Raw genomic sequence first — 57671 nt, 5'->3', positions numbered from 1 at the left:
TCGTCCTGGCAGGACGTCGTCAAGCACGGCGTCAAGACTTCGAAGCCGATCTACTGGGCGCAGGTCCAGGTCTACATGGCCTACCTTTCAGTGGAACAAACGCTGTTCGTCGCGCTCGACAAGGACACCCAGGCGCTCCGCTACGAACTCGTCCCTTTCGATCCGCCTGCCGCGCAGGCGCTCTCGGACAAGGCGGTCACCGTGATCCGCGCCGTCGAGGCTCGCGAGCTGCTGCCGCGAGTGTCCGACGATCCTGACTTTTACCTCTGCACGCTCTGTCCCTACCGCATTCGCTGCCATGCGCTCGTGCCCGGAGGCCTTGCATGACCATCACGCTCTCCGACAGCCAGCGCGCGGCAATCGCCACCATCAAGGACTGGTTCGAGAACCGCACCAAGGACCAGCAGGTCTGCCGCGTGTTCGGCTATGCCGGCGCCGGCAAGAGCACCATCGTCAAGTACGCGATCGAAGAGCTTGGTCTCACCACGTCTTCGTCGGGCTGCAAGACGGGCGACGTGCTCTATGCCGCCTTCACCGGCAAGGCCGCGCTGGTGATGACCCGCAAGGGAACGCCCGCTTGCACTATTCATTCGCTCATCTACCGGGTTTCCGAGGCAAGCCCGCAGGAGATCGAAAAGCTCAAGGCCGAGGTCGCTGAGATCCAGGCCAAGCTGCCGACGCTCGGTGTGGCCGAACGCCTATTCGAGGAGTCGCGCCTGCGCTCCCTTGAGCTGCGGCTCAAGGACGCCCACAAGCCGCGCTTCGTGCTCAATTCCGAATCCGTTCTGCGCGACGCCAAGCTCCTCGTGCTCGACGAAGTGTCCATGGTCGGCGCCGAGATGGCGCGCGATCTCCTTGCCTTCGGGAAGCCCACTCTCGTGCTCGGCGATCCCGGCCAGCTGCCGCCGGTCAAGGGCGAAGGCGCCTTCGACACCGACAAGCCCGACGTGCTGTTGACGGAGGTGCACCGCCAGGCCGGCGACAGCGCCATTATTCGCCTTGCCACCTGGGCGCGCGAGGGCAAGCCCATTCCTTACGGCGAGCACGACGAATTCGTGTGGAAAATGCGCCGGGCGGACGTCGACGCCACCGGCCTGCTCAAAGCCGGTCAGGTGATCTGCGGCCGCAACGCCACCCGCATGCAGCTCAATCTCGCCATGAAACAGGCCGCCGGCTTCGCCGCTCCCTATCCGACCGGTGCCGGCGAGAAGCTGATTTGTCTGCGCAACCGCAATGACATCGGCCTCGTCAATGGCATGTTCGTGACCCTCGACGAGATCGACGACGATGGCGACGAAATCGCCTTCAAGGCCGCGATCACGACCGAGGACGGCCGCCAGGTCGGCGGCGAGGCAAACGGCCGGCGCGAGCGCTTCCGCATCTACCGCGGCCACTTCGACGACCACCTGTCGCCCGATCCCGACCGGGAACGCCGCGATCACCACAAGAAGCGCGCCACAATCGAGTGCGTCTGGGGCTGGGCCATCACCTGCCACAAGGCGCAAGGCTCGCAGTTTGAGAACGTCGTCGTATTCAATGACGGACTCGGACGCACGCCGCAGGACCGGGCGCGCTGGCTCTACACCGCCATCACCCGCGCCGAGCGCGGGCTGGTGCTGCTCGATTGAGGTCGCCGGCAATGCTCGACTTCAACGGCATAGAGGCCGCACGGCCCTTCGAGCGCTTTGACCTCGACGCCATCGTCGAGGAACTGCGCCGGACCGCCAAGGTCTGGGTCCCGCAGCATTTTCTGAAGGGGCGGCGGGAAGGGAATGTCTGGCGGCTTGCCAACATCCATGGTGCCCCGCCGCGCAAGCAGGGCTCCTGTGTCATTGCGCTCGACGGCCCGAATGCCGGCGACTGGATCGACTTCGACGGCTCCGGCTCCGGTGGACCGCTATCGGCACTCGAACACGCCACCGGCCTCAAGGGCAGAGAGCTTTACGCCTATGCAGCCGCGCTCGTCGGCCAGAGCAGCGGCACCACCCAGAAGGGCGCAAAGAGAAAGCGTGCGAACGGAGCGACCTCCCCCGACGTCAGCGATGGTCGATCGACCAGTGAAGCGCGCGACGCGGCGGTCGCAACCGAGATTCGCCACATCCTTGCCCGCGCGGCGCCGATCAAGGACACGCTGGCTGAAGTCTACCTGCGCGGTCGAAAGCTCGTGGTCCCGGATACCGACGACCTGCGCTTCGTCGCTGATCTCACGCATTTCGAGACACAAACCGGCTGGCCCGGGATGGTCGGCATCGTTCGCGACATGCGCGGCGAGGTGGTCGGCCTTCATCGCACCTACCTCGCGCCCGAAGGCGCGGCGAAGGCGCCGCTTGCCACACCGCGCATGTCGCTCGGCCACGTCGGAGGCGGCGTCATCCGTCTGGCATCGCCGAACGCCGGCTTGCTCGGGATTGCCGAGGGCGTCGAGACGGCCCTTGCGGTCATGACGGCCTGCCCATCGCTGCCGATGTGGGCCGCACTCTCCGCCGGCAACATCGCAGAGCTTTCTCTGCCGCCGGAGATCGATCGCGTCGTCATCTGTGCCGATCATGATAGTAGTGGCGTCGGCTTCGAAGCCGCGCGCAAGCTTGCGACGCAAATGGCCGACCGCGGCAAGCGCGCCTGGGTCGCGTTGCCGCCGGGCATGGGCGATGATTTCAATGACCTACTCATGCGCGAGGGCGCCGAGGCCGTCTGCGCGGTGATCGAGGCTGCGCAAGAGTTCGTCGTCGAGAGCCCGCTTCTCGGCGCCATGATCGTCGACCGCGATCCAAAACCGACGCGCACGATCGAGGACGTCGCCAAGCTGTTTCCACTGCCGAATCTGGAGGATGCGACTCTTGCCTATCGCAGGGCTCGCGACGGGCGCATTCTCCTGTTCAAGTCGACCGGCCGCGACAAGCTCGGCAACGAGCGCTGGCAGGCCATGACTACGCCGTTCGGCGCGGTCGCGCGCCTGCGCTATCTCGACCATGACGAGGCCTTCGGGCTTCGTGTCCACATCGATGCCATGGACGGCCGGATCCGGGCGGTCGATTTCAACCGCGCGGCGCTCGCGCGGCTCGGCGCATCCGATCTCAGGGCAGAGCTGTTTGCCGCCGGCCTGCGCTGCGAGAACGACGGCGATCAGCTCGCCGTCCAGATCCTCAAGGGCGCCGACCCCGATCAGGAAATCCTCGTGGTCTCTCGTCCGGGCTGGCACCGCCTCGACGGCAGCGAGCATCCGGTCTTCGTGACGCCGGCGGGCACCGCGATCGGCGACAATCCGACCCGGCGGCTCGAACTTGCCACCAACGCACGCTTTGGAACGACCACGCGCGGCTCGCTCGACGGCTGGAAGACGGCACTCACAGCCGTCGCCTCGGCAAAGGGCTGCCCGCATTTCCTGCTCGGCGTGCTCGCGGGCTTCGCCGGCGTCGTTCAATCCCTTGCCGGCCTTGATAGCTGCGGCATCAATCTGAGCGGACTGTCATCGAGCGGGAAGACCACTGCGCAGCGCCTTGCGGTCTCCGCCTGGACGTCGCCCCTGATCGGGGCAGGCCTGCTGCAGTCGATGCGCTCGACCGAGAACGCGGTCGAAGTGTTCGCCCAGGCGGCCTCGGGCACGGTGCTGGCGCTCGACGAGCTCGCCCACGCCGATGGGCGCGCGATCGGCCGGCTGATCTACGCGATCTCCGGCGGCCAGGGGAAAGCGCGGCTCACCGCCGGCGCCATCCTCAAGCATCGCTATGCCTGGTCGACCTACGCGGTGCTCTCCAGCGAGTGCTCGCTCGAAGAGAAGGTCCGCGCCGACGGTGCCGCCTGGATCGCCGGCATGGCGGTGCGCATCCTCGACGTCGACGTGACCGACGTCGACCGCACCCTGAGCCAGAACGTGATCCGGGAGATCGTCGCGGTCGAACAGCATCACGGCCATGCCGGCCCTGCGTTCGTCGAGCGACTCGTCGCCGCCAAGCTTCACCACAGGCCCGACGCGCTGCGCGAGCGGGTGATGGACTTCGCGCGGCGACTCGCCGGCGAGCGGGCCGATGCGGCGCGGCTGCGCGCGGCGACCTGCCTCGCACTGCCCTGCATTGCCGGCCAGCTCGCCCAGGATTTCGACCTGCTGCCGTGGTCGATCGATCTCGAAACGCCGGTGCGGTGGGCCTGGGAGCGCTTCCAGAAATCCTCCGACGCCGAAGCTCTGGCGCCGGACGAGCAGGCGATTGCGAGCCTGCGCGCATGGATCGCCGAACGGTGGGACGTGACCATCAAGTCCGTCGACACCGGCGCCGATGGCTATGACCGCAAGCTCAACAATCGCGAGGCGGTGGCTTGGTACGACGACACGGCGATCTACGTGCCGGTCCAGCGGCTGCGCGAGGCTTCCGGCGAGACGCTCAAGGCCCAGCAGGTCGTCAAGGCACTCGTCGAAAGGAATCTGCTCGACAAGCGACAAGACAACCGGCGCGCCGTGGTGCGCTGGGTGCCGAAGATTGGCCGCGTCGACGCCTATGCGCTCAAGCGGTCCGAGTTCGGCCGGCGCCAGACCTGGTTCGGCGACGAGAGCGGGGACGTCCAATGACCGGTTTCCGCTCGCGCTCGATCCGAGGAGCACGCCATGTGGCCGGTGTGGCTCGGGTGGCCACACCCGCGAACTTCTGCGCAATGCGCGTGACCACGCGGACCGCGGTGGCAACGGTCGTGGCCACGCTCAAGCAATTGAGATTGCAGGCGAATGGCCACACCAGCCACAGGTGCCACGCGCCGAGGAGAGATTATAGGAATTTGACTCCCATTCCGTGGTCGGGGATCGGCGGAAGGGTCGCGCGTAGTATCTCTTCTTTTTCAGTGGAAAGAGTGGAAAGAGTGGCAAGTCACCAACTCTTTCAGCGACTTGACCGTAGCCACCGCGAATTCCACGGTGGCCAGCGTGGCAACTTCCGCGCGTCTGCCGAGCAGCTTTGGCGAAGTCGCGCGCCTCCCTGATCGCAAGGCAATCACGTCGCCGCTGCTCGAAGAGAGCAGCAAGCGCAGAACCGCATTCAGGATCACGTCGATGTTTGCTCTTGCCACGCGTCCCGCCGTGGACGCGAACCCTTCTGCTCGTCCCGAGCTCAAGCTTGTGCCGGCGAATCCGCGCACATTGCTTGCGCTCGATCTCGGCAGCGCGACCGGCTGGGCCCTCAAGCGCATCGGCCGACCGATCGTGAGCGGCACCATGACGTTCAAAGCCGGTCGCTTCGAGGGCGGCGGCATGCCGTTCCTTCGCTTCCGCCGGTGGCTCGCTGAGATCGAAGCCGCGGAAGGTCTGCTTGCCGTCTATTTCGAGGAAGTCCGCGTTCATGCCGGCACGATCGCCGCGCACGTCTATGGCGGCTTCCTCGCCGAGCTCACCGCCTGGTGCGAGGAGCGTCGCCACCCGTACGAAGGCGTGCCCGTCGGCGTCATCAAGCGCTTTGCGACCGGAAAAGGAAACGCCGACAAGCAAGCGGTCTGCGATGCAATGCGCGCCCGCGGCTTCTCGCCGGCTGACTACAACGAGGCCGATGCCATCGCCATCCTGCTGTGGGCCATCGAGACACGGGGCGTGCCATGACCAGGCAACGCCTGCCCGATCGCCGGCCGAGTCTCACCACGGAGCTCGTGCATGAATGCCGATCCTATTCGGTGACGATCGGATTCAATCCAGCGACCGGCCGCATCGGTGAGGTGTTCACGCATGGAGCCAAGGTCGGCTCGACCATGGACGGCATTCTCGACGACGCGTGCATCGCGCTCTCGCTCCTGCTTCAGCACGGCGTCGAACCTGCCGAGCTCGGCTCGAGCATGGGCCGACTCGGCGATGGCAAGGCTCCCGCATCGATTATCGGCGCGCTGGCCGATCTCCTGGTTCGGGAGGCGCAGTCATGAGGTGGACTCCAAAAGGTTATGGCGGCGAGCGCAGAACACCCGAGCAGGTCAAGCGCGATGGCTGGCTCGAATACGGGATCCTTGTCGTCAACAAGGACGACCATCGCCTCACCTGGCCGGAGCGCCAGCTCGTTCGCCAGTTGGGAGAGCGGCTGTTCGGCAAGCGGCAGCAGAAGGAGACCTGCGATGGCTGACACGACCTGGACGCCTTCGATGGTCGAAGAGCGCTTCGTCGAGGCCGCCGACGTGATGAAGCGGCTGCCCGAGGTTCGCGTGCCCGGCTACTATTCGCTGTGGCCGAAGGTGATCCACGAGTTCGCCGACCTGGTCCAACAGGAGCCGCCGCGCTTGCGGCGGCCACCGCCTGCTCCGGACGCGATCAGTCGAATGGAAGAGACGTTGGAGTGGCTGCGGTGGCTTGAGCCGACGGATGCCAGGATCGTCTGGCTGCGCGCGAACGGGGAGCGATGGAAGGTGGTTTGCTACCATGTGGGGTTGGCGCGGGCGGCCGCCAACGAACACTGGCTCTACGCCCTTTGCCTGATCGCCTGGCGCCTAAATGGCTGGCATCTAGCGCAGCCGCGGTCGAAACGGCGCCTGATCGAGCATTTCCGGGGCAGGGCCCGACAAGGGAAGGCTTTAGACAGGCGCCTTCGTAACTAAACGAAAACGCGCTATCCTTTAGTAAGGCCTCCGGCTTACTAAAGGATTGAGAACATGACGGGAACGGCAGGAACCCGCCTCGGGCAGTATGTCGAGACGGCTGTCGGCGGGGAGCGGGTGCGGGCTTTCCTCCCTCCCCCGCTGCCGCCCGATCCGCCGCTCGACCTGCCGGCCCTGTTCGACCTCTACGATGCCGCCCGCGGCGCCCTTGGCCGCCTCGACGGGGTCACGACGATCCTGCCTTCAACGCCCCTCTTCCTGTTCATGTACGTGCGCAAGGAGGCGCTTCTCTCCTCTCAGATCGAGGGTACCCAGTCATCGCTTTCCGACCTGCTCCTGTTCGAGAACCATGAGATTCCGCAGGTTCCGCTCGACGATGTCGCCGAGGTCTCCAACTACATCGCGGCGATGGAACATGGACTGAAGCGCCTGCGCGAAGGATTTCCGCTTTCGCTACGCCTCATTCGCGAGATGCACGAAATCCTCCTTCACTCGGGCCGCGGCGCCAGCAAGCAACCAGGCGAGTTTCGCCGCTCGCAGAACTGGATCGGCGGTACGCGTCCCGGCAACGCGTTGTTCGTGCCGCCGCCTCCTGACCGACTCAACGAATGCCTCGACGCGTTCGAGAAGTTCCTGCACGTCGACAACCCGCAGCTGCCGCCTTTGATCAAGGCCGGCCTCGCGCACGTTCAATTCGAGACCATTCACCCGTTTCTTGACGGCAATGGACGGCTTGGACGCCTTCTCATCACGCTCATGCTGTGCGAGGCAGGCGTTCTTCGCGAACCCATCCTGTACCTCAGCCTCTACTTCAAGGCGCGACGGCCCGATTACTACCGTCTGCTTCAGGAAGTTCGTGAGAACGGCGCTTGGGAAGCCTGGATGGAATTCTTCCTCAGCGGCGTGTGCGATACCGCAACTCAGGCGGTAGATACGGCACGCGATCTCATCGACCTGTTCGATCGCGACCGGGAGGCGATTCAAGCGCTGGGACGAAGCGCTGCGTCTGTCTTTCGCGTGCATGACTTCATGCAGCGTCGCCCGATTGTCACCATCCAGGCCGCATCAGGAGAACTGAAGCTTTCACTTCCCACGGTCGGCAAGTCGCTTGAGCACCTCATCAAGCTCGGCATCGTTCGTGAACTGACCGGCAAACAACGTCATCGCGTCTTCGCCTACAGCAAGTATCTCGCCGTGCTCGACCAGGGCACCGAGCCACTACCACCCAATGCGTGAGCGAACGGCTGCGTGGCAAAGAGAAAAGTGTCTTGCAGACACTTTTCGCTCGGACAAAAACGCTCGGACTCGTTAGTTTCGACGGCAAGCTCGCGAGCGGCGCGCGCGGACGCAGGCCTCGCCATTCGATGAAAATGCCCAGGACCGACTAGCTCCATTTCGACGCCCAAATACACCCAAATACTCCTTAGCCTCTGAACGCACGGGTCCTCCCTGGCCAAATTGGTATGCGGGGGGCAATGGCCCGAAATTTCGCTACCGCCAGCCGCAAAATCTGAGTTACCAGTTACCACGGAATGTTGGCCCGCCTTGGCGCCAAAGGCGCGCAACGGCGCGCGTTTTTCGTGCGGCCGCCCTGGTAACCCTGCGTGGTAACTCACCGAACCCTGGTTACCAGCCGCCAACCTACCGCGCCGACACGAACCACATGCCGCCGCGCCTGCCCGATGCGGTCGAGCACTGGCCGCCCGATCGGCTCAAGCCCTATGCGCGCAATGCCCGCACGCATGACGACGACCAGGTTGCGCAGATCGCAGCCTCGATCGTCGAATTCGGTTGGACCAATCCGATCCTTGTTGACGCGGAGGGTAGCATCGTCGCCGGCCATGGCCGGCTGTTGGCGGCACGCAAGCTTGGCCTCGACACGGTGCCGGTCGTCGTCCTCGATTATCTCACGCCGGCACAGCGGCGTGCCTACGTCATCGCCGACAACAAGCTCGCGCTCAATGCCGGCTGGAATGAAGAAGTTCTCGCAGCGGAGTTGCACGCGCTAAACGGCGCGGGATTCGATCTCGCGCTCACCGGCTTCTCGGAAGCAGAGCTCGATGCCTTGATGGCGCCGCTGGACGATGAGGCGGAGGACGCCGAGTCAGCGGGCGAGGATGCAGACGACGACATGCCCGCGCCGCCGCGCGAGCCCGTCTCGCGAAATGGCGACCTTTGGAAGATTGGCGAGCATCGTTTGCTTTGTGGCGACAGCATGGATGCATCGTCGGTAGCGCGCGTCATGAACGGCGAGCGCGCGGCGCTCGTGTTCACGTCCCCGCCCTACGGCAATCAGCGCGACTACACGACCGGGGGCGTCGGCGATTGGGACGCGCTGATGCGCGGCGTCTTCACGGCGCTGCCGGTCACCGAAGCCGGACAGGTCCTGGTCAATCTCGGTCTCATCCACCGCGATAACGAGTGGCAACCGTACTGGCGCGCTTGGCTCGACTGGATGCGCGAGCAGGGCTGGCGCCGTTTCGGGCTCTACGTCTGGGACCAGGGCCCGGGACTGCCAGGCGATTGGAACGGGCGTCTGGCGCCGGCCTTCGAACTTGTCTTCCACTTCAATCGCAAGGCGCGAAAGCCCAACAAGATCGTCCCCTGCAAATGGGCCGGGCACGTCAACGACGCGCACGGCGGCATCCGCCACAAGGATGGCCATGTCGGCGAATGGACGCATGCCGGCCAGGGCGTCCAGGAGATGCGGATCCCGGACAACGTCATTCGCATCACGCGACACAAGGCGCGCGGCATCGAAACCGAGCATCCGGCGGTGTTTCCTGTGGCGCTGCCAGAATTCGTAATGCGGGCCTACAGCGACGAACACGACATCGTCTACGAGCCCTTTGCCGGATCTGGCACCAGCATCGTTGCTGCGCAGCGCGCTGACCGACGAGCGAGGGCAATCGAGCTCGCGCCCGAGTACGTCGACGTGGCGCTCCGCCGGTGGCGCAAGCTCTTTCCTGACCAGCCAGTGATCCTCGATGGCGAAGGCCAAACCTTCGAAGCGGTCGCGCGAGCGCGCGGGGTCGCAATCCCCGACGACTGACGCGCTGCAGGTCGAGCTCTGGCCTATCGGCCGGCTCCTGCCCTATGCGGCGAATGCCAGAACGCATTCGGACGAACAGGTCGCGCAGATTGCCGGCTCGATCGCGGAATTCGGATTCAACGTTCCGTGCCTCGTCGACGATCGCGGTGTGCTGATCGCCGGCCATGGTCGACTCCTCGCGGCGAGGCGCCTTGGACTGCAGCAGGTCCCGGTCATTCGGCTAGGCCACCTGACCGACGCTCAAGCGCGCGCGTTTCGCCTCGCCGACAATCGCATTGCGCTCAACGCCGGCTGGGACGACGAGCTACTCGCAGCCGAGTTGGAACGACTCAAGGAGGACGGTGTCGATCTCGCCTTGCTCGGCTTTGCCGAGGACGAGCTCGACCGGTTGCTCGATGGACTCGATGCAGACGGAGCACCCGAGGAAGAGGACGAGGTCCCTGAGCCGCCTGCCGACGCGGTTACGCGACCCGGCGACCTCTGGCTGCTCGGGCCGCATCGCCTTCTGTGTGGCGACGCGACGATTGCGACAGACGTTGCACGACTGCTCGATGGCGCGTGTCCGCACCTGATGGTGACGGACCCGCCCTACGGTGTCGACTACGATCCAAACTGGCGCAACGAGTCGGGCGTCTCTGCAACGGCGCGCACAGGCAAGGTCAACAACGACCATCGTGCGGACTGGAGGGAGGCTTGGAGCCTCTTTCCCGGCGAGGTCGCGTATGTGTGGCACTCCGGGATCCACGGGCGGACGGTTGCAGAAAGCCTCGACGCCTGCGGCTTTCTGATCAGGGCGCAGATCATATGGGCGAAGCCGCGCCTCGTGCTCTCCCGCGGAGATTACCACTGGCAACACGAACCGTGCTTCTACGCCGTGCGCAAGGGAGCTACCGGCCACTGGCAAGGCGCGCGCGACCAGTCGACACTCTGGACCATCGGCACCGGCGAGAACGACGACGCAACCGAACACGGGACGCAGAAGCCGGTCGAGTGCATGCGCCGGCCGATTGTGAACAACAGCGCGAAGGGCGAACTCGTCTATGAACCGTTCGCGGGCTCCGGCTCGACCCTGATTGCCGCCGACTCCGTCGACCGCGTCTGCCTCGCCATCGAAATCGACCCGCGCTATTGCGACGTCATCATCGAGCGCTGGCAGAATCGCGCTGGCAGCACAGCGACGCTTTCGGATGACGGCCGCACCTTCGATGCGCTGAAGACTGAAAGGCCATCAGCATGAACGGGAAAGCGCCGCCGGGCTTCGCAGCCGGCGGCGCTTGAGCATTCGGCGGGGCTCAGGCGATGCGGTAGACGCGGCCGCGCCCTTCGACTTTCTCCGATTGGACGTTCAGACCAAGCTTCTTCTTCAGGGCGCCGGCGATGGCGCCGCGCGCCGTGTGCGCCTGCCAGTTGAACTTCTTGACGATCTCTTCGATCGTCGCGCCATCGGGAGTCTTGAGCATTGCGATGAGCTGAGCCTGTTTGCTGTCGGCCCGAGTCTGCTTCTGAACCGCGCGTTGATCGGCCTTGGACTTGCTCGAGTTCTCGTTGGTCTCGCCGGCCTCGCCCGCGGCCTCGGCAGAGGCGCTGGCCTCATCGGCTTCGTCCTCGGCGGCTGCGACCTCTTTCGGATCGATGCCGAGGGCATCGAACGCGGCCCGGGTGGCGCGCAGAGTCATCTTGCCGTGGTTCCTGTCGTGCCGCCACACGGTGTCATCGCGCTTGGCGCGCACTTCCTTGATCAGGCCCTTGTTCAGGAGGCTCTTGAGCACGTTGCCGGCGGCATTGCCCTTGAGCTTCGGATTGACCGGAAACACGCAGCGGTCGGGCCGCTGGCAGGCCGCGGTGAGAACGACGAGTTGAGAGTCGGAAAGCTGCGCCATGGTGTTGGCTCCCTGGTAGTCGGGTCGCGACCATCGCGACCCTTCTACGACCCCGAGCCCCGTGTCGGAGCGGGGCGGAGCCTCAGGCGCCAGATGCCAGTCAGTTTCGGCGCGCCAGCACGCGGCTCATGGATTGCTCGAAGGTTTCGTTTGGGAGCGCAGTCTCAGCCGCGTGGCGGATGACGCCGAAGACCACCAGCTGCACGCGCCTGACTGCCTGTTCGAGGGTTTCTTCGGGAAGAATCGTCGCGCCGTAGCTTTCGAGGAACCTACGCAAAGCCGGCTCACGCGCCGCAGCCACGCGGGCGCGAATCTCTTCGGGAGTGAGTCCGCTCCAGTCTTCCATGGTCATGCTCCCTCCGTCGTCAGGCGTTTTCCGCCATGATTTCGCAGTCGGTGACGAACCCGATCAGGTAAGGCAGTCCGCGCGGAATGCCGGTCTCGCGTGACGTGCGGCGGCCGATCGTCCAGGTCATCCAGCGGTGGACGGCGGCATCGATCGCCTGTTGAAGGCTCAAGCCATTGAAAAGTCCGCTGGCCACATCATCAGCGAAGTGACGGCCATGGCGGCTGTCGAGGAAATCGCGAACCCCGACCTCTGAACAGCCCGTCGCCTCGCCGATGGCTCGCATCGCGATCGGCCAAGCTTCGGTGGGATCGGCATGGTGGCGGATGGTGCCGAAGAAGCCCCAGCTTTCATTGTTGCTGGGCAATGTGGCGATCCTGGTCATGGAGGTCTCCCTTCCGTGATGGCGTCATAGAGGCGCTGCTTTGGCCCGCAGCCAAGCAAATAATCGGGTCATTTGATTGCTTTGTTCGCGGCAGGTTCGTCATGGGATTATCAATCCGCGCTTATGCCCGCAGACGTGGCGTAAGCCATGTGGCGGTCCTGCGCGCGATCAAACAGGGCCGCGTCGCGGTCGAGCCGGACGGCACCATCGATCCCGCCAAGGCTGATGCGTCGTGGGAACGCTCGACCGACCCAGGACGTACACGCACGAAACCGAAGCCCGCCGCCGAGAAGCTTCGCCCGGTCGGAGAAGCCGCACTCGGCTCGGTGCGCGAGACGCTGAGGGAGCAAGGCCTCCCCTCGGGCGGCAATGTCACCTTCGTCCAGGCGCGCACCGCGCACGAGATTGCCAAGGCCCACCTCGCGCGGCTGCGCCTGCAGCGCATGAAGGGTGAGCTTGTCGATCGCGCTCGCGCCACCGCGCTTGTGTTTCGGCTTGCGCGCGAGGAGCGGGATTCCTGGCTCAACTGGCCGGCGCGGGTTGCTGCATTGATGGCAGCCGACCTTGGTGTGGAGGCGCACGCGGTCCAGAAACTCATCGAAACGCATGTCCGCGGTCACCTCGCCGAGCTCGCCGAAATTCGAGCCGAGTTCCGGTGATCTGTTCGCGTTCGAGGGCGCGGAAGACATCGCCCACGCCTGGCGCGACGGGCTCACGCCTGACCCCGCGCTGACGGTCTCGGAATGGGCTGACCGCCATCGCGTCCTGAGTCCGCGCGCTTCCGCGGAGCCCGGGCGCTACCGCACCGATCGTACGCCCTACATGCGGGCGATTGTTGATGCGCTCTCGCCCACGCATCCGGCGCGCCGCATTGTGGTGATGAAGTCGGCCCAGGTTGGCTTCACGGAAGGCGGCAATAATTGGATCGGCTACGTCATCCATCATGCGCCCGGGCCGATGCTCAGCGTTCAGCCGACCGTCGAGCTGGCCAAGCGCTTCTCGCGCCAGCGCATCGATCCGCTGATTGGCGAGAGTCCAGCATTGCGCGAACGGGTGAAGCCCGCTCGCTCGCGCGATGCTGGCAACACGGTGCTGTCGAAGGAGTTCCCGGCCGGGCTCCTGGTCATCACCGGAGCGAACAGTGCCGTCGGCTTGCGCTCGATGCCGGCCCGCTATCTCTTCCTCGACGAGGTCGATGCCTATCCGCCCTCGGCCGACGAGGAAGGCGATCCGGTTGCCCTTGCCGAAGCGCGCACGCGCACGTTCTCCTGGCGCTCCAAGGTCCTGCTCGGGTCGACGCCGACCATTCACGGTCTGTCGCGCATCGAACGCGAGTACGAGGCGTCTGATCAGCGGCGCTATTTCGTGCCGTGCCCACACTGCGGGGCCATGCAGTGGCTCAAGTTCGAGCGGCTGCGCTGGGAGAAGGGCAAGCCTGAGACGGCGCATTACGAGTGCGAGTCATGTGATGGCGGGATCGAAGAGCACCACAAGACGGCGATGCTCGCGGCTGGCGAGTGGCGCCCCACTGCCGAGCCGCAGGATCCGGACACGATCGGGTTCCACATCTCGGCGCTCTATTCGCCGGTCGGGTGGCTCTCCTGGGAGAACATCGCCCGGCTTTGGGAGGCCGCGACCACCGACGAAGCCAAGCGCAGCTTCAAGAACAGCGTGCTGGGAGAGACCTGGGTCGAGACCGGTGAGGCTCCCGACTGGCAGCGGCTCTACGAACGACGCGAACCCTGGCAGATCGGCACTGTGCCGAGCGGCGGCCTGTTCCTGACGGCGGGCGCCGACGTCCAGAAGGACCGCATCGAAGTCGACGTCTGGGCCTGGGGGAGAGGTCTCGAAAGCTGGCTCGTCGACCACATCGTGATCGAAGGCGGACCCGAGCAGGCGGAGACCTGGGACGAACTTGCCCTTCTGCTCGATCGGACCTGGCCGCATGCGCATGGAGCGCGCCTCGGCATTGCCAAACTTGCAATCGACACCGGCTACGAGGCGCCCGCAGTTTACGCCTGGTCACGCCGTGTCGGTCACGCCCAGGTCGCGCCGATCAAGGGCGTCGAGGGCTTCAATCGCGCAGCACCGGTCATCGGCCCGACGCATGTCGACGTGACCGAAGGCGGCAAGAAGCTTCGGCGCGGCGCTCGACTGTGGACGATCGCGGTCGCCACCTTCAAGAGCGAGACCTATCGGTTCTTGCGCTTGTCGGCACCGACCGATGATGAAATTGCCGCTGGCATGAAATTCCCCGCGGGCTTTGTCCACCTGCCGCGCGGCACAGACGCCGAGTGGGTCAAGCAGCTCGTCGCCGAGCAGCTCGTCACGGTGAAAACCAAGCGTGGTTTTACTCGGCTCGAATGGCAGAAGCTGCGCGAGCGCAACGAGGCGCTCGACTGCCGGGTCTATGCGCGCGCGGCCGTCTGGATTGCCGGCGCCGATCGCTGGACCGAAGCGATGTGGCGCGACCTCGAGCAGCAGGTTGGCATCGTCGAAGAGGTGCGGACGGACGAGCCGACTGACCTGCAGACCGAGAGCGTTGCCGGTATCATCCGGCGCCGGTCCGAACGCCGGGGTCGTCGCGTGTTCCGGTCGAGCTATCTCGGCTGACACCCGGGCCTAGGGCTTGGTCGTTTACCGGCCCGGCGGTTGCGAGACGTCTCCGATCATCAATGACGGGATCTGCTGTGCGCGGGCTTCGTCGATCGCACGCTCGATCAGATATTCGGTGGTCGGCTCGTTGAGCTCATGGGCAAGCGAAATTGCGCTTTCCAGATGCCGCATCAGGGCAGCGCGTTTCTGCACGGTGTCCAGCATGGCAAGCCTCCAGCCCGTCGCAACGAGTTCAGAGCAATTTACGAAACGGCTGAAGCGTTGACCAGACGCGCCGAATTAGTACCGCGGGGCCATGGCCACAGCTGACTGATCGTCCATGACACTCGAAGAGATGATCGCGCAGCGCGACGTGCTGCTCGCGGCGCGTTTTCGTGGAGTGCGCACAGTCGAGATCGAGGGTCGCCGCGTGACCTACGCCACCGACGCCGAGATGGCAGCCGCCATCACGGATCTCGAACGTCGGATCGCCGCCGCCGGCGAAGGCGGCCGACGCCGCCGTATCCTGACGTCAGCCTCGAAGGGACTCTGAGCTCGTGGTCGTTTCGCTGAAAGCCTTCCGACGCCGGGTCGGGGCGTTCATCGGGGGCTTCGAGGCAGGACTGGCGAACCGACGTCTCAAAGGTTTCCAGCCGAGCCGGGCGCATCTCAACACGCTGATTGCCGCGGCCGGACCCGACATTACTGCGCGGGCCCGCTGGCTCGTGCGCAACAACGGCTATGCCGCTAATGCGATCGAGAGCTGGGCCGGCAACGTCGTGGGTGCAGGCATCAAGCCGTCCTCGATGATCTCGGATTCCGACCTCAAGGCGCAGGTCCAGAAGCTCTGGCTCCACTGGACGGACGAAGCCGACGCCGAGGCGTTCACGGACTTCTATGGCCTGCAGCGTCGCGCGGCACGTGAGGTGTTCATCGCAGGCGAAGTGTTCTTTCGGTTCCGGCCGCGCCGGCCGCAGGACGGGCTCACGATGCCGCTGCAGCTGCAGATGCTCCCCTCCGAGATGCTGCCGATCAATCGCAACGAGGTTGCGCAGAACGGCAACGTGATCCGGCAGGGCATCGAGTTCGACGCAATCGGCCGACGCGTGGCCTACCACTTTCTGCGCCGGCACCCGGGCGACTTGACCGACCCCCGGCTCGCGGGCGAGACGGTGCGTATTCCGGCCTCCGAGATCGTGCACATCGTCGACCCGGTCGATGCCGGGCAAATGCGGGGCATTTCGCGCTTCGCCGCCGGGATCGTGAAGCTGTTCCTCCTCGACCAGTACGACGACGCCGAGCTCGACCGCAAGAAGGTCGCGGCAATGCACGCGCTTTTCATCACGACGCCAGCGCCGACCGAGCCGCTCGACGCCGCGGAAGGACGCGACGAGAATGACGAGCGTACGATCGACCTGCAGCCGGGCCAGATCACCATGCTGGAACCGGGCGAGGAAGTTCAAACCTCCTCACCCGCGGAATCGGGTCAGACCTACGAACCATTTCAGTACCGCACGCTGCTGCAAGTGTCGGCGGCGCTCGGCGTGCCCTATGCGTATCTCTCGAATGATATGCTCAAGGCGAACTATTCGAACTCGCGCCTTGCGCTCCTTGAATTCCGTCGCCGCATCGAAGCCTACCAGCATGCCGTGATCGTCTGGCAGCTCTGCCGCCGGGTGTGGGCGCGCTGGATGGACACCGCGGTGCTTGCGGGGGCGATCGACCTTCCAGACTATAACCAGCGCCGGCGCGAGTATCTTGCCTGCGGCTGGTTGCCGCCGAAGTGGGATTGGGTCGATCCCTTGAAGGATGCGCGCGCCGAGATCGAGCAGATCGAGGCGGGCCTCAAGAGCCGCACGCAGGCACTCGCCGAGCGCGGCTATGACGCCGAGCAGGTGGATGCCGAGATCTCGGCCGACCGGGCGCGCGAGAAGTCGCTGGGTTTGAGCTTTGCGACCTCCGTCAACCTGCCGGCGGTAAACTTGTCTACGGCCTCCGACGCGGTGACGAACTGAATGGATCGAGCACCGATACGCCCGTCGGTTCGAAATCCGATACGTTGCGTGTGACCACCGTGAGGCCGTGTTCGAGCGCGATGGCCGCGATTTGAAGGTCGGCGCCATGATGGCCGAGCGCTGCGCTCAGCTGTCCCCAGCGCCGCGCGGAAGCAAGATCGAAAGGCAGAACGCGGTCGCCGTAAACGGTCAGGACCTGGTCCAGCCAGCGGGCAAGCATCGCGGCAAAATTTGGGTCCTTGCCGCGCTGCAAGGCGATCCCGCGCTCGATCTCGCCGATGCCGATGACGCTGAGGAACAGGTCGCTGCTCCGTTGGCGACTGATCCAATTTTCCACGTTGGCATCACGCCGCCGCTTGGCCAGCGCCGAGAGAACGTCGGTGTCGATCAGGTACATCAGAATTCGACGGCGCGCGGCATCGCCTTGAGACGATCAAACTCAACGTCGCCTTGAGGCATCGCGAGCAACAGCTCGGCAAAGCTTGGGGCCTTCAGCTGCTCCAGCTTGCGCAGACGCTCGTATTCGTCGGCGGCAACGACGACGACGGCCGGTTTGCCGTGCTTGGTCACGGTCTGCGGCTTGCGGCGGGCAGCCTCGACCACCTCACTGAACCTGTTCTTGGCGTCCTGCACCGACCACGTGCGGTGAGCCATCCCATCTCTCCTAGCTAGATTTTCTAGCCAGAATATCGGACCGCCTACTCGATTCGTCAAGGGCCCCGCGAAGGATAACGTACGCATGCTCAACCTGCCACACGTGGCATCTCGCGTGTTTGGGACGCCGCTCATGATCGCGCGCCCCAAGCTCGAGGCGATCCTCGGCGTCTTGGCGCCACGCCTTAGCGGTGAGACGATCGAACCGATCGACCAGACGTCCGATCCGGCGCCCCTCACCTCGATCACGGTCGAGCGCATTGCAGTCGTTTCCGTGATCGGCACGCTGGTGACCCGCTCCGGCTATCTCGATGCCGCGAGCGGGCTCATGTCTTATGGCGACATTGGCGACGCCATTGCCGGCGCGATGTCGGACCCAACCGTCCGCGGTGTGATCCTCGACGTGGACTCCTCGGGCGGGGAGGTTGGCGGCCTGTTCGATCTTGCCGACCGGATCAGCGCGATCAGGACGGCCGGCGATAAGCCGTTGTGGGCGGTTGCGAACGAAAGCGCGCTGTCGGCAGCCTATGCCATCGCGAGTACGGCCGATCGGGTCTATGTCACCCGCACGGGCGAGGTCGGTTCGATTGGCGTGGTTGCCGCGCATGTCGATGAAAGCCAGGCCGATGTCAAAGCGGGGCTCGCCTGGACCTTCATTTTCGCGGGCGACCGCAAGGTTGACGCGAATGCACATGAGCCGCTCTCGGAGCGTGCCCGGTCAACGATTCAGGCGGACGTTGATCGCCTCTACTCCGAATTCTGCGGTCTGGTTGCCGCCAATCGCGGCCTGACGACCGAGGCGGTGCGGGGCACCAACGCCGCGATCTATCGCGGCGAGCTCGCGATCCGCGCAGGTCTCGCCGATCGTCTCGGTACGCTCGACCTCGCCATCGCCGAAATGGCCGCTGAGCTCGATCGGAGCGCATCAACGCGCGCTTTTATTAACCCGACACTCAAGAGGAGCCTGTCCATGGCGACGAACGAAACCGAACAGATCCAAGATCAGCCGAGCGAACCGCAGCAAGCGGCCGACGCTCCGCCGGCCGTAACACAGGCTGCGCCGGATCCCGCGCCGCCGGCAGCGCCTGCATCAACCACGCCCGAAGCGGGCGCGGCCGAGCGATTGCGCGCGGAGTTCGCCGAGGTTGCCGCGATTGCGGCACAAGCAGCTCGCCTTGATGTTGCGGTCGACGCCGCCGACGCGCTGAAAAAGGGCATTACGCCCGATGCGTTGCGTCGCTCGGTGCTCGACACGCTCGCTGCGCGTGCCGAGGCAACGAGCGTCATTGCCGCAGCACCGTCCACTCCCGCTGCTGGCGACAGCCCGATCGTGCGGCGTGCACGTGAGCGGGCCGCGGCGACTCGTGCCTGAACACGTAAGGAGCACAACACATGTCCACATTGACGATGGCGCCGACGCTCGGCGACCTGCTCAAGTACGAGCTCAACGGCAACTACACACGGGAGACCGTGACGCTCAAAGCCGGCACGAACTACGCGCTCGGCGCCGTGCTCGGCAGGATCACGGCCTCCGGCAAGTACCGGCTTTCTCCCGCGGCACAGGTCGTGGGCGACGAAGGCGCCGAAACCGCAGTCGCGGTTCTGATCGAGGCGGTCGACGCCACCGCCGCCGACAAGCCGGGCCTCGTCATCGCGCGAGGTCCCGCGATCGTGTCCAAGGCCGCGCTCGTGTTCGATCCATCCGTCGACCAGGCGGCCGAGAAGGACGCGAAGCACACGCAGCTCGCCACGGCCAGCATCGTGCCGCGCGACACCGCCTGATCTCTTCCCCAACCTCCCTGCCTGACCGGGCCTCGATGGAATCCATCGGGGCCCGGTCCCTTTCTGAGGAGACCCGACTCTATGGCCCCGATGATCAATCCCTTCGACGCGGGCGGCTACACGCTCGCCGAGATGACGCAAGCCATCAACATCCTGCCCAACATCTACACCCGTCTCGGCCAGCTCGGCCTGTTCCGCTTCGAGGGCATCACCCAGCGCAGCGTCGTCATCGAGCAAGCCGAGGGCGTGCTGAACCTCTTGCCGACGGTGCCGCTCGGCGGGCCGGCCACCGTGGCTAACCGCGACAGTCGCTCCATGCGCTCGTTCACGGTGCCGTGGATTCCCCACGACGACGTGATCACGCCTCAGGACATCCAGGGCGTGCGCGGCTTTGGCGTCGCGGATGCCGCCGACCCGCTCGCGACCGTCATGGAGCGCAAGCTCACCCGCATGCGGGCAAAGCACGCCCAGACCCGTGAGTACATGGAGGTCAATGCGCTGCGCGGTGTGGTCAAGGATGGGGCCGGCATTCAACTCTACGATTACTTCGCCGAGTTCAGCCTCGCCCAGCAGTCGGTCGACTTCGTGCTCGGCACGGCCGGCACGAATGTGCAGGCCAAGTGCCGCGAGGTGCTGCGCGACATCGAGACCGAACTCAAGGGCGAGACCATGACCGGGGTACTGGCCCTGGTCAGCCCCGGCTTCTTCGACAAGCTGATCGGCCACGCCAAGGTCGAGGAAGCCTACAAGTACTTTTCCTCGACCGGCGCGCAGCCGCTGCGCGAGGACACGCGACGGCGCTTCCCCTTCGCCGGCATCGTGTTCGAGGAATACAACGCCACGGTCACACTCTCGACCGGCGCGACCGAGACGCTGATCCCGGCGAATGAAGGCATCGCCTTCCCGCTCGGCACGATGGACACGTTCGTAACCTACGGGGCGCCTGCAAACCTGATCGAGACCGTCAACACGGTTGGCTTGCCGATCTATGCCCGCCAAATAGCCCGGCCCGACGGCAGCGCCATCGACGTGAAGACCGAGGCCTCGCCGCTGCCCGTGAACAAGCGGCCGCGACTTGCGGTCAAGATCATCACCAGCAATTAACCCTCCGAAGCCTTGGCGTAGGAGGGCTGACGATGGACGCCTTCGCCGCCGCAACCGATGCGCTGTTCGCCGATCCGAACATCGCCCGCGACGCCATCTGGCGCGTGGGCGGTGTTGATCCTGGAATTCTCGTCCGCGTCATCACGCGCCGGCCGGACGAGGTCGTCGGTTTTGGCGACAGTCGAGCCATCCTCTCGACACTGCTGATCGACGTGCGCCGCTCCGACGTAACGGCGCCGGTAAGTGGTGACACGGTCGAGATCCCCGGGCCAGGCCCGGGGACCAGCGAGACCTTCCAGATCATCGCGACGCCCACCCTCGACAGCCTGCGGCTCGTGTGGACATGCGAGGCAGCGCCGCCGCCATGAACCATGCGCTTCACGCTGAAGACTGACGACCTCATCAAGGGTCTAAGCGACATTGAAGGCGATGCGGCGCGTTCCGTCACCCGAGCCATGCGCGAGGTGACCGACGGCCTCAAGTCTGATCTGCGCGCCGACGTCGTCGATTCTGGTCTCGGGCAGCGCCTCGCCAATACCTGGCGCGGCAGGACCTATCCCGAGGGCGGCGCCAGCCTGGAAGCGGCGTCCTTCGTCTGGTCGAAAGCGCCGAACATCGTCGATGCCTTCGACCGCGGCGTGACGATCCGGTCGCACCGCGGCTTCTGGCTCGCCATTCCAACGCCGGCTGCTGGCGTCAAGGGTATCAGCGCCACCGGCGCCATGCAGCGCATCACGCCGGGCGGCTGGGAGCGGCGCACCGGCATGCGGCTGCGCTTCGTATACCGGCGCGGCCAGCCTTCGCTGCTCGTCGCCGACAACGCGCGGCTGAGCAGAAAGGGTCTCGCCAGGCAGAACATTGGCCGTACCCGAACAGGCGCTCAGTTCACCCGGCTGAGGGGGCGCTCGACCGTCGTGGTCTTCGTCCTGGTCCCGCAGGTCACATTGCGCAAGCGGCTCGACATCGCCTCGATTGCACAACGCTGGGCCGATCGCGTGCCAGGCGCCATTGCGAGTCATTGGAGATGACTGTGAAGCACCAACCCGCCGCGGTCCTGATGACGCTCTTGGCGTTCGTGTTCATCATTTCGGTGCTGGTGGCGAGCCTGCGGTGACGAGCAAGCGCGAACAGGTCCTTGATGCGGTCAAGGCTCTCGTTGCGGCCGCGCTGCCGGATGCGGACGTCAAGCGCAACCTCGCCAAGGCGGACCGCATCCCGCCCGGCGGTCTCATCATCGTGCGCGACGGCGACGCGGGCGAGCCAGAGGTCATGCTGTCGCCGCTCACCTACATCTACACGCACCGGATCCCGATCGAGGTTGCGGCCTACGACACCTCGAGCAAGACCCGCGAGCAGGTGCTCGACGAAATGCTCGGCGCGATCGGCGCTGCTGTTACTGGCGATCGCACACTGGGCGGCCTCTGCGATTTCATCGAGACAGAGGCGGCGGCGACCGACGATGTCGAGACCGCGGGCGCCCGCCCCGGTCGCTGGGCCGACGCCGCGATCGTTGCGGTCTATGCCACGACCGATCCGCTGAACTGAACATCAACAATCCAGGAGAGTCCCATGGCACGCGCGCGCGGCGCCAATGCCGTCATGGCGGCCGCATTCGAGACGACCTACGGCACGCCGCCGGTGGCCGGTTACAAGAAACTCCCCTTCGTCTCCTCGGCGCTCGGCGACGAGCAGAACCTGATCGCCAGCGATCTCCTTGGGCTTGGCCGGGAGCCGCTGCCGCCGAGCCGGGACGTCGTGAACAACGAGGGCGACGTTGTCGTCCCGGTCGATCTCCGCAACTTCGGCTATTGGCTGAAGCTCCTGCTCGGCATACCGACATCGGTCGACAACGCCGGCGTCTTCACCCACACGTTCGTCTCGGGCGCGCTCACGCTGCCGTCGATGTCGATCGAGGTCGGCATGCCGGAGGTCCCGAGCTATGGCATGAACTTCGGCGTGCGCGCCAACTCGATGCGCATCCAGCTGCAGCGATCGGGACTCCTCAACGCCACCATGAGCCTGGTCGCGCAAGGCGAAACGCGGACCACAACGTCGGGCGCTGCTTCGCCCAGCGAGGCGGCGATCGAGCGCTTTTCGCAGTTCATGGGCGAGATCAAGCGCAACGGCACGGCCCTCGGGCAGATCGTCTCGGCCGAGCTCATGTACTCGAACAATCTCGACAAGGTCGAAGTGATCCGGCCTGATGGCCGGATCGAGGACGCGGACCCGGCCATGGTCAGCGTGACCGGCAACGTGGCTGTGCGCTTTGCCGACACCGTGCTGCTCGACCAGGCGGTGAACGGCACCGCCTGCGAGCTTTCCTTCGGCTGGACGATCGGCGCCGACAAGTCGCTCCTGTTCACCCTGCACGAAGTCTACCTGCCGCGCCCGAAACTGCCCATCACCGGACCGGGCGGCGTTCAGGCCACCTTTGCGTTCCAGTCGGCCAAGGACCCGAGCCTGCAGAAGACGCTGACGGCCGCCCTCGTCAACGACGTGTCAGCCTACTGATCTCCTGAGAACCAGCATGGCCAAGACCAGATCCGAGCCGCTTGCGCGCGGCCCGTCCCGCTCATCCCAAGAGGCCCCCATGTTCAAGCTTGCCTTGGACCGCGAGCCGTTCTGGCTCGAAGTCCTCCCCGGCGTGCGAATCAAATTCCGTCCACTGACCGTCGCAGCGATCCTTGTGGCCCGCAGCAAGGCCGCCGGGGTGCTGAGCGCGGGCGGCGAGGATGCCGCGATAAAGGCCGGTGTGGCCTTCACGCGCGCGCTTGCCCATTCGGGCATTGCCGCTTGGACGGGCGTGGGCGATGCCGAGGGCAGGCCCGTGGATCCCACGCCTGAGAACATCGATGCCGCGCTCGAGCTCTGGCCCATGTTCGATGCGATCGATCGGCTCTATGTCGGTCCCGCGCTGATCCAGGACGCCGAAAAAAACGCCTGATCGCCCTCGCCGAATGGCACTTCGGCGGGGGCGAGGCTTATTGTGCGGCGTGCCCTGAGACCTGTGCCGGCTGCCCGTACGTCGAACACGCGCCCACAACGGCGGAAGGGATCGCCGCCTGGGGCGTGCTCAAGCGCGCGGCCGGCCAGGTCCGCGCGGTGATGGGTGGCGTCTACGCGCTCGATTTCAGCGCCGTGTTGCTGCTTGCCGACGCCATGGGAGCGCTCAATACGCTTCTCGTCGACCTCTTGCCCGAGATCGAGCCGATCATCGTTCGCGGCTACGCCCGAGACCCATAAATGAGCACCACACAGGTCTCGATCCGACTTGGGGTCGAGGGCAAGGCGGAGGTCAAGCGCGCCTTCGACGAGGTCGGCAAAGCGGGACAGGACGCCTTCCGTGGCGTTGCCACCTCCATGGACGCGGCGGGTGCCGCCGCCGATCGGGAGACGCAAAGGCTTCAGCGCCTGGCGCAGGCTGCGAGGCAGGCCGCCGCCGCCGACCAGGCGCAGCGCAGCTTCAACCACGTCTTGGGCATTGGCATCGGGCCCTCGAAGTCCGCCCGCGACTCCGCCGCCGTGTTCGAAGAGGCTGCACGGACCGCGGAAGACCTTGCCGCGCGCACCGCGGCACTGCGCGCGCAGATCGATCCTCTTGGCGCTGCGCAGACCAAGCTCAATGCTGAGATCGCCGAGGCGAATGCCCTGTTCAAGGCGGGCGCGATTACCGCCGAAGAGCAGGCCGCCGCCCACGCGCTCGCGCAGAGCCGATTCAACGCCACGGCGCGCGCCCTCGGCGCAGTCGGTGCTACCGGCAAGCTGACCTCGAGCCAGCTCGTCAATCTCAGCTATCAGCTCAACGACGTGGTCGTCTCGCTCGCGAGCGGCCAGCGTCCGCTGATGGTGCTGATGCAGCAGGGCTCGCAGATCGCCCAGATCTTCGGTCCCGGCACGGGAGTCACCGGCATCCTGCGCGGCGTCTGGCAGGGCCTCACCAGCCTGATCTCGCCGACGACCGCGGTGGTCGGCGGCATCGCCGCCATCGGTGCTGCCGTCGGCTACTCCTATTATCGCTACATCGAGTCGCAGAAGGAGCTCGAGGTTGCGCTCGCCGGCACCGGCCGTGCCGCCGGCGCAACCGTCGGCCAGATCGAGCACATCGCCGAGCGGTCGGCCTCCGCCGGAAATGTCTCGGTTGCCGCCGCCCGCGAGATGGCAGCGGCGTTCCTCGCAACCGGCAAGATCGCCGTCGCGAACTTCGAAGGTCTGATCAAGGTCGTCAAGAATTACGCCGCGACGACAGGAACCGATGCCAAGGCGGCCACAAAGGAATTAGCCTCGGCCTTTGCCGACCCGATCCGCGGCGCCGATGCGCTCAACGACAAGCTCAATTTCCTCGACGACCGGACTAGGGCATACGTTCGCACGCTTGCCGACCACAACGACCGCACCGGTGCCCAGCGCCTCCTCCTCGATGCGCTGAAGGGCAGTCTCGTCAATGCGGCGGACGCGACGACAGCGCTCGGGCGGGCGTGGGACTTCGTCGGGCGCATGGCATCGAACGCCTATGACGCCATCGGCCGGGCGATCTCGCGCGCCATCGATGGCGCGCCGATCGAGGAACGCCTCAAGGAACTGCAGCAGGAGCGTGCACGGCTTCAAGCGCTGATCGAGAACCCACCGACCCGCTTCGCGGCCCAGGCCCGCAACGTCAACACGCGGCTGCTCGCGGACGTTGACGCCGAAATCGCCAAGATCGAGGCGAAGCTCAACGCCATCGAAGCGCGCGCCCGGGACGCGAGGGCGAACGAGCTCTCAATCCGCGCCGGCACCGTTGCGCGCGAGCTCACGCCGGGCTTTGAGGAGTTGCAGGCGCTGCGCGCGCGGCAGGCGCAGCTTCGTTCTGCCCTTGATGACCCGCTGGTCCGCCAAAAGGTCGCCGACTTGCGCCAGGTCGAAGCGGCCTATGACGCGATCACCCGCGCGCTGCGCACCTGGCTCGATCCGGCCGAGAAAGCCCGTCGCCTCGACGAACTCGAACTTAAGGCGCTCGAGGCCAAGACTCCGGCGCAGAAGGCAGCGATTGCCGAAGAGCGGCGGCGGCTTGAACTTGCCGGACAGGCCATCCCCGTCGCCATCGCCGAAGCCGACATCGAGCGGGCGGCTACCCGAGCCCGCGCCGAAGCGACCCAGGCGCTGATCGACCAGTCGCGCGTGGTCGAGGTCAACACGCGGGCGACGCTCGGTCTTGCCGAGGCTTGGCTCAAGGGCGCAGCGGCAGCCCAGCAGGCCGAGGTGCGCCGCAAGGCTCTGACCGAGGCCGTGCAGAACGGCGTCGACGTTGAGGCCCGCGCGCGCGAACTCCTGCGCGAGCAGATCGCGGAAACTGCGGCGCAGTCGGCCAAGTCGGTCAGCGATCTGACCGCCGAAGCCGATGCGCAGCGCCGGCTCAACGACGCGGTCCTTGCCGGCCGCCACACGAGCGAGCAGGCGCAGCGGCAGATGCAGGTCGAGCAGGCGCTGCGGCCGCTAATCATTGCGCAGTCGCTCGCCGAGGGCGAGGCGAAGACGACGCTCTCGCGCATCATCGATCACCTGCGCGGCGCTTACGCGGGGCTCCACGGCGAGCAGACGCGCGCCGCGGCCCTGCAGACGCTCGAAGGCCAGCGAAACCAGGTCGAGCTTCTGCAAAAGCAGATCGAGCTTGCCGGCACGAGCGAATCGCAGCGCGCGATCATCATCGCGCAGCTGCAGGCCGAGCAGCAGCTGCGGCAGAAGGGCATCGACCTTGCCAGTGCCGAAGGCCAGGCGATCCTCGCCAACGCCGCCACCATCGAGCGACTGAACCAGGAGCTGGCGCGCTCGCAAGGTGCCATGCAGGTGCTTCAGGGGATCACTGACACAACCTTCAACCACTTCGCCAATCTGATTGCCGAGGGCAAGCTCGACTGGAAGTCATGGGCGGATGCGGGGCGCGCCGCGATCGCCGATATCGAAAAGGAAATCCTCAAGCTTGCGGTGCTGAACCCGTTCAAGAACATGCTGTTTGGCACCAACCTGCCGACGCTCGGCAACGTCGGCGGGCTTCTCGGCAACCTGTTCGGCGGGTTTTTCGGCGGCGGCGCAGGCCTCTCCCCGGCCACCGCGGCGGCGCGCCTGTTCGGCTCGCCGATCTATCACGCGGGCGCAATCGCGGGAGATCCGGCACCAACCCGCTTCGTTCCCCGCGACCTGTTCCGAACGGCGCCGCGCTTTCATGAAGGCGCGTTTCTGAAGCCCGACGAGGTCCCGGCCATCCTGCAGCGCGGCGAGCGCGTGCTCTCGCGCGAAGAGACGCGCCGCTATGCAGAGCATGCGTCTAACACCCAGCCGATTGTCAACGTGGTGATCCAGACGCCGAACCCGGCCGCGTTCCAGGCGAGCCGCACACAGATCGCGGCCGACCTCGCGCGCGCCGTGCGCATGGGCACGCGGGGACTGTGAATTGGCTCAATCGTTCGAGACAACGAGCCGCAACGGACTTCGCTCAGCTGGAATTCGGCCAGGAGGCGAACGAACCGCTTCAGCGGCTTCCGTTCCATCCAAGTCGGTCTCTGTTTCCGATGGCGTTGGAGAAGCTTCGAGATAGCGGGTCGCGGTATCGAGGCCAACCACTCGCCCAATGCGATCGGCGATCGTCCGCGCGACCGCGCACCAGAATTTATGCTCGCCACGTTCGCCCGCGCGAAGCGTGCGAATGCGATGATCGCGCGCGACGTCATAGGCGCTCTCGCCGTGCCGGGCTATCAGCTCGTCGGCCCTCTGCACGACTCGCTTAAGGAATTCGCGCCGGCGCTGCGCCCATCCGAACATTGGTCTGATTTTCACCTCGCGACGATGGGAAAACCGATCGAGCTCCGCCGACGGTACCATGGTCGTCGCGCGCAGTCAGCCTGAAAGCCTTCGTCGCCAGCTCCCACGCCGTGTCCCAGCCGTTCCTCGACATTTCGTTTCCGCCCTTCGTCGCGCGCGGAGCAACCGGCGGACCGTCGTTCTCGACCGGCGTCGTGGCGCTCGCCTCTGGCCGGGAGGAGCGCAACATCCTGTGGGCGAACGCGCGGGGCAAGTGGAACATCTCCACGGGCATCCGCACCCGTGAGCAAATGCTCGACGTGATTGCCTTCTTCCATGTCGTGAAAGGTCGCGCCTATTCGTTCCGCTTCAAGGACTGGAACGACTATGCCGCGACCGATCAATTGATGGTCGAGGTGACGCCGACGGTCTGGCAACTCGTCAAGCGCTACGCGATCGGCGGGTTCGAGCATGTCCGCACCATCACCAAGCCCGTGGCCGGCACGGTCGCGGTCAAGATCGGCGGGGTGCCGACCACCCCGTCCGGCATCGACCACCTGACCGGGCGGGTGACGTTTTCCTCTCCGCCCTCCTCGGCTCCCACCGCCAGCTTCGAGTTCGACGTGCCGGTGCGGTTCGATACCGACCACCTGCCGGTGCAGGCGCAAGCCTTCGACCAGCAGGTCGTCTCCCAGATCGACCTGATCGAGGTCCGGGAGTGAGCGATGCGCGACTTGACCGCCTCCATGCAGGAGAAGCTCGCGAGCGGGCTCACCACGTTCTGCCATTGCTGGCTCCTGGAGCGGACCGACGGCGTCAAGCTCGGCTTCACCGACCATGACGAGAACCTTTCATTCGATGGCGTGACCTACGAGGCGCTCGCCGGCATGACCGCCTCGGCCGTGACGCAGACGCTCTCGCTCAATGTCGACACCATGGATATCGCGGGCGCGCTGCAGAGCGATCACCTCAACGAGGCGGACCTTGCGGCGGGCCTCTACAACAACGCCGCGCTCACGCTCTATCTCGTCGACTGGACCGATGTGACCGACCGCGACATCGTCTTTGCCGGCTCGGTCGGCGAGATTTCCCGGGGGCTCAATGCCTTCACCGCCGAGATGCGCGGGCTCTCCCACGCGCTCAACCAGGAACGAGGTCGCATTTATCAGCGCGCGTGCGACGCCGACCTCGGCGATGGCCGATGCACGGTCAACCTCGACTCGCCGACTTACAAGGGCAACGGGACTGTCGATGGCGTGAGCTCGGGCCACGTCTTCTCGGCGAGCGGGCTCGACGGCTTTAGCGATGGCTGGTTCACCGGCGGGAAACTCGTGTGGACGAGCGGAGCAAACCAGGGCGCCGCAATCGAGGTCAAGACCCACGTCAACACCGGCACCGAGGTGTCGTTCGAACTATGGGAGTCGATGGCCTTCGACATCGTCGCGGGAGAGCAGTTCACCGTCAGGGCCGGCTGCGACAAGAGCCTCGACACTTGCATCGCGAAGTTCGGCAACGTCGCGAATTTCCGCGGCTTCCCCTTCATTCCGGGCAATGACGCGGTCGTGTCCTATCCCAATACGGGCGATCGCAATGACGGCAAGTCCCGATTGGGCGGCTAACGTCAGCCGCGCCGCGATCGTCGCGGAAGCGCGCTCGTGGATCGGCACACCCTACCGGCACCAGGCCTCGCTCAAGGGCGCGGGCTGCGATTGCCTCGGGCTGATCCGCGGTATCTACCGCGCCTTCTATGGTCTCGAGAAGGAGCCGATCACGCCCTATTCGCCCAACTGGGCCGAGGAGACCGGGCAGGAGACGCTGCGCGATGCCGCCCGCCGGCATCTGGTCGACATCGACGCGGCGCCTTTCCGTGACGGCGCGCCGCTCGATGCAGGCGACGTGATCCTCATCCGCGTGCGCGACCGCGGGCCAGCCAAACACGCCGCGATCACGTCGGGACCGGACTCGATCATCCACGCTTATGAGCGCCATGCGGTCGCCGAGGACGCGCTGCCAGCGGCCTGGCGCCGGCGCATCGCCTACGCGTTCCGCTTTCCGGGGATCGTAGAGTAGCTATGGCTTCGCTCGTTCTGACGGTTGCCGGCTATGCCGTCGGCGGCCCGATCGGCGCGCTCGTGGGCTCGTTCGCCGGAAGCTTCATCGATCGCAAGCTGTTCGCTCCGCCCCCGGTCAATATCAACAACACCCAGGAGGGACCGCGGCTCACCGATCTCTTCGTTACCTCGTCGAGCGAAGGCGCGCCCGTCCTGCGCGTCATCGGCCGCATGCGGGTGAGCCCGCAGATGATCTGGGCGACCAACTTCCGCGAGGTGGTGACGGTCTCGACCCAGACGCAGACGTCCGGCGGCGGAGGCGGCAAGGGCGGCGGCGGTGGCGGGGCGTCTTCGACCGTCACCACGACCACCACGACCTACAGCTATTTCGTGTCGTTCGCGCTGGGCTTGTGCGAGGGCCCGATCGTCGGCATTGGCGGCGTGTGGGCGGACGGCAAGCCGCTCGACATGTCGCAATATACCTTTCGGCTCTACAAGGGCGACGAGACGCAAGGGCCTGATCCCAAGATCGCGGCGGTCGAGGGCGCGGGCCGCGTCCCCGGTTTCCGCGGGCTCGCCTACCTCGTGTTCGAGGAGATGCCCCTCGAAAAGTTCGGCAACCGCATCCCGCAGATCACGGTCGAGGTGATCCGCCGCCCGAGCGCAACCGGCGTGCGGCTCGAAGATGTGCTCACGGCCGTAACAATCATCCCGGGCCTCGGGGAATTCGTCTACGCGACCGACACGGTCTACCGCTCCGACGGCCTCGGCCACTCCGTTGCCGAGAACCGGCACGGCAGCCACGGCAAGTCGGATTTCCTGGTGGCGCTCGACCAGCTGCAGGCGAGCGCCCCGAACGTCAATGCCGTCTCGCTCGTCGTCGCCTGGCACGGCACGGACCTGCGCTGCAGCAACTGCGAGATCAAGCCCAAGGTCGAGTTCGGCGCGAGCAAAGTCACGACGCCCTGGAGCTGGCAGGTGTCCGGCATCGGTCGCGGCAGCGCCGATGTCGTCTCCTCCGACAGCTTCGGCGCCCTGCTCGGCGGCGCGCCCGCCGATCGCTCGGTGGTGCAGGCCATCACCGAGCTCAAGGCACGCGGTTTCCGCGTCGTGCTCTACCCGTTCGTCATGATGGACATCCCGGCGGGCAACGGTCTGACGAACCCGTACAGCGACAATGCCGCAGCCAGCGGGCAACCGGTCTTTCCCTGGCGGGGCCGCATCACCTGCTCGCCGGCGCCCGGCTATGCCGGCACGGTCGACAAGACCGCGGCGGCGGCGAGCCAAATCGACGCATTCTTCGGTGCCGCCGCGCCATCCGATTTCGGGGCGTGGAACGGCGACACGATCCCCTACAGCGGCCCGAACGAATGGTCCTATCGGCGTTTCATCCTGCACTATGCCAAGCTCGCCGTCGCGGCGGGCGGGGTTGACGCGTTCCTGATCGGCTCCGAGATGGTGGCGCTCAACCGCGTGCGATCGGGCGCCTCGACCTTTCCCGCTGTCTCGCACATGGTCGCGCTCGCCGCCGACGTGAGGACCATCGTGGGCTCGAGCTGCAAGGTCGGCTACGCTGCGGACTGGAGCGAGTACGCCAACTTCCGGCCCGACGACGGCTCGAACGACGTCTACTTTCACCTCGACCCGCTGTGGGCCAGCGCGAACATCGATTTCGTCGGCGTCGACAATTACATGCCGCTCTCCGACTGGCGCTCGGGCCGGCTGCATCTTGACGCGCAAGCCGGCGTGCCATCGATCTACGCCCAGTCCTACCTGCAAGGGAACATCGAGGGCGGCGAACTCTTCGACTGGTTCTACGCCTCGGGCGAGGACCGCAAAACCCAGACGCGGACGCCGGTCACGGACGGCGCCTACGGCAAGCCATGGGTTTTCCGCTTCAAGGATTTTTACGGCTGGTGGGCAAACCAGCACTACGACCGGCCGGGCGGAGTCGAAAGCGCATCGCCCACGGCCTGGGTGCCGCAGTCTAAGCCGATCTGGTTCACCGAATTCGGCTGTCCCGCGATCGACAAGGGCAGCAACCAGCCCAACGTCTTCTATGACCCGAAATCCTCTGAAAGCGTCCTGCCCTACGTGTCGACCGGGCGCCGCGACGACCTGATCCAGCGCGCCTTCCTCGAAGCCCACATCACCTATTGGAATCCCGCGGCCGGCCACAACCCGACCTCGTCGGTCTACGGCGGCCCAATGATCGATCCGGCTTCGCTGTTCGCCTGGACGTGGGATGCAAGACCCTATCCGCGGTATCCGAACTCCTCGCTCATCTGGCGGGATGCCGCCAACTGGCGGCGCGGCCACTGGCTCTCCGGCCGGCTCGGCCTCGTGACGCTCGCCGATACCGTGCAGGAGATATGCTCAGGCCTTGGCGTTTCGATCGATACCTCCGGCGTCAATGGCATCGTGCGCGGCTACACGATCGACAGCATCATGAGCCCGCGTAATGCGCTCAGCCCCTTGATGCAGGTTTATTTCTTCGACGCGGTTGAGTCCGGCCGCTCGATCCGCTTCGTCCAGCGCGGCGGCTCGCCGGTCGCAAGCGTCACCATGGACGATCTCGTCGACAGCGGAAACGAGGACAAGCGCTTCTATACGCTCACCCGCGCGCAGGAGACGGACCTGCCGGAGACCGCGCACCTGCGCTTCCTCGATCCGGACAACGACTACCAATCGGCCGATGTCTATTCGCGCAGGCTCCGGGGATCGAGCCGCCGCACCATCGAACTCACGCCGGCGCTCGCGCTCGACTATTCCGAGGCGCAGGGCATTGCCGATGCGCTTCTCGTCGACACCTGGGTCATGCGCGAGCGCGCAGACCTGACCCTGCCGCCCTCGGCCTATGCCCTGGAGCCGACCGATGTCGTGACGCTCGATCTCAACGGCCGCAGTTTCGAGATGCGCATCGAGCAGCTGGGCTATGAGCGGAACAGGCCGGCTAGGCTCGTTCGCACCGACGAGGCGACCTATGGCGCGCCCGATGCACCTTCGCGCTTGCGCCAGCCGCGGCCCGAGGCCGAGCCCGGACCGGCCGTCCTGCACATTATGGACCTGCCGGTGCTGACCGCGAGCGAGATCGCAGGCGTCCCCCGCCTTGCCGCCTATGCCGAGCCCTGGGCGCGAGTCGACGTGTTCCGCTCGCCGGCAACGAGCGGCTTCGTGCGCGACCAATTCATCGTCAACCGCGCCACCATCGGCAGGACCCTGTTCGATTTCTATTCCGGTCCGGTGTGGACCTGGGACATGGCGAACAGCCTGTATGTCCAGCTACCTTCCACCCAGGCGCTCACCTCGCTCGATGACGCCTTCGTGCTCGCCGGCGGCAACACCTGCGCGATCCAGAACGCCGACGGGGAATGGGAAATCTTGCAGTTCGCCAGCGCCGAGCTCATCGCGCCCGATCAGTACAGGCTCACGCGGCTCATCCGCGGCCAGCTCGGAAGCGAATATGCCATGCGCGACCCAGTCGGCCCCGGCGCACCGTTCGTGATGCTCGATGCAACCGTTGTTCAGTCCACCATTGCCGTCACCGAGCGGCACAATCCCTGGACCTGGAAATGGGGCCCCTCCACCAAGGCGATCGATGATCCCACCTTCCGGGCGGTGACGTTCAGCTTCGATGGCGTGGGGCTACGCCCGTACAGTCCTGTCCATCTCGCCGGCGCCCGCGACCCGGCCACCTTCGACTGGACGCTGAGCTGGATACGCCGCACCCGCATCGACGGCGACAATTGGGAAGCGCCCGACGTGCCGCTCGGCGAAGAGGTCGAACTCTACGACCTCGACATCATCGATATCGGCACCGGCGCGGTCAGGCGCACGGCCCGCGTCAATCAGCCGGCCTTCCTCTACACCGCGACCATGCAGGCCGCCGACTTCGGCACCACTCAGTCGCAGGTAAAGTTCGCCGTCTACCAGATCAGCCTCGCCTATGGTCACGGCACCGGCGCGATCAAGACCGTCCCGTAAATCATGACCGATACGCCGCATCTCGGGCTGCCGCTGATCGCAGCGAGCCAGTCGCAGAAGCACGTCACCCACAACCAGGCGATCGTTGTCCTCGATGCGATCGTCATGCTGTCGGTGGTCGATTCGACGCACACCGCGCCACCGGCCTCACCCTCGGAAGGCGACCGCTACAAGGTCGCCTCCGGCGCAACCGGCGCCTGGACCGCCTGGGACCTCAACATTGCCCTCTACACCAGCGGCCAGTGGGTCAAGCTCGTCCCGAAAAAGGGCTGGCTCTGCTTCGACGAGGCAACCGGGGCGCTGACAGTCTGGACCGGGTCGAGCTGGACCGACCTCGCTGCCGCCGGCGGCTACCTGACGATCGCCGCCGCCGGCAACGGGACGCTCGCCAGGCTCGGCATCCTGACCGCGGCCGACAACACCAACCGGCTCGCCGTCAAGTCGGACGCAGTCCTCTTGAGCCACGACGACGTGACGCCCGGCAGCGGCGACATGCGGGTGGCGCTGAACAAGAGCGCGGCCGGGAACGACGCAGGCTTCGTCTTCCAGCAGGGGTTCAGCACGCGTGCGCTGTTCGGACTCCTCGGCGACAACGATTTCGTCATCAAGGTCAGTCCCGATGGATCGGCCTTCTACACGGCAATCTCGATCGACCGCAACACCGGCCATGTCGGCCTTGGCGGCGCGACCGCCGATGCCAACAACGCCCTGCTCGTCAAGGGTACGGCTTTCCTGTTCGACCGCGAGACCGACGATGTCCGCTTCACCTTCAACAAGGCGGCGGCGGGCGACGATGTCGCGCTCACGTTCCAGACCAACTACTCGGCCCGGGCCCTGTTCGGCCTCCTCGGCGACGACGACTTCACCGTCAAGGTCTCGCCCGATGGCTCGAATTACTTCACCGGGTTCACTGTCGATCGGGCCACTGGCCAACTCAGGCTGCCGCTTGCGTCGAAGTTCTCCGCCTATACCAACTTCGACAACTACATCGCCGCGAACACCTGGACCAAGGTCCAGTTCAACAACGCCGATTCCAACGACCAGAACGCGTTCAGCGGTGCGAACAACAATTTCACGGCACCGTTCGCAGGCCTTTACGCCTTCGGTTTCTCGTTTCGGTTCAAAGCCAATGCGACCGTGCCGACCAAGGTGATCGCGGCGTTCTACAAGAACGGCACTGAGCTTGGGCGCGGCCGCGCAGTGTCCGGCGCGCCGGTCGATGATGTCACGACCTACAACCTCTCGGTCCTGACGCCGCTTGCCGCGAACGACGTGATCGACGTGCGCGTGCATTTCGCGACCAACGACGGCTACATCGAGGCCGACCAATCGCACTTCTGGGGCCACTACGTGCCCTGAGGCGAAACGCACACAACAACCGCAACGACGGCCACCCCTCGGGGCGGCCGTTTCGATTCCGGAGCACTCCATGAAAGAAACCTACGACGAGGCGCTCAAGCGCCTGCTCGCGCACGAGGGCGGCTACACCAACCATCCTTCCGATCCAGGCGGCCCGACCAACTTCGGCATCACGATCCACGACTACCGCAAATACGTGAGGCCGAATGCAACTGCGGACGACGTGCGCGCCATGAGGCTCGACGAAGCCAAGGCGATCTACCGCGCCAAGTACTGGGATGCGCAGCGCTGTGACGACCTGCCCGCCGGCGTCGACTACACCGTCTTCGACTACGGTGTGAATTCCGGGATCGGTCGCTCGGGTCGCGTCCTGCGCCGCGTCGTCGGACTTCCTGACACGACGCATGCGGTGACCGACGAGGTGCTGCGCGCCGTCGCTAGGCGCGATCCGAAGGCGCTGGTGACCGCAATCAACGACGAGCGGCTGCGCTTCCTGAAAAGCCTCAAGACCTGGCCGGTGTTCGGCAGGGGCTGGGGCCGCCGGGTCGCCGAGGTCAAGGCGTTCTCGCTCAAGCTCGCCGAACACACGGTCGTCGCCAATGCGCCGGCGTCGCATCCCATGCCCACCGAGGCCGCGCCAGCGAAGGGTGTCGTGCCGCTCCCGAAAGGCCTGCAGAAGGTCACGACCGCCACTCCTGTCGCCGCCGGCGGCGCCACAGCGAAGACCTTGCACGATTCCGGGCACGACCCCTGGACCGTCCTCGCGGTGGCCGGCGGCTTTGTCCTGATCGCCGGGATCGGCTGGGTCGCCTTCCACTGGTGGCAGCAGCGCCGGCAACACGCGCCCACTCCTGGCCTCGTGCCGATACCGGCGAATTGAGCGCGCGCCATGCGAAAGGTGCGTGCCTTCAATATCCGCGGCCTCGGGCGGTTTCCCTCGAACGGCATGGTCAAGCTGACCGGGCTGTTGAACGAGATCCCGGGCGTCAGTGCGACCACCGACGATCACGGCATCTTCGGGTTCGAGTACGTTGTAAACCTGACCGAGGCCTGCGTCGCCGCCCACAAGTCCGGCCGGCTGATTGCGCTCAATGGCCACTCGTTCGGCGCCAACGCCGCGATCATGATCGCGACGCGATTGGCGCAGAGAAACATCGAGGTCGATTACCTCGCCGCCATCGATCCGGCTGCGCAGTTTGCGCTCAGCGTCTCGCTGAACGTCAGGCGCATCTACAACCCCTATCAGAAGGTCGATCCCGTTGGCCGCGGCGTCGTCAAGCCGGCCGACGGCGAGAGCGAAGCGCACTGGAACGCGCGCGCCATGATTGAGCGCCGCAACCAGCTGCATGTCCGCATCGACGACGACCCCCTCATCCACCGCAACATCATCGCCGCCATCAAGGCGCTGACAGCATAGGAGGAGAGCATGTTCTGGATCATCGCTGCACTGATCGGAGGCTACGTCGCCGCGATCTTCACTTGGCCGAGAATCCGCACCTGGGTCGTCGGCGTCGAGGCCGAGATCGCCTCGCTGCGCGAGAAGGCTCGCGCGCTCCAGGCCAAGATCAAGAGCTTCACTGGGGGATGACCATGTGCGAGCGTATCAAAGCATGGTTCAAGCACTCGGCCACGATTCTCTGGGCGCGGATCGTCGGGCTCGGCGGGCTCGTGTTCGCCGCCCTCGAAGCGACGGCTGACCTCTTCGAGCTGCCGGGGATCAGGGAGAACACCCAGCTCCTGCTCGATCCCAGGTACGTGCCCTACTACATCATCGCGATTGCGCTCGTGACCGAGCTCGCGCGCCGGCGCACGCTCAAGAAGGATGCCGACTGATGTGGGCGTGGCTGGCAAGTTTCCTGGGCGGCCCGGTCATCAACGGCCTGATTAGCGCCTACAAGGCCAGACTCGACGCCGCCCACACCCAGGACCGCATTGCGGCCGATCTCGCCGCCAAGGAAATCGAGGCTGAGATCGAGGCGCGAAAGCGGGCGTCCGCCATCATCATCGCCGAACAGGGTCGATGGTACACGGCCATCATCCGGCCGCTGCTCGCTGCGCCCGTGATCATCTACTTCTGGAAAGTGATCGTCTGGGACAAGGTGCTCGGGCTCGGCAGCACCGATCCGCTCACCGGCATGATCGCTGACTGGAGCGGCCTCATCATCACCGCCTACGTCGGCGGGCGCTCGATCGAGAAGGTTGCGCGGATTTTCAGGCGGTGAGCCTGTTATCCCGCTGCCACAGCGCTTTGGCGGTTGGCCCTTCCCCTCAGAACCACAACACACGCCGTACCCGTGCCTTCCGCTCGGGGGCGTGTTGGGACCGGTTTGACAAGCAAGAACAAGGCTTCCCATGACCGACGACACACACGCATCCAAACAGTCCAAGCCCTTGTTCGATCCCACGATCAACTATGGCCACATCCTCACCGCGGCCAGTTTCATTGTCGCGGGAACGGCTGCATTCTTTGGTATGAAAGTCGAGCTGCAAAATCTCGACCAGCGCGTCGCCAAAATTGAGTCAACACTGCAGCAGCTTGCAAGTGTCGTAGTGCAGACTGCCCGACAGGATGAGCGACTCAATACCATCGAGCGGCGTGTCGATCGCCTTGAACAGACGAGCTCGCCGAGACACCCGTGAACTAGATCACCGGTTCCGTTTAGCGCCCGCGCGTTAACAGGATCAGCAGCAAGATGACTCCAACAAACCACAGCCAGCCGGGAATTCGGGCGAGCAGGCCTGGGCTCGATGGCGCGGATTTCCGAGGTGGTGAATATCGTGTCCCGCCTACCTGTGTCTGAGCGCCGGCTGTCTGCAGCCCTTTCAGGATCTGTTCATTCTTTGTCTTCGGCGATTGGGATATTGGTGCCGTCGACGGAGCCGGCATCGCCCCACGACTAACTGGTGTTGCTGTGTGCGTACCACCGCCGCGAATTCCATCTAGGATTCCAGCGTTTCTTGACTTGCTGTCCGGCTTACCACGCGAGATTTTCGAAAGGCGCCCGAGACGGAACTTGGCTTCGTTTTCGGAAATATGAACGATTTGGCTATCCGCAGTGACGGTGATTCCGATGTTGCGGTACGGCTTGCCATAGTGTTTCCCTTCATAGGGCGGCTCTACAAGTCCAGTGACGCTAATCCATTTGCCTGTCCATGACTCCGTGGGGCGAGCACTCATGTTGCTGAGCCCTTCCGACCAAATCGTGACCTTTACGCTATCCCTGTTCCAGATTCCAAAATTGATAAACACATACGGCCGCCCCCGGCCTCGTCCACGCTTTCCGACACCGTGTTTTACTGAGACAATCTGGCCGACAAGTTCAATCTTGTCGCCCACGCGTCGCATTACCGCAGAGAAGTCCTTTGCGTCGACCACGTCAAACGCGCCGATGTAGGTCGGCGGGGGAACAGGTTTAGGCGCGCCAACAGGCGGCACTATCGCGATTGGAATATTCCGCCCCACGACGAAGTCGGAGAGCGTTGGAATGTGCGAAACGGATGCCCCACACACGGCGGCGAACTTCTTCGCGCTCTCGCGAAGCGCAGGCATCCCGTTCAGGACTCGGAATATCTCCGATGAGGCTGGGTCAACGAAATCGTTCGCCTTGAAAATGATTGCCTGTCCGCCCTCCCGGAAACGACGGTGGAGACCGGGATCTGCATGAAGCGCTTCCAGGCTCACGTCCAAAACGATGAACGAGAAGCGATCCATCCCGGAGCCAAAATGCTTTGGCTCGCGCCCTGGATGCTGAAAGTGCTTGTGGCCGACCTCTGTGCCACGGCCTTCCTGCATCCCTGGAACAAACATGCCGTCGTAATCGATTAGCCGAAGCGCGCCATTCTCCACTATGACGTTTTCGTTCTGAATGTCGCCATGTGCGATCCCGTTTCGCTCAAGAAAGGCGGCAAGATCGCTGAATGCTCTTCGCAAGCTGGCGACCGCTGGAGCGTTCGAAGCAGTCCGATCGAGATGGATTCCGAGTGTATCACCTTCAACCCAATCCATTTTCACGATGGGATAAGGCTTGCCCCGGACCCGGATGCCTTGCGACTGAAAATCGAAGTTGACGAAGTATGGGCTGGCTAGCCCGCGAAGCTTCGCCGAAATCGCGGCATACCGACTCTGGGCTTCCGGTACCGCGCGGTGGAAACATCGAACCGCAAACTTTCTCGGCCCCGAGTTGACTGTGTAGGTCAGCGCGAATCCGCCAGAGAGAGCAAGCGGCAATCCCAACGGTGTCTCCGCGACCTTGCCTGCCTTCAGCTCGGGATCAAGGAAGGCATTGCGAGGATCTTGCACAGCCTCATTGTAGTCAATGATTTGGGGATAGCTCATCACGACACCCAACTACAACCATAGTCGTGTCATCACGCCTGAGGCGGCCTTCAGACCGCTCCCTATCTACGAACGTTGCAAACGACTGTTCATCCTTGATGCCAAGCAGCACCGAAATTCGCTCGCCGCTTGGTCCATCCAGAAGCCATCGACCAATTGCGTCAGTCAGAAGGAGGAAGAGCGGTTCGGAATGGGCTGAGATATTTAGGTCATGCCATGCGTCAGCGAGAGCCCCTTCATCGAGCGACCGATTCTCAAGCATGGAGGTTGAGATAAGCTGAGGGGAGTTGTCGAACTCCTCCGGCTTGACATATGGAATCGTGCGAATCACCTCGCCGCAATCGACAAAGGCCAAGAGCGAATCACCGACCGCAAATGCACGAGCGCTCGCACCATCTCTTGAAAATACGATCCCAAGAAGAGTGGCGAAGCTGCCGCGATCGAAAGCCGCCTGATGCATCCAAGGCATGGCGTCGCGGTCGTATGCGGCCCGATATTCTTTCGCCGCCGCTTCAAGCCACGCGCGTGACACCTGCTGATTTTCGACAAATCGTCGTGTCAGCACTTCCGCCCACGGCGCCGAGTCAAACGAGATCGACGCTCCATCGCTGACAGCGCATATCGCACCATCATTTGAGGCGCGCCATCGATCCTCGTTCGGTGCATCCTCCCGCTTGGCGACTGAGAAGGCACGCAGAACACGGAACGGCGCAGTAGCGTCGTTCTCGGCGTGCATTTAAACTACCGATCGGCGGTGAGCCTAGGCCGTGTTCCAATGTCGAAGAAATTGGCTATGTCCTTCGGATCGGCATTGAACATGAAACCTCTGGCCCCTTCGGCTAGACGATAGCCTTTATCGGCGGCAAGCTTCGCAACGTGCGGAGGAAGCACGCTCGACATGCCAAACAGGAGCTTGGCGTAAGAGTCGGGAAGCGCCGAGTCCGTATTGGGGAATTGTATCGTCTCGCCCTGTTGCGTGGACACGTGGATATTGAACAGCAGGCACTCGCCATCCCCGGTCGAGATTTGGCGGAGCGCCGATCCGACGCTATCAGGATCGCCATCAGTCGATGCGCCGTCGGTCACATGGATAATTGTCGGCGGGTAGCTATTTGGATGAGAATCGCACCAGCCGACCAGAGCCTCTGCGGCCTTTGTAAGTGCTGCTCTCATCGGCGTCCCACCAGAACTGACGGGATCGAACCACACGGGGAACTTTATTCGGCGCTCAAGGACGCCTCCTGCGCCATCATCCTCAAGCCGGGTCCGATCCTCGACGCGCAATGGCGAGTTCGCAAGCGCGGTGATCGGGTGAACGACTGCACCCGAAAGTGCGCCGCCAAGACCGGGACCGACGCCGCTTCCGCCATACCCGATTACCCCGATGTCAAAGTAATTACGGACCCCATCGGCCTTCGTGCAGTTCGTAACCAGCGTATAGATGGTTTTGTTCAGGACGTCCGCAACGAATTCAGCTTTCGATTTACCAGTCATCATCTTCTCATCCATTGATCCGGATTGGTCGATGACAAATAGAATGCTTGTCGGATTGTCCCGACTTATTTCTGCCGAGTAAGGCATTTGACCCCCCTACACGTGGAGATGCTTACCTCCGATTGTACCCATGCTGATTTGATAACGGGCTGCGCGAGCTAGGACAAGTGTGCCATGCTCGACCCGAGCCAGATTGACGTTGCCCCCCATTTTCATCCAGCGGCGGTTGGAGTGAGCTTCGGTCAACGCTTCAACAGCTCGCGAACGTCGTGGCGCAGACCGCGCGACAGGACGAACGACTCAACGCGATCGAACGGCGAGTCGACCGATTGGAGCAGCCTTTGCGTACGAAGTCGCCATGAAAGCCAGTTGAGCATCAGGTCGGGGTACGCAGCAACACCGGCTCGGTACATTCGACCATTGGAACACTTGATATGGCTAAAGGTCGACACCAAGCAATCTTTCTTGAGCTGGCGCGCCCCGCAGCGTCAGGCGCAACCATGGCTCCTTCGCCAAATGCGGAGGCGGACGCGTGGTCGTTGTTACGATATACTGAAAGAGTGGCCCTGCCTCCTCTTCTAACTCGGCAGCAAGTTGAAAAAGCAAGTGGTAGATACTGAGGCCGAGATCGGCCTCTCTCGGACTATCGTGCAGTAAAAACGCAGGAACGTGCGTTGCGCCTTCAATGCTGAGGCATAGAGCGGCCAAATCAAAAGCGAGAATTTTGAGCGAGTCGATTGCCGCCGTCGTTCGATCTCCGCCCATATCGACGGTCAGATCAAGACCGACGCCTGAAAGCGTAATCCAACCCTTTGCATCACTTCCAACCAGACGTCGAATGATCGGGTCGAATTTTTCGCTCATCCGGCCGAACACGCGCGCTTGCTTGTCGCGGAATGTTCCCAATCGTTCTCTTTCTTTCTCAAGTTCCGCGGTTAGTTGGCGCAGATCTGCTATCGCTGCATCCTGCGCCACAACAAGATCGGCGAGACGCTCAACTTCATCCTGGATTCGGCGAGCCGAGTACCAGGCCGCCTCTCTGGCATCCCGCGTCCTTTCCATGTTCGATACACGTCGAGCAAGCTCATCCATGTTCTGCTTAGCGAGCGCAAGCTGCTCAAGGTTTTGCGTCCGTTCTTGGCGAAATAGGTCCAGCTTTTTCCCCTGCTCTTCGAAATCTTGCTTTCGCTTCTCCCAGCGAGCGCGACATTCCGCAGGGTCATGCAGCTTGTGTGAGAGCCCGCACTTCTCCGCTAGCACTCGATCGATTGGAACTTCACATATGGGGCAGATTTGACTCTCTGCTTCGCTCGTCGAGAACGAGAGAGCGGGCAATTCTCCCTGAATCTCGCTTAGAACGCGCTCCTCGATCGGAATCGAGGTTTCGATACGAATGCGTTCCCTGTCGAGACGCATCCATTCTGACCGAGCAGCCTCTAAGTACTCTCGCGTTTTGGCGAGTTCGGCAGAACCACTGGCGGGAAGCTTGGCCGCCGCTGCAACGCGTTCGCTTGCTGACCTGCGCATTACATCGATTAAGAGCGGCATATCGGGTAGGGCTTGGCCCGCCAGGCTGAGCGCTGCAAACAGCCGCGCTTGGGCACCTTCGATCGCCCAATGCCGGTGGCCTGTCTCCTGTTCTGCGGTGCGGCGTCTCTCCTCCAGATGCTCAACCTCTTCTCGCGTTGTCCGCTCCTCCGCTGTGATCGCCATTAGGAAGGCACGGAGTGCCTCAAGCCTTGGTCCCTTTTCTCGACCACTTGCCGGCATAGGCGAATCAGAATCCGACGCCGGCGAACGCCAATCTAGAACGTCGTCGAACCGGCATTCCTGATCTCGAGTTAGCCACGCGAGGGCTATCGGCCAGATTGGGCCATCTACCCGTGAACTGATCAGTTCGCGCAACTTCGGTGTGATGATGCGTTGATCGACAGCCTCAACGAAGGGTTCAAGTCCGGTCGAAGCGCCCTCGCCGGCCGCGATCTCATCTAGTTTTCCGTGCGCAACAGCCATGTGACGGCGGCGGATACCGAGAGGTCGGACGATGGCCCAGCACGTTCCGTCGAGCATGACCTCAGCGCCAACAATGCCATTTGGAAATGCCAACCCGATTCGTTCTCGCTGTGCCTCCGTGGCAAAGCGGTTTTCGCCGAGGCAATATCGAAGCAATCGACAGAAAAGCGTCTTGCCGCCGCCATGGCCTATACTAGGCTGTAGACCTGTCGTGGGAGCGCCATCCGCTCTATCGGGCGACCAAATGATGTTGAGACCGGGTCGGAGCGTCACATCTTGGACGATCTCACCACCCGGCTCCCTCCATATGACAAGACGTCTGACCCACAGCCGCGGCTCCGTCAGTCCTGAGGCCGGCGTAATTTTGAGACCCTGCGGTGCTAAGAGGTCATGCTGCTGCGGCATCGGCGATCCACCGCTGCACGTCGTCTGGCAATGTTTCCATTCTCCGGCTTAGGTCGATGGTCCGCAGCGCTTCAAGCACGAATGCAGCACGTCCATCCGGCCAGCCGGTTGTATCAATTGCTTCGAGACCCGACCCGGGAGTCCATGTCCCCATTTGACTGTCCTCGATCAGCCGTCCATTCCCTCGGTGGTTTCGGACAGCGGCTCCCCATGCAGCGTTAACGCGGATTGTGAATGCGGCAACGTTGGCGGCTAGAGGATCGGCTTCGGAACCAACAAGGCGACGCCATTGAGCGGCTCTGTCATCGGACAACAGAGGCGTCAGCAACCGGGGTTCAAGCACCAGCGCGGCTGCTAGGCGGACTTGTCGTATCGGATGCGGGCCCCCCATTGCTTTGAGAATTGCCGTCAGTACAGCGCCGGTTTCTCCTGATTGCGGTGCTCCCAATCGAGCCCATACGCCGTCAGGCAAACTGGCAAGATTGACGACCGCGGGGTTTGGCGGCGCCACCCGGATTGCCGGCGAAGGCGCGGCAACCTCGTCGCGTACGAGACGGTCCCACGCCTCAAGAACCAGCTTCTGTGTCCGATACTCCCCAAACTCCCGCATCTCGCGATTGCGCAGGGCCTTGAAGGTCTCGATGCCGCAGTCCTCGCCCAGGATGTTTGCCGGATCGAGGATGTAGAGCATCTCGTCCTTCGTTAACCCATAGACGTCACGGGCGACCAGAACGTCGATCTCAGCTGCCAACACCGCGCGGTGGTCAGGGTCTTCGACAATGTCGGCCACCGAAGGCAAGATACCCGCCTCGACGGCCGAGTCGCGGAAGGCTTCCATTTCGGGGCCGACGGCACAGAGCGCGCAGACACGGCGGGCGATTTCGGCAGAGGCACGGGTGGCAAGAAAATTCCGAGGGAAGGGAAGGCTGTCCATGATTGTGTAGGACATTTTTAAGGAGACCTTCTTGCGCACCAGGTAGTCCATCGCGAGCGAGTTGGCTACGCCGAGCCAGAGCAGATGGTCCCTGTCGTCAGTGCTAAGAATGATCGTCGGAACCTTGTCACCGCAGATCGTCATTGGTGGAATTAAGGCTGCGCATAGCCCACGCTGGTTCGTTGGGCTGGCCACATCGCCGAAACCGATCCGGTACCGGTCGATGCGCCCGATGAGCTTGTCGGGGATGTTCTCCGGCAGGATGCGCCATTGCGGCTGAATGCGCTTCGAGGGCAAGCCAAAGGGCAGATCCTCCCACACTGCTGAGCGCCCTCGTCCGCAGACGTAACCCTTGGCGCGATAGTCGTAGGCGTCGATCATCCGCCCTTCGAACACCGGCAGGCCCTCGTCACCCTCGGAGAACAGAGCACGGTCATTGCCCATATGAACTTCCGCCATGTAGTGCCGATAAGGCAGTCCCTCGACCTCGGCCCCGAACTTCGGGTAGAGCCCGTACATCTTGGCGCAGACATCGATCTCGGACTGCGCGGCGAATTCCATCACTGCCCTGGCTTCGGGCGAGAACTCGGCCACCACAGAAACGGGGATTGAAAGCGTCTGGCCAGAGGCGAAATCCTGCAACCGCTCCATCGTGTTGATGCGGAAGGCGGCGGCGAACTGTTCTGTGCGACCGCCCTTCCACGCGACGTAGAGGCAGAACTTTGTACGGCTATCGACCCGCTTGAACCAAATTTCCTTCGTGTTCTCGAAACCGCCCAGCTTGGTCAGGCGGAAATTGTCGAACAGTTCGTTCCGGATCGCGGTGGCATTCGCTCCATTGTAGAGTCCTTCGGGCACAAACTGAGCAGCCACTCTCTCGGGACGGGTGGCGGCGAGCGCGGTTTCGATGAACATGCGATAGACGTTGAAATCCCCCTTGCCGAGATTGCCGGGCGCGAACAGCCGGTAACGGCCGCTCGACTTAATGAAATGCACGGCGGCGTATAGGTCGCGGCAATACTCGGCATATTTCGTGGCGATGATCGGATTTTCGAGCAGCCGCGCAAAGGCGGCTTCCTGTTCGTCCTTCGACATGGCCCGGACCACCGGATCGTAGGTCGAGAAGAATTCCTTGTTGTCGGGGCTCATCGTCTCCCAAGGCGGGTTGCCCAGCACCAGGTCGAAGCCGCCGCGTGCCATCACGTCGGCGAAGGCCAGCGGCCAGTGGAAGAAGCGATAGTGCCCAGTCAGCGCGGCGACCGCGCCGGTAAGCGGGCCGAAAGGCTCCCGCCCGCGCAAAAGCTCCCAAACCGTGCCGGAGGTAGCGACCGTTTCGGCGCCTCGGCGCGGCAGGCCGTCGGGGCCGGCGAACTGGCCGCCCCTCGTTTTGCGGGCGAAGAAAGCCGAGGTCCACAGATCGCAGGCCCGTTCCAGCATCCAGGCCGCCGCGCCTTGAGCGGTGAGTTCTTCGAACCGGGCGCGCTTGGCGGTGATCTCTTCAACTGTTTCCTCTGGCATGTCGGCCAACGCAGTGAGCGCCTGCGCAAGATCGCGCTGACGGGCGAGACCGAACCCGCCCTCGATCAGCTCACGCTCGGCGACTTCCCGGCGGTTCTTGGCCCTGTAGTGGTTGGCGACTTCGCGGTCGTCTCCGTCGAGGACCTTATAGGCCTCGTCGGGAATGCCTTCGCTCAGGACGGAAAGGTCGAACACCCCGACTAGGCTGTCACCGCAACGGATATGGCTGTCGAGGAAGCTCAGCGGCTTGCCGGGCTCGATCGTCTCGATCCAGAGCGCGGCGCGGCAGAGCTCCACCGCCATCGGGTTGCGGTCCACGCCATAGATGCAGTGCTGCACGACCTCGCGCAGAGCGTGCTGACGCGTCGTCTCGTCGGGCGTGTCGGACCCGGCCTCGATGCGGGCAACCTCGTAGGCGATACGGCGGGCGGCGGCGAGCAGAAAGTGGCCCGATCCGCAGGCCGGGTCGATGATCCGCAGATCGAGCAATGCCTTGCGTGGATCAGAGCGGTTGTCGCGGACAGCACGTTCGATAAGAGGGACGAGCGCTGAGCTGATGAGTTCCTGAACCAGCGGCTCGCTGGTGTAATACGAGCCCGAGAGTTTGCGTTCGGACCCTCGCGTATCGGGATCGCCGCTGCCGCCGACAAACGAAAAGACCCAGGGTATTGTCTCGGTCTCGATGCGCGGATGAAGTTCGAGCAAGCTCTCGTAGACGGAGCCGAGCTCCTCGGTCCCCATGTCGCGAAAATTCACGCGAGCCAGTCCGGCGCTGGTGGGGAAGTTGGCAACGGCCCGGGTAGCTGCGAGAAGATTCGCGTTTGAAATCAGAGCGCTGTCGACGTTGGCGCATTGGGTGCGCTCGAAAAGCCCGCCCAGTGCAGGCAGTCCAAGGGCTGGCGCCCCGTGTGACAGACAGCGGAAGAGGATTCCCAGCCCCTGCCACAGATCGTGGTGCCTGTCGTAATGTCGGCGCTTGCCCGCGCGGTCGCGCAGGCGGGCAAGGCTGTAGCCCTGGGTGTAGATGGCGCGCTGCTCGTCGGTGGCCTCCGGTGCGTGAAGCAGATTGCGCTCTTCCGCGGTGAACAGGAACAGCAGCCGATAGACGAGACGCAGCAGCTCCTGAAAGTAGCGTTCGGGGGTGATCTCGCCTTTCGACAGCGCTGATCGCAGGTTTTCGTTTTCAGGGTGTTGTAGGAAGCCGTTGCCCAACTGACGCAGCGCCTCTGTCACACCCTCGCGCAAACGTTCGAGCGCCCGTTCGCCGGTCTGGTGCGCTTCGGCGCGCCAGCGCTCAATGATCGCAGAAGCAGGTTTGCAGTCGTGGGGTCTAAAGCGTGAGGCATGGCCGAGTAGCCAGAGCGCCGCAAAGTCGGGGTAGAGCTGTTCGGTGAAGATAAGATCGAGGTCGGCCTCGATATAGGTCGGCCGCGTGAGGCTTGGGTTGTCGCGCAGGAAGCGGAGCCTGGTGCCATTGGCAATGATGCCCCAAAGCGTGTCGTCGCTCGCGTTCAAGAGCTCCTGCATGCAGCTATGCGGCGCGCGCCGCCGGCCTTCATCGCCAAAACGCGGATCGGCGCGATCAAGATCGAAGTCTCGGGTGGTGAGCAGAACTGGCACGGTGCCATCGAATGCGCAGTGCGTAATCGCAAACGTGCTTTCGCCCACGGATTTCGGAGATGCTGGGACGAGGTCGTCGAAACCGAAGACCTCCTTCAGAAGTGGGACGAGCCAGCCATCAACGCCCACCTTCGTGAGGTTGAGATTGGCACGTTCACGACGTTCGACGTAGGCCGCATAAAGGTCATTGGCAATCCGCCAATAGCGAGCGAGTTCATCTTTGAGGGTAAGCGAGCGCGTCAAGCCGTAATCGTTGCCGGCCTGATGCTTTGCTTCCTGTGCGGCAACAAGGCTTAGAAAGTCAGGAGGAAAGATGCCGCCTTCGATGCGCAGACCTGTGAAGCCGGAGCTCTTACGATTGCGTGCCATGGCCAAGACTCTCAGAGCCTTGCCATCGGCATGAGCACGTAGACGCCGATCTTGTCGACCGGTAAGGCGGGGCTCACCGAATAGCGGACGCCGCGAGCGTCGCTTGCTTCGCGGATCCGGCGATGGTCGGCGAGCAGCTCCTCGGCGCGGCGTCTCGCGATTGCGTCGAACTGTGGCTCGAGCTGTGGAATGGCTTCGATCGCCTGGGCGACGAGGCGGGTCTTCTGGCCGTCCTCCATGTTGTGGCCGGGTTCCAGCGAGAGAAGCGCCAGCGCATCGACCTCGTCCAACACGGCAGGTGCTGCCATCCCGCGGACGGCAACACCGAGACACTCCTCGGCCAGAAGCGATTTGGTCAGAGCGTGGCGGCCGTCCTTATCACGGTATTCAACGGTGATCTGGTGGCGCAGCCGAAGAAGACAGATGATAGTGCGCACCTCGACACCGGCCGTGAAAATGGCCCCGCAGCGCGCTCCAAAATCGGGATTTCCGTCCTCTAGCGCGCTCTCGGCGATGTAGTCGGCTAACGTTGCGACTACCGGGTGGGCGCGATGGATATGCAGGACACCGCTTGGCGCCGGATGCGCAAAGCCAATCTTGAGAGTTCCCCTGAGCCCGATCCCTTCCAATCGGTCCCGAAGCGCACTGGGCAGGTGATCAAGCGGAAGACGATAATGGTCGCGTCGCGGCTCGAGTGGGGCACCGAGGCGCTCGACCGCCCTTGACACGAAACGGACGACATCGTCCTCGCCACCAAGAATCGCGACCGCCTTGCGCCACTCCGGCAGCACCTCGTCCGGCCGCAGTCGCCGTTGGGCAAAGACGGTGCGGGTCACCCTGTCGCGCGCCGTCTCCCAGGCACTGTCGACCTCTGCCTCCGTCCCCACGAAGTCGAACGTCAGCTGACGCGTCGCTTCGGCGACCCTGCCTGTCTGCAGCAGCACTGCCTTCATAATGGCGTCGATGACCTTCGTGTTGTCCACTGGCAGCGGAACGGCGACGCCGAGCTCTTTGCGAATCTTCTCTGCCTTTCGCAGGATCACTTTCAACACAGCGCCGTCGACGGGGTTGTTCTCGCCATACAGCATGAGGGCGCGCACGGCCTTCGAGGCTTGACCGAAACGGTCGACACGTCCCTCCCGCTGCTCGTGCCGAGTGGGGTTCCACGTCAGGTCGTAGTGGACCACGGCATCGAAAAAGCGCTGGAGGTTGATGCCTTCTGACAGGCAGTCGGTGGCGACAAGTACCGGTGTTAAGCCATTCTCCAGCGCGCCAAGTTCCTCGATCCGCTCTTCCCTTTGATCGGAGGTGAGTTCCCCGGTGACGGCGATGACATGCGCCTTGTCCGCCGGCAGGAGCGACTTGAGTTGGTCCGCGACATAATAGGCCGTGGCGATGTAGCGACAGAAGACGACCGGCTTGAACCCGTCGGCGAGAAGCTTTTGCACCTCAGCCGCGACAACGACGAGTTTGGGATCGACTCTCGGACCGCGCAGCGCTTCAGCCCGATCGATAAGCCTGCGGAGCACTGCGCCATCCTCCGGCGACTCGACCGTGCCGGCGGGAACGGTCTCATCCAGGGTCAGTGCGTCGTCGGCCGCGCCGTCCAGGACCGTCTCGCTCGCTGCCTGATCAAGCTCGGTCATCTGCTCGCTTTCGGTCTCGCCCTCTACTGCTTTGAGACGAGTGCGTAGAGCAAGCGCCGCCGCTGCCGGGCTCGACGACACGCAGCGGAGCAGCGCCAGTGCTGCCCACCACGACATACGCTGCTCAAGCTTCGTCCCTCCCTCAGCGCGCTGGACCATGCCGCGGGCATAATCGAGGACATCATCGAAGAGCCGGCCCCAGTCGCCGCTTAGCCTGTAAGTTGCCTCCCGGCTCTCGCGCACAGGAAAGCCAGCGGTGTCACGCCACTCGGCAATATCGCCGCGTCGCCGCTGCACCAAATGATTGGCAAGCTCCTCCCGCAGGTGGCGTCGCCCTTCGCCTTCGGGCATTTCGCTCAAACCAGCAAAGCGAGGGTGAATGAGGCCAAGGAGGTTGTGGAACGCTGAATCGTCGCCGGAATGCGGCGTGGCGGTGAGAAACAGCATGTGCCGAGCGGGCTTCGCTTCGGCCAGCCCCTTGATTAGCTGATAACGTTGGTGGCGCGTGCTAGTATTCGCCTGAACGCAGGTATGCGCCTCGTCGACAATAACGAACTCTGGGCAGGCGCGTAGAAAATCCGCCCGCCGGCGGTCCGACTTGATGTAGTCGAGTGACACCACCGTGAACGGATAGACTTCGAAGATCGACTCATCTGGTCTTAGCCCGCGTTCAAGCCGGTTCGCCGTTCCGGTCCGCACGACCTCCGCCTCGATGTTGAATTTCGAGGCGAGTTCCTGCTGCCACTGCTCGCAAAGATGCGGCGGACAGATCACAGTCAGCCGCTCTACTTCGCCGCGATCGAGCATTTCGCGGGCAATGAGGCCCGCTTCGATCGTCTTGCCAATGCCGACATCGTCCGCAATGAGGAGGCGGAGTGTGTCGAGTTTGAGCGCCATCAGGAGCGGAACGAGCTGGTAGGCCCGCGGCTCGACCGAGATGTTGCCGAAACCGCGGAACGGGCCAGCGCCCGCGCGCAGCTTGAGACGCAACGCGTCGCGTAGGAGAAGCGCTGCAACGTGAGAGCCCGGCTTGGCAGGGTCGGGCAAGTCGAAGGTAGCCGCGACCGGGGACTCGGGTTCAAGCGGCAGATAGACGAGGGTGGTATCGTCCTCGCTTCCGCCCAGCGGGCGAAGCTGCAGAAGGTCGGGACGGGTTTCGGGGAGCACCACCCATTCACGCCCCCTTGCTTTGATCAAGTCTCCTGGCCTGTAAGCGACCGATGCCGTCATTTTTCTCTATCCTTACGATCATCATTATCGGCCGGGCATGCAGCGGAAGGACCTTGTCCAGCTTGGGCTGGTGTTACTGCCCAAACGGATTTCGCCAGGGTCGCGAGCAGATCCTGACGCTTGATAACGGCGGCTTCGTTCCACTCTCTGAAGGGCTCGAGATCCGCGACCGCAATGTCGATTTTGGTGTTCGCGCCGATCTTGGGCCGCTCCGCGAGAGCTTTGGTTAGGAGAAGCTGCGACTGACGGTAGACGTCTCGCTTCTGCGAATAGGGTCGGTTACCAAGTGAAGCGTTAATGGATTTTTCGACGAGGACCAGGTTGCCGAGACGATTGGCAATGGATTGATCCGAGAACGTGCCAAACTCGGCTGCAGCCTCGCTGCTGGGCTGTTGCGGGAAGATGTGCTCAATCTCAAAACCGCCCCCGGTATAGCGATTCAGCCATTTCGTGCCTTCGGTCTCGCCATAGGCGCGCAAGTCGATGTATTGGGTGAGCTTCGCCAGGATGTATCGGAGACGGTACTGCTGCACTGAGCCGACATAGAGACGCCGGAAAGCATCGTCGAACCGTACCGATAGCTCGGCTTTGGCGGGTCCGAAGCGACGAGCAATGAATTTTGCGAGCTCGACCTCGTTCGTGATCTTCCGCAGCTCAACAGCCCACCGCGCGAAATTCCGCTCGAAGTCGCGCGTCGGCTCGCGCGTGATCACGTACACGAAGAACAGATCTTCTACCTCGCGGGCGAGCTGATCGAACAAATCTTTCGGCAAATGGCGACCGGCTAGCATGAGGATTAGGTGCTGGCGAGCGGCGTTGCCCCCAAGCAGTTTCAGATTCTCCAGGCGGCGGTTCTTGTTTCCGCCTTGATCGCACCCGCGGAGGAAGTTTCGATAGGCTTGTGCTGCACGCAATAGTTCTTTGGCGAAATCAAGGGGATTGGCCGCGAAGCCACAGAGCTTCTCGTTTCTTGCAAACCAGCCATAGATTTCATCTTCGCGTAGGACATCGACGTCGTAGCGGCTGAAGATGAAGTAGCGAAGGAATCGCAAGGGTTTTTCGCCCATCTCGAAGATAGTATCCTGCAGGTCCTTCCAGAGGGTTTTCAGCTTCTCGAAGGCGTCACGGCTCGCCTTCATGAAGAGCAGGTTCTTCAGCAGGTCCATCGAATCTAGACCCACGCCGCGATCATTAATGGTCTCAAAAATCTTCAGCGCCTTCGCAACATCCTTGGTCTGGATGCGGATCAGCTTAACCTTATTGATGAGATAGCCGTAAAAAGCTCTCAGCGCTGCGACGTCGTATCCGAATTCCCGCTTCAGAAAGTCGAGCGCTACTGTGTAGGCATTCCGGATATTGGCAATTGATCGTGTGCTTGCGCTGTCGGCGCCATCGAGGGTTCCCTTCGCGATGTGCACGAGGATGTCACCGCTATCGTCGTATTGGAGATCAAGCCGATAACGAAAGTGATCACGACCAGTTGCGTCGACCGAAGTAGCTGCGATTTGATGACCAAGTGCATCAGAGGGCGATTCCCCTAGCTCCTTAAGCCGGTCGCGAATGGCGCAGAGCGTTAGGAACAGCGTCGTCATGCGCTGCTGTCCGTCGATCAGTTCCAGGACGCCGTCGCCGCCAGGACAGACAACGATGCTCCCGATGAAGTACTCCGGCGCTGCGGTCGGATCGTTGTCGGCGAGTTCCGCGTTGATGTCGGTGAGGAGCTGTTCGACCTGCTCGGTCTCCCAGACGTATTCGCGCTGATAGTCCGGCACCGCGTAGAAGGCCTGAAACACATCGGCAATCTTGATGTCCTGACTCTGAATCGTCTGTTCCGTCATGTCTCTTAGTCTCAGCTTGCCTCGCCAGTTGCCGGCGCATTTCCCGAGCCCGCGCCGAACACCCATCCGTAGTGCGCCAGGATCTCCGGCCAGGCTTTCTTGTCAGTCGTGAACCGGATGACAGTGAAGCCCGCGTCTTCGAGCCGCGAGGTAATGCTGTCGTCCAGCGCCTTCTGGGAGTTGCCCTCGTGGTGGGGGCCATCGATGTAGACGAGTGTTTGCTTCTCGCCGTACGCATAATCGGGGCAGGTCCCGAAGGCATCGAGATAGGGCTGCGCCCGATCGGGTAGGTGGTAGCCGCCATTCTTCAGAAACCGCAGCCAATCCTTTTCGAGTGTGGAGATCGAGGCATTCATCAACTGGTCGAAGCTGTCGCCAGGAGCAAGGATTTCGATCTCGCTCCGGTTCGCCCGTGTGAGGCGACAAAGGAGATCGAGCACCGTCTCATTCCGCCTATCGATCTCGCCATGTTCGGGCTGGTTGTAGTAGCTCAGCAGGCAGCGATAGCAGCCGGCCTCGCATTCTGTGTCCTCATCCCTTAGGTCACCATGGTCTACCCACTTACCCGAAAGCGAGCCGTAATGGCAGACCTCAAGCGCCCTCCGGGCCACGCGCCGAACGGCCTCAGCATCGTTGGCAAGCCGGGTCAGCACGCCCGCGCCGCCTTCGGCTGCTTCGTAGAACAGGATGGCGCGCCTGGTTTCGGGTTCAGGTAAAGGCTCGGCGGCGAGCTCGGCCTCTTCGAGCTGGAATTCCTGTTCGATCCCGCGCTTGAGCGCATACTGCAGGGTAATCATTACGTCTTTGGGCAGCGCTTTCTTCGGACTCAGGATGAGCACATTGCGCGTATCCTCGACGAAGGGCGCGATGCGCTCGACCGTCTTGCCCTCGCGCACAGTGTCGTCCTCGGCGTCCGTAGGCGCTTGGGAGTCCTTGCTCCACTCGCCGGTGTTGACGTCGATGGTGAAGCCGTAGATCGATTTGTCCTGGCGGCGGCGCCAGCCAAGATTGATCCGCCAGATCGTCGCCGCCGGGCCATAGCGGAGATCAAGCAGCGTTTCGTCGCCTTCGGCGAAGGCCGCGGCCTCGACGCGCGGTTTGCCGTTTTCCGCCGCAAAGCGCAGCGTCGTGATCATTTCGTAGCCCTGGCGCTGGCGCTCCTCTTCGTCCGAGGTTATGCGCATCGCACGTCGAGTCGAGACCTGCTCGATCCGGTAGAGGTTGGAGATGCGGCGGCCACCATCGAGCTTGTGGCCGCAATTGACGCAGCGTTCGAACTCGCGCTGGTCTCCGAAGTGTCCGTAACCGCAGGCGGGACAGAGCCGGGCACCCTGGAGCGGCAGCTTAGCCGAAGCCGTAATGCTACCTTCGTCGCGAATCGTCAGGATAGCGCGCTTGACGCGATAGGTGCTGCCTTCGTGGTAGATGATCGACTGAGGTCCAAACTCACTCAGGCCGAGGAAGCGCGGCCGGCTCAGGAAAGCGTCGCGGACGACCTTCTCCTTGCGCCCCGGGATGAATGCCATAAGCGGCAGACGGGGGAAGTTGTAGCCTGGCAGGAAGCCCTCTGCAGCGAGGTAGCGGTAGGTATAGAAATCGGAGTTCATTGTGGGGCGCGCGTCGAGCAGCAGGCTCTGCTGCGTAAACGCCTCGTCGTACCGCGCTTTAGCCTCGCGGCGGTCCTGTTCGGTCGCTGCAGCATTGTTCAGGATATCGTTGGCGAGTTTCATCTGGCTCGCCGTCGCCCGATAAAGCGAACGCCAGCGTCGGAAGGCCTCGTCGAATCTGAGCGGCGCGCCTGCCATCACATTTTCGAGCCAGGTCGCCGTGTGCCAGGCTGCGCGCGCAGCTTGGAGATCGACCTTGAGCATGGCAACGATGCGATCACCTCGCGCCATTGCGGCAGCGCGCACGGTCGGCTTGGCAATCTCCGCCGCAATGTCCTCGCGCAGCGGCAGGCCGTCCGCCTTCTCCAAGTCGAGGACGTCGCGAACTGAGGAGCCGAGCTCTTTTCCCGTCTCCGCAAGCCACACCGCGTGAAGGTGGCTCTTCACCAAGTCCTCATTGGCGAGATCGATGGTCGGCGGATTGACCGCACCTGCCACCATTCGCGTTGGATCAGCGAAGAAGTACTGGTCGTGCGGCGACTTCGCCGCGCAATAGGTAATCACTAACGCGGGTTGGCCGCTGCGGCCTGCGCGACCGCTGCGCTGGGCGTAGTTCGCCGGCGTCGGCGGCACGTTACGCATGTAGACCGTGTTAAGGGTCGAGATATCGACGCCGAGCTCCATGGTCGGCGAGCAGAACAGCACTGGCAGCCCAGCCGGCTCGACAGCTGCCCCGACAATCCGCTGAGGTGCGAGACCTTTCCTGAAGCGCGCTTCGCGGTCCACACGGATATCGCTGTCCACCTGTGCTGTGTGCTCGCGCGCCTCGAGCTGGTGCAGGAAGCGATCGGAGTTCTGCAAGAGCTTCGCGACGTTGTCATAGAGCGTTCGGTAGAAGATGTTGGTCGAGCCGGCGCGTTCCTCGTCGAAACCGCCGGCGAGACGCCATGCGAGGACCGAGCTGTCGATTCGGTAGCCGAATCGGCCGCGATCAAACTCTGTCGGCTCGACATAGCCGTAGGTGGTGAGCACCCGTAGAATATCGTCGATGACAGCGTTGTAGGTGGCTTCGTCGAATTTCCTGGGAAAATTGGGATTTCCGACCCAGCTTGCCTGCGCCCGCAGACGTCGCCCGAACACCGATCGCCAGGAGATATGTACGGTCCGCTCTTCTGAGCGATCGGCGCCAGGTCGCGCGCGTGGCACCATGTAGGCGTGGGAGAAGAGACGCTCGTCCTCCGATAGCCCCCAGGGCTCCCTAAGTTCGTTAAAACTGCGGTTGCGGATCTGCTCCTGGAAATTGGGATCTAGATAGATGGTCTTGACGCAGAGGGCCTTGCGCATGCGGTCGAGCAGGTCGTGAACAATCGCATAACGTTGCTCAGGAGTAGCCGAACCAAGCAGCGGATGTCCTTTCTGCCACTCGGTCTCGTCCTCGCAGCACTCCTTCAGGTCCTGATAGTCGATGGCAAGTAGCTTGACCTGTTCAAGGTTGGGATTGGTGATGCGCCAGCCCCGTTGAAGATCAAAATAGAGCCGATAACCCAGCACGTCGCGCAGTGTCTTAAGCGTGTTCTGCGCCTTGATGCCTTTGGCTTCTGGGTTAGCCGCGTAATCAGCGGGTTCCAGATGCAGATGCTCCAGGACCTTGTGAGTGAGCACATCGTCGGTGAGCTGCTGCTCCGCCTGGCTGCGGATTGCTGCCAGCAGCGCGCCGCGCAGCAATAGGATCTGCACAAAATCATTGAAGTGACCGGCCTGCAGGGATGCGTCCTGGCGATTATCGGTGAAGCCAAGAATCTTCTTAGCCTGATCCGCGAGATCGGTCCCGATAAGGTACTTGAGAGCGGAGATAGTGAGCACGGTGGTCGCAGAACTGCGTCCTTCGCTCGACAATCCTGAGAGCTTGGTCAAATCGCTGCGCACGCTGCCGTCATAGGCGACGCCGCAGTTCAGGCAGAACCGGAAGGAGGCGGGGATAAACCAGGCAGTGAGCCCATCACTCGCGATCTGACCACTCGGTGCAACGCGCACCGGGAGCGGCCGGTAGCGGCGGTAGTTGGGCTTGAGGCGCGCACCGTCGTCATCGAACTCCAGCCAATCCTCGGGATAGTGCCCCTCAAGATCATTGGGGTCGAAGATGCTCTCCGTGTCGGGCATAAGATAGCCGTACTGGAGCTCCTCGTCGTCATTTGACCGCTCGGTAAGCTCTCGTGGACTGAATACTTTCGGCTGCTTGCCCTCCATCGTGGCCCAGATCGGATGGTATTCTTGTCCACATTCGCGGCAGAAGCAGAGATTGAACAGGCCGCGCTCGCGATCGCCCGGTTTGAACTGCTGGCCGTCGAGGGTGATGAACCGGCTACCTTTGGCCTCCAGCGTCGTGTAGACATTCCAAGCGCCGCTGACGAACTGATGCAGACGAAAAGCAAAGAAGGGGCGGCCCTTGTCGTCTCGGGTCTCGTACGCTTTGAGCAGAAAGCGCGCGAGGAACGATCGGCACGTATCATGGTCAACACCGCTCTCTTCGGCGAGCACCGTGGCCGCTTCGTCGACTGTTCGCGGGCGCGAGATACGGACGAGCTTGCCATCCCGCTCTTCGAGTCCGAGCCTTCGCTCGATCCAGGCAGCAACTGGGTGGGCGGCAAGATCGGACCGGCTCGGCGCCTCGGGCACGCCAGCGGCAATCGCTCGGGCGAGCGAGCCACGATCTATCGGCGTCGCTCTCCCCGTTACAGGTTCGAGTGTCTCGGTGATAATGTTCTCCGGTTTGACCTCGCCGCCAAAAAGCCGGCTGGCAACCTCAGCGACGACGCGAGCCCGACTCCTCGCATCGCCCTCCGAGGCCATGGTGGCTGAGGTCCCAATGCAGAGAAGTTTGTCGTTGAAGCGCTCCCGGACGCGGCGCACCAGCATGGCGACATCAGCGCCTTGGCGGCCGCGATAGGTGTGGAGTTCGTCCAGCACCAGGAACCGCAGTCCCACGGCGTGAGTGCGGACCGCGACGTCGGTGGGCAGAAACCGCGTCATGATCAGTTCGAGCATGACGTAGTTCGTGAGAAGGATGTCCGGCGGGTTCTTGGCAATCCGCTCCCGCTCCTCACTGCTCTCTTGGCCCGTGTAGCGCGCGAAGGTGACTGGCTCTTTGCCCTCGCCATAACCCAGCTTCAGAAACTTCTCGAGCTCTTCGCGTTGGCTGTTGCAGAGCGCGTTCATCGGGTAGACGACGATAGCCGTGATGCCTTTACGCGCCTCGCCCGCGCCCTTGCGCCTCAACACGTCATCGACAATGGGAATGAAGTAGCTGAGCGACTTGCCCGAGCCTGTGCCGGTCGTGAGTACATAACTCTCGCCTCGATGCGCCGCCTCGATCGCATCGCGCTGGTGCCTGTGGAGCACCATCGGCTTGCCGAAGCTGTCCTGGGCCGACTTGATCCGAAAGATCTTCGCGCACTCTGCGTCAAGGAGCCCCGCTGCGACCAATTCATCGATCGTGCCGCCCGCTACGAAATTGGGGTTGATCTGGATGAGCGGCGTAGGCCAGAAGCGCCCCGCCCGGTAGGCAGACTCGACCGCGTCGTGAATGTCGTCGGCGCGGATCTGGGTGAAGCTGCGCGAGAAGCGCTCGTAGTCCTCGATTAGCCGGTCCCGAAACTCAAAGACGTCCATCCCCCGCCCTCGCTCATAACTCACGGTCCGGATCGGCTTATGACGAGGTCAGGCCCCTTTTGCGCCTCTCGGACGAGCAGTTCCCATTTTTCAGTGTAGTAGGGCCCGCATGCAACCCCTACGGACTACCCTCGGGCTCGGGGCGCGCAACATCTCCACTCCGCAGTGATCCTCCACTCGGTAGCGAATTGATAAGCGGGTAGAGAGAAGCGGTGATGCTCGGCGATTTTGGTCTTTACCTTCGTGCCAACTCGCTGATCTGCTTAGGACTTCCTGCCCTCCTGCTTCCACAGTGCTTCCAGACCGCAGGCTCCAAACACAATCAAAAATGCGAACGCCGCTAAGTCTTTGACTTAGCGGCGTATTTGGTTGCGGGGGTAGGATTTGAACCTACGACCTTCAGGTTATGAGCCTGACGAGCTACCGGGCTGCTCCACCCCGCGTCGATTTTGGTGGCGT

The 57671-nt window shown here is 63.6% G+C and carries 50 protein-coding genes and 1 tRNA gene (1 of these 51 running past the window's edge); 35 read left to right on the top strand and 16 right to left on the bottom strand.

The genetic code is table 11. The annotated features are described in order from the left end of the window. The 10 genes from ASC46_RS18840 to ASC46_RS18790 form a co-directional block, all read left to right on the top strand. Positions 1–327, top strand: the final stretch of a protein-coding gene (locus tag ASC46_RS18840; protein ID WP_055460844.1) for a PD-(D/E)XK nuclease family protein. It extends 456 nt beyond the left edge of the window; the window shows 327 of its 783 coding nt (coding positions 457–783); its start codon lies beyond the left edge, outside the window; it ends in the stop codon at positions 325–327. Continuing rightward, positions 324–1628 carry an ATP-dependent DNA helicase gene (locus ASC46_RS18835; RefSeq protein WP_055460843.1) on the top strand — a complete coding sequence of 435 codons (1305 nt, stop codon included), beginning with the start codon at positions 324–326 and terminating at the stop codon, positions 1626–1628. The genes ASC46_RS18840 and ASC46_RS18835 overlap by 4 nt, the downstream gene beginning before the upstream one ends. Before the next feature lie 11 nt (positions 1629–1639). Next, positions 1640–4561, top strand: coding sequence for a DUF927 domain-containing protein (locus tag ASC46_RS18830; RefSeq protein WP_055460842.1), 2922 nt, complete (start codon positions 1640–1642; stop codon positions 4559–4561). 312 nt (positions 4562–4873) lie between these two features. Next, positions 4874–5575: a hypothetical protein gene (locus ASC46_RS18820; RefSeq protein WP_425349167.1), complete on the top strand. Its 702-nt coding sequence runs from the start codon at positions 4874–4876 to the stop codon at positions 5573–5575. After that, positions 5572–5889, top strand: a complete 318-nt coding sequence (locus tag ASC46_RS18815; protein ID WP_055460840.1) for a TSCPD domain-containing protein — start codon at positions 5572–5574, stop codon at positions 5887–5889. The genes ASC46_RS18820 and ASC46_RS18815 overlap by 4 nt, the downstream gene beginning before the upstream one ends. After that, positions 5886–6083: a hypothetical protein gene (locus ASC46_RS18810; RefSeq protein WP_055460839.1), complete on the top strand. Its 198-nt coding sequence runs from the start codon at positions 5886–5888 to the stop codon at positions 6081–6083. The genes ASC46_RS18815 and ASC46_RS18810 overlap by 4 nt, the downstream gene beginning before the upstream one ends. Then, the gene (locus tag ASC46_RS18805; RefSeq protein ID WP_055460838.1) at positions 6076–6552 is read left to right on the top strand and encodes a DUF6362 family protein; all 477 of its coding nucleotides are present in this window, start codon (positions 6076–6078) and stop codon (positions 6550–6552) included. Before ASC46_RS18810 ends, ASC46_RS18805 begins: the two co-directional genes overlap by 8 nt. Positions 6553–6606: 54 nt before the next feature. Next, positions 6607–7788 carry a Fic family protein gene (locus ASC46_RS18800; protein WP_055460837.1) on the top strand — a complete coding sequence of 394 codons (1182 nt, stop codon included), beginning with the start codon at positions 6607–6609 and terminating at the stop codon, positions 7786–7788. A 427-nt stretch (positions 7789–8215) separates the two neighbouring features. Continuing rightward, on the top strand, positions 8216–9604 hold the full coding sequence (locus ASC46_RS18795; protein WP_055460836.1) for a site-specific DNA-methyltransferase: 1389 nt from the start codon (positions 8216–8218) through the stop codon (positions 9602–9604). Continuing rightward, a complete protein-coding gene (locus tag ASC46_RS18790) occupies positions 9540–10841 on the top strand; it encodes a site-specific DNA-methyltransferase (RefSeq protein WP_082464906.1) in 1302 nt (433 codons plus the stop codon). The genes ASC46_RS18795 and ASC46_RS18790 overlap by 65 nt, the downstream gene beginning before the upstream one ends. Positions 10842–10896: 55 nt before the next feature. Here the strand turns inward: ASC46_RS18790 and ASC46_RS18785 are convergent, their stop codons facing one another. The 3 genes from ASC46_RS18785 to ASC46_RS18775 form a co-directional block, all read right to left on the bottom strand. Beyond that, positions 10897–11484 carry a DUF3489 domain-containing protein gene (locus ASC46_RS18785; RefSeq protein ID WP_055460835.1) on the bottom strand — a complete coding sequence of 196 codons (588 nt, stop codon included), beginning with the start codon at positions 11482–11484 and terminating at the stop codon, positions 10897–10899. A 100-nt stretch (positions 11485–11584) separates the two neighbouring features. Continuing rightward, a complete protein-coding gene (locus ASC46_RS18780; protein ID WP_055460834.1) occupies positions 11585–11836 on the bottom strand; it encodes a hypothetical protein in 252 nt (83 codons plus the stop codon). A gap of 13 nt (positions 11837–11849) precedes the next feature. Next, the gene (locus tag ASC46_RS18775) at positions 11850–12215 is read right to left on the bottom strand and encodes a hypothetical protein (protein WP_055460833.1); all 366 of its coding nucleotides are present in this window, start codon (positions 12213–12215) and stop codon (positions 11850–11852) included. A gap of 149 nt (positions 12216–12364) precedes the next feature. On the opposite strand from ASC46_RS18775, the gene ASC46_RS18770 reads away from it, so the two are divergent. Beyond that, positions 12365–12874, top strand: coding sequence for an elements of external origin (locus ASC46_RS18770; protein WP_245280627.1), 510 nt, complete (start codon positions 12365–12367; stop codon positions 12872–12874). Further along, positions 12822–14828: a phage terminase large subunit family protein gene (locus ASC46_RS18765; protein ID WP_055460831.1), complete on the top strand. Its 2007-nt coding sequence runs from the start codon at positions 12822–12824 to the stop codon at positions 14826–14828. Before ASC46_RS18770 ends, ASC46_RS18765 begins: the two co-directional genes overlap by 53 nt. A gap of 24 nt (positions 14829–14852) precedes the next feature. Here ASC46_RS18765 and ASC46_RS18760 read toward each other — a convergent pair whose 3' ends face one another. After that, a complete protein-coding gene (locus ASC46_RS18760) occupies positions 14853–15035 on the bottom strand; it encodes a hypothetical protein (RefSeq protein ID WP_055460830.1) in 183 nt (60 codons plus the stop codon). A 115-nt stretch (positions 15036–15150) separates the two neighbouring features. Here ASC46_RS18760 and ASC46_RS18755 point away from each other — a divergent pair, with 115 nt between their 5' ends. Together ASC46_RS18755 and ASC46_RS18750 are read left to right on the top strand one after the other, a co-directional pair. Beyond that, a complete protein-coding gene (locus ASC46_RS18755; protein WP_055460829.1) occupies positions 15151–15363 on the top strand; it encodes a phage head-tail joining protein in 213 nt (70 codons plus the stop codon). Positions 15364–15367: 4 nt separating this feature from the next. Continuing rightward, complete coding sequence (locus ASC46_RS18750) at positions 15368–16825, top strand: phage portal protein (protein ID WP_055460828.1); 1458 nt, start codon at positions 15368–15370, stop codon at positions 16823–16825. Here ASC46_RS18750 and ASC46_RS18745 read toward each other — a convergent pair. Then, entirely contained in the window at positions 16797–17222 is a 426-nt protein-coding gene (locus ASC46_RS18745; RefSeq protein WP_055460827.1) for a type II toxin-antitoxin system VapC family toxin, read from the bottom strand. The genes ASC46_RS18750 and ASC46_RS18745 overlap by 29 nt on opposite strands. Next, on the bottom strand, positions 17222–17479 hold the full coding sequence (locus ASC46_RS18740) for a type II toxin-antitoxin system Phd/YefM family antitoxin (RefSeq protein ID WP_055460826.1): 258 nt from the start codon (positions 17477–17479) through the stop codon (positions 17222–17224). Before ASC46_RS18740 ends, ASC46_RS18745 begins: the two co-directional genes overlap by 1 nt. Positions 17480–17612: 133 nt before the next feature. Here ASC46_RS18740 and ASC46_RS18735 point away from each other — a divergent pair, with 133 nt between their 5' ends. The 10 genes from ASC46_RS18735 to ASC46_RS18695 all read left to right on the top strand — a co-directional run bounded on the left by ASC46_RS18735 (position 17613) and on the right by ASC46_RS18695 (position 26791). Further along, positions 17613–18851: a S49 family peptidase gene (locus ASC46_RS18735; RefSeq protein WP_245280626.1), complete on the top strand. Its 1239-nt coding sequence runs from the start codon at positions 17613–17615 to the stop codon at positions 18849–18851. A 20-nt stretch (positions 18852–18871) separates the two neighbouring features. Further along, a complete protein-coding gene (locus ASC46_RS18730; protein ID WP_055460824.1) occupies positions 18872–19261 on the top strand; it encodes a head decoration protein in 390 nt (129 codons plus the stop codon). An 81-nt stretch (positions 19262–19342) separates the two neighbouring features. Continuing rightward, positions 19343–20365 (top strand): major capsid protein, encoded by a 1023-nt coding sequence (locus tag ASC46_RS18725; RefSeq protein ID WP_055460823.1) that lies wholly within the window; start codon positions 19343–19345, stop codon positions 20363–20365. A gap of 32 nt (positions 20366–20397) precedes the next feature. After that, positions 20398–20733 (top strand): head-tail joining protein, encoded by a 336-nt coding sequence (locus ASC46_RS18720; protein ID WP_055460822.1) that lies wholly within the window; start codon positions 20398–20400, stop codon positions 20731–20733. Positions 20734–20736: 3 nt separating this feature from the next. Further along, on the top strand, positions 20737–21393 hold the full coding sequence (locus ASC46_RS18715) for a DUF6441 family protein (RefSeq protein WP_055460821.1): 657 nt from the start codon (positions 20737–20739) through the stop codon (positions 21391–21393). An 82-nt stretch (positions 21394–21475) separates the two neighbouring features. Then, complete coding sequence (locus ASC46_RS18710; protein WP_055460820.1) at positions 21476–21910, top strand: hypothetical protein; 435 nt, start codon at positions 21476–21478, stop codon at positions 21908–21910. A 24-nt stretch (positions 21911–21934) separates the two neighbouring features. Beyond that, positions 21935–22876: a phage tail tube protein gene (locus tag ASC46_RS18705; protein ID WP_055460819.1), complete on the top strand. Its 942-nt coding sequence runs from the start codon at positions 21935–21937 to the stop codon at positions 22874–22876. A gap of 79 nt (positions 22877–22955) precedes the next feature. Further along, positions 22956–23309, top strand: a complete 354-nt coding sequence (locus tag ASC46_RS18700) for a hypothetical protein (RefSeq protein ID WP_055460818.1) — start codon at positions 22956–22958, stop codon at positions 23307–23309. Between the two features lie 125 nt (positions 23310–23434). Continuing rightward, positions 23435–23608 carry a DUF7697 family protein gene (locus ASC46_RS21550; protein WP_169790120.1) on the top strand — a complete coding sequence of 58 codons (174 nt, stop codon included), beginning with the start codon at positions 23435–23437 and terminating at the stop codon, positions 23606–23608. Then, on the top strand, positions 23609–26791 hold the full coding sequence (locus ASC46_RS18695; protein WP_055460817.1) for a phage tail tape measure protein: 3183 nt from the start codon (positions 23609–23611) through the stop codon (positions 26789–26791). A 6-nt stretch (positions 26792–26797) separates the two neighbouring features. On the opposite strand, the gene ASC46_RS21390 is transcribed toward ASC46_RS18695, so the two are convergent. Continuing rightward, positions 26798–27220, bottom strand: coding sequence for a hypothetical protein (locus ASC46_RS21390; protein WP_141659719.1), 423 nt, complete (start codon positions 27218–27220; stop codon positions 26798–26800). A 50-nt stretch (positions 27221–27270) separates the two neighbouring features. Here ASC46_RS21390 and ASC46_RS18685 point away from each other — a divergent pair, with 50 nt between their 5' ends. From ASC46_RS18685 to ASC46_RS18640, 11 genes are all read left to right on the top strand, one after another. After that, the gene (locus ASC46_RS18685; RefSeq protein WP_055460815.1) at positions 27271–27861 is read left to right on the top strand and encodes a DUF2460 domain-containing protein; all 591 of its coding nucleotides are present in this window, start codon (positions 27271–27273) and stop codon (positions 27859–27861) included. A 3-nt stretch (positions 27862–27864) separates the two neighbouring features. Next, positions 27865–28758, top strand: a complete 894-nt coding sequence (locus ASC46_RS18680; RefSeq protein WP_055460814.1) for a DUF2163 domain-containing protein — start codon at positions 27865–27867, stop codon at positions 28756–28758. After that, positions 28730–29209, top strand: a complete 480-nt coding sequence (locus tag ASC46_RS18675; RefSeq protein ID WP_055460813.1) for an NlpC/P60 family protein — start codon at positions 28730–28732, stop codon at positions 29207–29209. The genes ASC46_RS18680 and ASC46_RS18675 overlap by 29 nt, the downstream gene beginning before the upstream one ends. Positions 29210–29211: 2 nt before the next feature. Next, positions 29212–33174: a baseplate multidomain protein megatron gene (locus tag ASC46_RS18670; RefSeq protein ID WP_055460812.1), complete on the top strand. Its 3963-nt coding sequence runs from the start codon at positions 29212–29214 to the stop codon at positions 33172–33174. Positions 33175–33177: 3 nt separating this feature from the next. Next, positions 33178–34533, top strand: coding sequence for a DUF2793 domain-containing protein (locus tag ASC46_RS18665; protein ID WP_055460811.1), 1356 nt, complete (start codon positions 33178–33180; stop codon positions 34531–34533). A gap of 70 nt (positions 34534–34603) precedes the next feature. Beyond that, positions 34604–35413, top strand: coding sequence for a glycoside hydrolase family 108 protein (locus ASC46_RS18660; RefSeq protein ID WP_055460810.1), 810 nt, complete (start codon positions 34604–34606; stop codon positions 35411–35413). Between the two features lie 66 nt (positions 35414–35479). Then, entirely contained in the window at positions 35480–35950 is a 471-nt protein-coding gene (locus ASC46_RS18655; RefSeq protein ID WP_141659718.1) for a hypothetical protein, read from the top strand. A gap of 9 nt (positions 35951–35959) precedes the next feature. Further along, positions 35960–36121, top strand: coding sequence for a hypothetical protein (locus ASC46_RS21385; protein ID WP_157672356.1), 162 nt, complete (start codon positions 35960–35962; stop codon positions 36119–36121). 2 nt (positions 36122–36123) lie between these two features. After that, positions 36124–36366 carry a hypothetical protein gene (locus ASC46_RS18650; RefSeq protein WP_055460808.1) on the top strand — a complete coding sequence of 81 codons (243 nt, stop codon included), beginning with the start codon at positions 36124–36126 and terminating at the stop codon, positions 36364–36366. Beyond that, positions 36366–36755 carry a hypothetical protein gene (locus tag ASC46_RS18645; RefSeq protein WP_055460807.1) on the top strand — a complete coding sequence of 130 codons (390 nt, stop codon included), beginning with the start codon at positions 36366–36368 and terminating at the stop codon, positions 36753–36755. Before ASC46_RS18650 ends, ASC46_RS18645 begins: the two co-directional genes overlap by 1 nt. A 130-nt stretch (positions 36756–36885) precedes the next feature. Then, positions 36886–37173 carry a hypothetical protein gene (locus tag ASC46_RS18640; protein WP_055460806.1) on the top strand — a complete coding sequence of 96 codons (288 nt, stop codon included), beginning with the start codon at positions 36886–36888 and terminating at the stop codon, positions 37171–37173. 19 nt (positions 37174–37192) lie between these two features. Here ASC46_RS18640 and ASC46_RS21380 read toward each other — a convergent pair whose 3' ends face one another. The 9 genes from ASC46_RS21380 to ASC46_RS18605 all read right to left on the bottom strand — a co-directional run bounded on the left by ASC46_RS21380 (position 37193) and on the right by ASC46_RS18605 (position 57655). Next, positions 37193–38869 carry a serine/threonine-protein kinase gene (locus tag ASC46_RS21380; RefSeq protein ID WP_072249594.1) on the bottom strand — a complete coding sequence of 559 codons (1677 nt, stop codon included), beginning with the start codon at positions 38867–38869 and terminating at the stop codon, positions 37193–37195. Continuing rightward, entirely contained in the window at positions 38847–39605 is a 759-nt protein-coding gene (locus ASC46_RS20990; RefSeq protein ID WP_072249591.1) for a protein phosphatase 2C domain-containing protein, read from the bottom strand. The genes ASC46_RS21380 and ASC46_RS20990 overlap by 23 nt, the downstream gene beginning before the upstream one ends. 5 nt (positions 39606–39610) lie before the next feature. Continuing rightward, positions 39611–40450: a vWA domain-containing protein gene (locus tag ASC46_RS18635; protein WP_055460805.1), complete on the bottom strand. Its 840-nt coding sequence runs from the start codon at positions 40448–40450 to the stop codon at positions 39611–39613. 351 nt (positions 40451–40801) lie between these two features. Beyond that, on the bottom strand, positions 40802–42781 hold the full coding sequence (locus tag ASC46_RS20985) for a chromosome segregation protein SMC (RefSeq protein ID WP_082464905.1): 1980 nt from the start codon (positions 42779–42781) through the stop codon (positions 40802–40804). Then, positions 42765–47222, bottom strand: a complete 4458-nt coding sequence (locus tag ASC46_RS18625; protein WP_055460803.1) for an N-6 DNA methylase — start codon at positions 47220–47222, stop codon at positions 42765–42767. Before ASC46_RS18625 ends, ASC46_RS20985 begins: the two co-directional genes overlap by 17 nt. Before the next feature lie 11 nt (positions 47223–47233). Further along, positions 47234–50098 carry a helicase-related protein gene (locus tag ASC46_RS18620; protein WP_055460802.1) on the bottom strand — a complete coding sequence of 955 codons (2865 nt, stop codon included), beginning with the start codon at positions 50096–50098 and terminating at the stop codon, positions 47234–47236. Then, complete coding sequence (locus tag ASC46_RS18615) at positions 50095–51936, bottom strand: DUF262 domain-containing protein (protein ID WP_072249587.1); 1842 nt, start codon at positions 51934–51936, stop codon at positions 50095–50097. Before ASC46_RS18615 ends, ASC46_RS18620 begins: the two co-directional genes overlap by 4 nt. 11 nt (positions 51937–51947) lie before the next feature. Further along, entirely contained in the window at positions 51948–57212 is a 5265-nt protein-coding gene (locus ASC46_RS18610) for a DEAD/DEAH box helicase (protein WP_055460801.1), read from the bottom strand. Between the two features lie 366 nt (positions 57213–57578). Next, positions 57579–57655: transfer RNA gene (locus tag ASC46_RS18605), tRNA-Met, on the bottom strand. Positions 57656–57671 lie beyond the last annotated feature (16 nt).

The sequence above is a fragment of the Chelatococcus sambhunathii genome (assembly GCF_001418005.1).
GTDB lineage: Bacteria > Pseudomonadota > Alphaproteobacteria > Rhizobiales > Beijerinckiaceae > Chelatococcus_A > Chelatococcus_A sambhunathii.
The sequence above is the reverse complement of the archived record's forward strand: the minus strand, read 5'-3'. Positions and strand labels throughout refer to the sequence as shown.

What these genes read in the sequence shown, in the direction of transcription:
- ASC46_RS18835 (WP_055460843.1), top strand. Translation starts at nt 324, where the DNA reads ATGACCATCACGCTCTCCGACAGCCAGCGCGCGGCAATCGCCACCATC.
- ASC46_RS18830 (WP_055460842.1), top strand. Translation starts at nt 1,640, where the DNA reads ATGCTCGACTTCAACGGCATAGAGGCCGCACGGCCCTTCGAGCGCTTT.
- ASC46_RS18815 (WP_055460840.1), top strand. Translation starts at nt 5,572, where the DNA reads ATGACCAGGCAACGCCTGCCCGATCGCCGGCCGAGTCTCACCACGGAG.
- ASC46_RS18810 (WP_055460839.1), top strand. Translation starts at nt 5,886, where the DNA reads ATGAGGTGGACTCCAAAAGGTTATGGCGGCGAGCGCAGAACACCCGAG.
- ASC46_RS18805 (WP_055460838.1), top strand. Translation starts at nt 6,076, where the DNA reads ATGGCTGACACGACCTGGACGCCTTCGATGGTCGAAGAGCGCTTCGTC.
- ASC46_RS18800 (WP_055460837.1), top strand. Translation starts at nt 6,607, where the DNA reads ATGACGGGAACGGCAGGAACCCGCCTCGGGCAGTATGTCGAGACGGCT.
- ASC46_RS18795 (WP_055460836.1), top strand. Translation starts at nt 8,216, where the DNA reads ATGCCGCCGCGCCTGCCCGATGCGGTCGAGCACTGGCCGCCCGATCGG.
- ASC46_RS18790 (WP_082464906.1), top strand. Translation starts at nt 9,540, where the DNA reads ATGGCGAAGGCCAAACCTTCGAAGCGGTCGCGCGAGCGCGCGGGGTCG.
- ASC46_RS18785 (WP_055460835.1), bottom strand. Translation starts at nt 11,484, where the DNA reads ATGGCGCAGCTTTCCGACTCTCAACTCGTCGTTCTCACCGCGGCCTGC.
- ASC46_RS18780 (WP_055460834.1), bottom strand. Translation starts at nt 11,836, where the DNA reads ATGACCATGGAAGACTGGAGCGGACTCACTCCCGAAGAGATTCGCGCC.
- ASC46_RS18775 (WP_055460833.1), bottom strand. Translation starts at nt 12,215, where the DNA reads ATGACCAGGATCGCCACATTGCCCAGCAACAATGAAAGCTGGGGCTTC.
- ASC46_RS18765 (WP_055460831.1), top strand. Translation starts at nt 12,822, where the DNA reads ATGTCCGCGGTCACCTCGCCGAGCTCGCCGAAATTCGAGCCGAGTTCC.
- ASC46_RS18760 (WP_055460830.1), bottom strand. Translation starts at nt 15,035, where the DNA reads ATGCTGGACACCGTGCAGAAACGCGCTGCCCTGATGCGGCATCTGGAA.
- ASC46_RS18755 (WP_055460829.1), top strand. Translation starts at nt 15,151, where the DNA reads ATGACACTCGAAGAGATGATCGCGCAGCGCGACGTGCTGCTCGCGGCG.
- ASC46_RS18745 (WP_055460827.1), bottom strand. Translation starts at nt 17,222, where the DNA reads ATGTACCTGATCGACACCGACGTTCTCTCGGCGCTGGCCAAGCGGCGG.
- ASC46_RS18740 (WP_055460826.1), bottom strand. Translation starts at nt 17,479, where the DNA reads ATGGCTCACCGCACGTGGTCGGTGCAGGACGCCAAGAACAGGTTCAGT.
- ASC46_RS18735 (WP_245280626.1), top strand. Translation starts at nt 17,613, where the DNA reads ATGATCGCGCGCCCCAAGCTCGAGGCGATCCTCGGCGTCTTGGCGCCA.
- ASC46_RS18730 (WP_055460824.1), top strand. Translation starts at nt 18,872, where the DNA reads ATGTCCACATTGACGATGGCGCCGACGCTCGGCGACCTGCTCAAGTAC.
- ASC46_RS18725 (WP_055460823.1), top strand. Translation starts at nt 19,343, where the DNA reads ATGGCCCCGATGATCAATCCCTTCGACGCGGGCGGCTACACGCTCGCC.
- ASC46_RS18720 (WP_055460822.1), top strand. Translation starts at nt 20,398, where the DNA reads ATGGACGCCTTCGCCGCCGCAACCGATGCGCTGTTCGCCGATCCGAAC.
- ASC46_RS18715 (WP_055460821.1), top strand. Translation starts at nt 20,737, where the DNA reads ATGCGCTTCACGCTGAAGACTGACGACCTCATCAAGGGTCTAAGCGAC.
- ASC46_RS18705 (WP_055460819.1), top strand. Translation starts at nt 21,935, where the DNA reads ATGGCACGCGCGCGCGGCGCCAATGCCGTCATGGCGGCCGCATTCGAG.
- ASC46_RS18700 (WP_055460818.1), top strand. Translation starts at nt 22,956, where the DNA reads ATGTTCAAGCTTGCCTTGGACCGCGAGCCGTTCTGGCTCGAAGTCCTC.
- ASC46_RS18695 (WP_055460817.1), top strand. Translation starts at nt 23,609, where the DNA reads ATGAGCACCACACAGGTCTCGATCCGACTTGGGGTCGAGGGCAAGGCG.
- ASC46_RS21390 (WP_141659719.1), bottom strand. Translation starts at nt 27,220, where the DNA reads ATGGTACCGTCGGCGGAGCTCGATCGGTTTTCCCATCGTCGCGAGGTG.
- ASC46_RS18680 (WP_055460814.1), top strand. Translation starts at nt 27,865, where the DNA reads ATGCGCGACTTGACCGCCTCCATGCAGGAGAAGCTCGCGAGCGGGCTC.
- ASC46_RS18675 (WP_055460813.1), top strand. Translation starts at nt 28,730, where the DNA reads ATGACGGCAAGTCCCGATTGGGCGGCTAACGTCAGCCGCGCCGCGATC.
- ASC46_RS18670 (WP_055460812.1), top strand. Translation starts at nt 29,212, where the DNA reads ATGGCTTCGCTCGTTCTGACGGTTGCCGGCTATGCCGTCGGCGGCCCG.
- ASC46_RS18665 (WP_055460811.1), top strand. Translation starts at nt 33,178, where the DNA reads ATGACCGATACGCCGCATCTCGGGCTGCCGCTGATCGCAGCGAGCCAG.
- ASC46_RS18660 (WP_055460810.1), top strand. Translation starts at nt 34,604, where the DNA reads ATGAAAGAAACCTACGACGAGGCGCTCAAGCGCCTGCTCGCGCACGAG.
- ASC46_RS18655 (WP_141659718.1), top strand. Translation starts at nt 35,480, where the DNA reads ATGGTCAAGCTGACCGGGCTGTTGAACGAGATCCCGGGCGTCAGTGCG.
- ASC46_RS21385 (WP_157672356.1), top strand. Translation starts at nt 35,960, where the DNA reads ATGTTCTGGATCATCGCTGCACTGATCGGAGGCTACGTCGCCGCGATC.
- ASC46_RS18650 (WP_055460808.1), top strand. Translation starts at nt 36,124, where the DNA reads ATGTGCGAGCGTATCAAAGCATGGTTCAAGCACTCGGCCACGATTCTC.
- ASC46_RS18645 (WP_055460807.1), top strand. Translation starts at nt 36,366, where the DNA reads ATGTGGGCGTGGCTGGCAAGTTTCCTGGGCGGCCCGGTCATCAACGGC.
- ASC46_RS18640 (WP_055460806.1), top strand. Translation starts at nt 36,886, where the DNA reads ATGACCGACGACACACACGCATCCAAACAGTCCAAGCCCTTGTTCGAT.
- ASC46_RS21380 (WP_072249594.1), bottom strand. Translation starts at nt 38,869, where the DNA reads ATGAGCTATCCCCAAATCATTGACTACAATGAGGCTGTGCAAGATCCT.
- ASC46_RS20990 (WP_072249591.1), bottom strand. Translation starts at nt 39,605, where the DNA reads ATGCACGCCGAGAACGACGCTACTGCGCCGTTCCGTGTTCTGCGTGCC.
- ASC46_RS18635 (WP_055460805.1), bottom strand. Translation starts at nt 40,450, where the DNA reads ATGCCTTACTCGGCAGAAATAAGTCGGGACAATCCGACAAGCATTCTA.
- ASC46_RS20985 (WP_082464905.1), bottom strand. Translation starts at nt 42,781, where the DNA reads ATGCCGCAGCAGCATGACCTCTTAGCACCGCAGGGTCTCAAAATTACG.
- ASC46_RS18625 (WP_055460803.1), bottom strand. Translation starts at nt 47,222, where the DNA reads ATGGCACGCAATCGTAAGAGCTCCGGCTTCACAGGTCTGCGCATCGAA.
- ASC46_RS18620 (WP_055460802.1), bottom strand. Translation starts at nt 50,098, where the DNA reads ATGACGGCATCGGTCGCTTACAGGCCAGGAGACTTGATCAAAGCAAGG.
- ASC46_RS18615 (WP_072249587.1), bottom strand. Translation starts at nt 51,936, where the DNA reads ATGACGGAACAGACGATTCAGAGTCAGGACATCAAGATTGCCGATGTG.
- ASC46_RS18610 (WP_055460801.1), bottom strand. Translation starts at nt 57,212, where the DNA reads ATGGACGTCTTTGAGTTTCGGGACCGGCTAATCGAGGACTACGAGCGC.